This is a genomic window from Paenibacillus sp. NPDC058367 (assembly GCF_042723305.1).
Classification (GTDB): Bacteria; Bacillota; Bacilli; order Paenibacillales; family Paenibacillaceae; genus Paenibacillus_AQ.
The window spans coordinates 1-57,671 of record NZ_JBHXIZ010000008.1 but is presented as its reverse complement, the minus strand read 5'-3'; the positions used below and the strand labels follow the sequence as shown (position 1 = coordinate 57,671).

The window sequence follows — 57,671 nt, the reverse complement described above, 5'->3', positions numbered from 1 at the left end:
ATTGCAAATAGTATAAATATAGATATCTTAAATAAAGTTGAATATGATCTTGTTATTTCATCTTCTGATCCAAAAACCTCTCATATTGTGGTGAAACACTTAATTAAACAAGGTTTGATTTATAAAAAATGGATTCAATATTGGGGTGACCCTATGGCATTAGATATTACTCGCAAGTCACTTTATCCAAATTGGTTCGTTTCAAATATTGAAAAAAAAATACTGTCTTCAGCTGATAGTATTGTTTATGTTTCTCCATTTACTTTAAAGCAACAGACCATGCTTTTTCCTGAATTATCTAATAAAATGCATTTCATACCAATACCGTATATCGATGAGAAAATATATGATGAGACACAAAATGATATATATACAGTTGGTTACTTTGGAGCATATGAGAGTACTGTGAGAGACATTATACCATTATATAACGCTGGTATAGAAATGAAGAATATGATCAATATAAATATTATTGGAAATACGGATCTAGATTTAAAGGAAACTGAAAATATTAAGTTACATCCTCGGGGAGATATCTCTGAGTTTGAAAGTAGGGCTGATTTACTGGTGTGTATTCTTAACAAAAAAGGTGCTCAAATACCAGGAAAAATATATCATAGTGCTGCTACTAATAAACCAATATTGGTAGTTTTAGATGGTGAAGAAGTTGAAGAAATGAAGCGTTATCTTGATGGTTTTAGTCGATTTATACTATGTGAAAATAACAAGGAGAGTATAATAGCTGCAATACAAAATATTATCTCTGAAAATAAAAAATACAAGCCAGCAAGACAATTTGCTTCAAAAGAAATAGCTCTTAATTTTCTTGATTTAATATAGGGTGGATGATATGAAACTATTAATTGTGAACTCTCATTTAGAAACAGGCGGTATACGGCAATCTTTGTTGAATTTAATAAGCAATATCAGTGATTTAGATATAGATATAGATTTACAGTTATTGAAGTATGATCCAAGCGCATTAAAAGACGAAAGTTTAAAGACGGTCTCTTTATGTCCTCCTATTAGAGTTTTAAATGCGTATAATACACCATTCACTAAACAGAATAATAATATGGATAGAATTATTAAGTCTTTTTTTTGGATGATATCTAAAGTATTTGGTAAAAGGTTCACTATGGGAATGTTAATGAAATTTGTTCCAAAGTCGAAAAAATATGATATTGCAATCTCATTTTCAAATGATATATGGGCTGCTCATGTAGGTGGATTTAATGGAGGATGTAACGATTATGTATTAAAGAGAGTCGATGCAAATAAAAAAATCGGCTGGGTTCATAACGATCCACATCGGTTAGGGTTTACTAAACAAATATGTACAGACACATATAAAGAATTTCAGTTGATTGTGAATGTAAGCAATGCATGTAAGGATATGTTTGATTTTATTATACCTGAATATACGCAAAAGTCTAAGGTTGTATATAATATGTTGGATATTGATCGAATCTCTATGTTATCTCAAAATGGTAATCCTTTTGATAAATCTAACTTTCATATAGTAACAGTTGCGAGATTAGATAATCAACAAAAATGCATTGATAGAATCATATACTGCTGTGAGAAATTAAAAAAAGAAGGGTTTAAAAATTTTAAATGGCATATTATTGGAGATGGCCCGGATAAAGACTTACTGAACACTCTATCAAAAGAAAGAGGTACTCAGGATGTTATTATATTTGAAGGACAAAAGGATAATCCCTTCCCATATATGAAATATGCAGATGTGTTTGTTCTTGTTTCAGATTATGAAGCATTTGGTATGGTTGTAATGGAGTCACTTTCGTTAGGGACACCTGTTATTTGCACTAATTATCCCGCCTCACAAGAGCTAATAGTTAAGGAGGGGAATGGTATTATAACAGATATTTCTGTAGAAGGAATATTCTCTGCTGTTAGTAGAGTAATAAAGAATCCTGAAATTTTAAAAAAAATGAGAGACTATATTTCTATGAATTCAATCAATAATGAAATAAGTTTAAAGCAATTTAAAGAAGTTATAAGTGGAGAGTAAGAAGACGAAGACAATCTACTATAGTTACTGCTGGCTCACTACGAGACAGGCAGTAAAGGTGAAAGGTTGAAAATTTAATAGATTATATTAACTGAAGAATTCGTAGGATTAACAAATTAATTTGTATGAAGCAAATAATGAGTACCTAAAGATGTCTTGTTGTTAACAAGACTAATTGAAGACTCCTTCATTTAAGAATTAGTACAGTCCAATACTATAAATAGAGAGGGTGAATTTATTAAGTAGAACAAATTTTGAAACCAATATTACTTTAATTAAAATAGAAATATGTTATGCCGATAAAACAATTCAAACTAACACCTCAATAGATCTTAGTAGGATACTGGAGGAAGGTAATGCAATCTAGGACAACTAATTCTATAAGAAACTCATTAATCGCCTTTTTAGCACAAATATTAAGTATTCTTTTTAGCTTTATAACAAGGACTGTGTTCATTAAGACACTCGGAGCAAGTTATTTAGGGGTAAATGGATTATTTTCTAATATTTTATCGATGCTATCTTTTGCTGAACTAGGTATAGGAACAGCAATAATATATGCAATGTATAAGCCGTTGGCTGATGGTGATGAAAAAAAAATTAGTGCTTTAATGAATTTATATGCCAAAGCCTATAAATGTATAGGTATTTCTACAGCGGTTATTGGAGTGTGCTTAGTTCCATTTTTAGATATCTTAATAAAAGATAAACCAGATATCCCTAATTTAACTTTAATTTATTTACTATTCTTAGGTAATTCATCAATTAGTTATTTTTTTTCTTATAAGCGATCTATAATTATCGCAAGTCAAAGAGGTTATTTGAACACCTTGAATCAAATAACTTTTTCAATAATACAAAATATTTGTCAAATTCTCATTTTAATCTACTTTAAGCAATATTTGTTGTATCTAATTGTACAGATTATTTGCACAATCTGTTCAAATATTTCGATATCATTGAAAGTTAATAAAATATTTCCTTATTTAAGAAAATATTCAGGTGAAAAATTAGATAAGGTTAGCCAAAGAAAGATAGGAAAGAATATTTTGGCAATGATGTCTAGCAAAATAGGCTCTATCGTTGTTAGTGGTACTGATAATCTTTTGATTTCAGCTTTTGTAGGACTTCATTGGGTAGGTCTTTTCTCAAACTATGTATTAATAGAAACGACTATAAAGAGTATAATAATGCAAGTTACTAATGCGATAACAGCAAGTATTGGGAATTTAACCGCTACTGAAAGTGATGAAAAATCATACGATATTTTTAAAAATCTGTTTTTTATTAACTTCGTAATCACAACATTTTGCGCAATATTTTTAATTGTACTTTTTAATCCTCTTATCTCCCTATGGATAGGGGAAAAGTACCTTTTGAATGAAGGGATCATTAGTCTAATAGTATTGAACTTTTTTATTATCCAAATGAGACAGCCGAGTCTTGTTTTTATAAATACATATGGCTTGTTTTGGGAGATTAAATGGAAATCGTTACTGGAGGCTGGAATAAATTTAATATTGTCTTTAGTATTTCTTACAGTTTTTGACTTAGGTATATCTGGAGTACTATTAGGTACTATTAGCAGTAATTTATTAACAAATGTTTGGTGGGAACCATATGTAATATTCAAATATGGTTTTAAGAAGAAACCTAAAAAGTATTACTCACTATATGTTAAGTATGTAATAATTGCTTTATTTCCTATGGGATCTACACTTTATTTGGCAAATACAGTTGTATATTCTGGATTGATAGGCATCTTGGTGAAATCCTTAATATGCCTGATTGTCCCAAGTGTAATACTATTTCTAGTTTTCTATAGGTCTCGTGAATTTAAGTATTTTATGATTATACTTAAAAAAGTAATTTATAGTACAAAGAGAATAAAGAGATAGATTAAAGCTCAAATTATAAAAAAAGGATGGTATTAGACATGTCAGCAATTAATATAGTTGGGCTGGGCTATATAGGATTACCTACGGCATTAATGTTTGCATCACATGGTGTTAAAGTAGTCGGAACAGATAGTAAATCTAGTGTAATTTCAAGCCTGAAAGATGGTAAGATTACTTTTGAAGAAAAAGGATTAGATGACCTATTTGCTAGAGCAATTGAAATGGGAATTATTTTCAGTACTGAATATATTTCAACTGATACATATATTGTTGCTGTACCAACTCCTTACAACAAAAAAAACAAAAAAATCGATCCGAGTTATGTAATAAAAGCGCTAGAAAATATAATGGAGGTATGCCCTCAAGGGGCTACAATTGTTATTGAATCTACTATAGCACCTGGGACCATGGATAAGTTTATCCGACCTGTTTTTGAAGCTAAGGGTTTTATTATTGGAACTCATATTCATTTAGTTCATGCACCCGAGCGAATTATTCCTGGAAATATGGTTTACGAATTAAAGCATAATTCCCGTACTATAGGGGCTGATAATAAATCAGTTGGAGAGAAAATCAAGAAATTGTACAACTCATTCTGCACAGGAAATATTGTTGTGACAGATATCAGAACAGCAGAAATGACGAAAGTGGTAGAAAATACATATAGAGACATAAATATTGCATTTGCTAATGAGCTGCTTAAAATCTGTCGCTCTGATGATATGAATGTTTATGAAATTATACGAATTGCGAATATGCACCCTCGGGTTAATGTACTCCAACCTGGTCCTGGTGTTGGTGGACATTGCATTTCAGTTGATCCTTGGTTTTTAGTAGGGGACTATCCTGGATTGGCAAATATTATCTTATCTGCGAGAAAAATTAATGATTCTATGCCTGAGTTTGTACTAGAGAGAGTTAACAATATTATGAGAGAAAAGGAGATGCACGATTTAACAAGAGTAGGGCTGTATGGTTTGACATATAAAGAAAATGTGGACGACTTTAGAGAAAGCCCTACTTTACAGCTAATAGAGGCTATGGAAAGACATTTAGCCCCTACTTTGAAAACCTACGATCCATATATAAAAGATAACATTATTAGAAATCAGTATCACGACTTTGATGAATTTCTAAATGATATAGATTTTGTGATTATTATGGTTTCCCATGATGAGATTAAAGAAAATATGAGTAAGTTAATTGGTAAGACTATACTAGATACTAGAAATATATGTAGTCTTGATGGGGTTTATAGATTATAGAATTACTACGTTTCATAGAAATTGAAATGAGGTCATTGGAATATTTATCAAAGTGTTCTTAGGTTGTTTGTAACGAGATTTGAATTAGATCATTCTAATAATTATGAACGCTAAAATAATGTTTTTTTAATCGAAGCTGTATACACAGCAGATAGTTTTAAAGTTTGAAATGTTATTAAATCTAAAGAGGTCAGTTAATTTTCATATATTTAAAGAAAGTTTTTTTGGAGGACAAATATCTTATGATCAAATCAACTTTACAAAAAAAATCCAGACAACGAAAAGTGAAGTTGATTGTTACTATTTTATTACTAATAGTAATTATATGTTTACTTGAATCAGGACGCTTTCTTGTTATTTCCCAGTCCCCAAAGCAAGTCGATGTTATTATAGTACTTAGCGGAGGACCTGGGCGCATCGAAAGAGCTACTGAACTGTATAACGATGGTTACACAATGAATATGATTCTATCTAACTCTGAGGAAAATATCAGCGCTTCTGGAAATATGTTTCAGACTGCGATTTCTTTGGGAATTCCCAAAGAAATTATAACAGTTGAAAACATTGCCCAAAGTACTTACCAAAACGCAGAATTCACTCTTACTATTATGAAAGAAAAATCCTTTAGATCTGCTATTGTTGTTTCTTCTGATTTTCATATGCGGCGTGTGAAAATTCTCTTCGATTCGATTTATAGAGATACAGGAATTAAACTTACCTATGTAAGTGCGAACTCAGGATACAACGCTAAGCGCTGGTGGAGTGACCATTACAGCCGGGAAACGACTTTTAATGAGTATACTAAAATGATAGGTAATGCCCTTGGATATTATGGGCCTGAAGCTAAAGAAATCCTAGATAGGATCAAGAGATGGTTTCGTTGAAGAAGAATTGTAACCGATATTGATTGGTAGTTGTCAACCAACTAAGACAAATTTGGAGGAAGTGGCATTCTTAAATTAATGTGGATTAATTTTTAATATAAAAGAGTTGTATTCGGAAATTTAATAGGGCGAACGTTTGTATGCTTTAAGACGATCTAGAGATGGCTCTTTGCGGGTCTTCTTGTAGCTGGAGAATTAAACACCTACGGCACAAATGGAAACATGTGGGCGGTTTCGTTGGCCCCCCTCAGTCAGCGCCCTAAAGAGATTCGTAAACGGGAATTGTTTGGTCATAGGGAGCTCGATACTGTGGTTTCTAGTCGCGGTATGAGTAAGGCTTGTGCGGCTACTTTTATCTGATGATGAAGATCGAATGTGGGTTAAAGTTTTGTTTAAGCGTCGCAGACTTAAAAAAAGATGGAATCCAGTATATAGTTTTATCTGCTCACAATTTTCCAAGGTGAACCTTATGAATAAAGTCAATTTAGTCTGTAAATCTTGTGTTAGCACTACATTCACTAAAGGTGAAATAAACAGTGGATATGCTAACGTCATGCCGATTGGTAAATATTTCTCCTTTTTCTCATCACTTATATTTATATTTTGTAAAAGATGCGGAGAAGTAGCTTCAATAAAAGTTGAAAAACTCGAGAAATTTTGAACCACTGAATAATGACAGATCGTATAATAGTTAATATGACGATTTTTAGAACTAGTAGCTGCTAATATTTCATTCAGGCTTCTACAACCTAATAATTAATTTCAAATCAAACCATCTAACCGTAGTGCTCCTACGGTTTTTTATTTGTCACTTTCTCAATCTAAGTGCGACAGTTCGTTTATGAAGTGCCCCATGCTCTTACCGCGATTAGAAACTAACGAATCGAGCTCCCATGACGAGTAGGGGGAGCGAAGCCCTTTCCTACTCGATGCTATTTTTAGTTATCTACTGCTGAGCAGTATCGTCCGATTACGTTAATAAAGCCAATTCTTAATATATTGAATCTGCTTTTCCTGTTGTTTTTTTTCAATGAATATCCAAGAATAATAAATCAACCAAAATACAGTAGTCAGCAAAAACACATAAGATGTTTGACCTGCTGAAAGAATGTAAATTAAAAGCAGTTCAATTATTAGAAATAAACTATTATGTTGTATATCCTGTCTTGGAAGTTATCATAAAAAGAAGTGAACAGTATGGTCCTACTATGATGTTATCTACAATTTTTTTGGTACAATTAAATAATTTGAATATGAAAGGGAAAATCAAATGTCTACGAAAGATAGAAAACCCTGGTTAGATATTGCAAAAGGTATCGGAATTACATCTGTCGTGGTGGGGCATTCCGGACACCCAATTGCTCAATATCTATTTTGGTTTCATATGCCTTTATTTTTTATTATTTCTGGTTTTCTGTTCAAGCCTTTAAATGATTGGAAAGAAATAAAAATATGGTCCGAAAAAAAAGCCCAACAATTGTTAATTCCTTACTTATCATTTGGGGTCATCATTTCAGTTTTTCTCTTTTTCGAAGACTTATCAATAGTAAAATTCTTTAAGAATATTATTAAATTAGGATATGGTGGAGAAGAATTAAGTGGAGCTTATGGAGTTTTTTGGTTTGTGACTTGTCTTTTTTTAACAAAGATTTTTTTTGCGTTTATGCAATTGGCTATTAAAAACAAAATAGCACAACTTAGTTTAATTATATTATCCTACTTTTTAGCACACTTAATAGCTTGGTCACCAGTATTGAGCAATTTTAAAACACCCTGGAATTTTGATGTTGTTACACTATCTATAGTTTTTTATGCTATTGGTTTTTTCGGAAAAGAATATTTACAAAATACTATTACTAAAACAGGTGCACTTTTCCTTAGCTTTACTTCAGCACTAATAATTATGATTCTAGAAAAATTAAAAATAATTAACTACCAACTTGATATGAAAGCGAATTTATATAACAGTGTTGTATTAGATTTTTTGATCCCCATTATTTTTAGTGTTTTTATTTTGTTGTTCAGTTATAAAATCTCTACACTCCATAAGCATAATGTTTTTAAGTATTTTGGTGTAGCATCATTAACAATAATGTACTGTCACATACCAATCAATATGGCAATACATAAATTTATAGGAAACTACAACGCAATAATCTACATCTTACTTGGGATTTTCCTGCCGGTAGCTATTCATTTTATTTTACAAAAATTCAAACCTACTAGAATTTTGTTTCTTGGTATTTCTAAAGACAACCAAGTTGCCAGTGATAACAAAATGATATTAGCCACAGCGCAAACAGATCAAGAGCGAGTTTAAAATGTCTCGCTTTTTTATCTCTAAGTTTTCCCGATTCTTAATTACAATTGACTTTGTGTGCGACAGTATCTCCCAGCCAGCATTCTGCAAGGCTCGATCTATGACCAACTCTTGTAATCTCCAGTACCCACGTTATCAGTGATAATTGCAACTCCTGCGATCCAACTCTTTGCATCAAGCAGACCCTTGAGGTAAGTATCCGCCGCCTCAGTCCGGCCTTCATCGTCAATGAGCGTAAATAACGCTTTCATACTCGCGTACTTGGTTGCTTTCAGCTTTCCGGTTCGGAATAACTTCGCACTATCCCCCAACTGTGCAGCAAGAAAAAATGAGCATTATCATATATATAAAATGAATAAATTCCCTACCCACTTCCACCAACTAATAATTAATCACAAAATAACCCATCCTAACCGTAGCGAACCTGCGGTTTTTTATTTATAATAATTATTATCTGGATTTCATAAAGCGTTCAAAAAATCTGTAAAAAGTCGTATTTTCGTGTGATATACTTAACACAGTGTTTTGAGATGTTGTGAAAGTGAATATTATGTAAAAATATTCTTTAATATAACTGTACACAGTAATGAATAGAGACTAGGATGGTGAACTATCGATGCACATCGTCGTCGTTGGCCTGAATTATCGTACGGCTCCCGTGGAGGTTAGGGAACAGTTTGCTTTTGCGGAGAGTGATCTTCCGGCAGCGCTTCATCAATTGATGAAGACGAAGGGTGTGCTGGAAGGGGTCGTAGTAGCCACCTGCAACCGTACGGAAATTTATGTGGTCATGGACCGCCTTCATATGGGGGGCTATTTCCTCCGCGGCTTTATGGAGCAGTGGTTTGGAGTGAAAAATGAGCAATTTGCACAGCATATGTATATATATGAAGACGAGCAGGCGATTGCGCATTTGTTCCGCGTGACCTGCGGCCTGGATTCCATGGTGATTGGCGAGACGCAGATCCTGGGACAGGTACGGAGTTCTTTTCTCACAGCTCAGGCTGAGGGTGTAACTGGAACTTGGTTCAATCGGTTATTTAAACAAGCGGTGACACTCGGCAAGAGAGCACATAGTGAAACGTCAATCGGCGAAAGCGCAGTATCTGTCAGTTATGCGGCAGTGGAGCTGGGCAAGCGGATTTTTGGCATGTTCACTGGTAAAAGAGTTCTGATTCTCGGCGCCGGCAAAATGAGCGAGCTCACTGTAAAGCATTTATATAGTAGTGGTGCGGCTGAGGTGATTGTCGCTAACCGTACGCTGTCACGTGCGATTGAACTGGCAGAGAAGTTCTCGGGTAAGCCAAGCACGATTGAAGATGCGCTAAAAACTCTTAATGAGGTAGATATCGTGATCAGCTCAACGGGAGCTGACGGGTATGTGCTTTCGGCAGATCAGGTAGCGAATGCTATGAAGCGTCGCCCTTCGCGGCCGCTTTTTATGATTGATATAGCTGTACCCCGTGATATTGATCCTGCAGCGGCTAATGTGCCAGATGTTTTTTTGTATGATATTGACGATCTGGAGGGCATTGTGGAAAGTAACCTGGAAATGCGCCGGAGTGAAGCTGCGAAGATTGAAGTGATGATCGGTGAGGAAATGGATGAGTTCCAGCTGTGGCTTAAGACGCTTGGCGTGAGACCGGTAATCCGGGCGCTTCAGGATAAGTCGAATGCGATTCATGAGGAAACGATGGAGAGTCTGTTCAATAAGCTGCCTGAGCTGGACGAGCATCAGCGCAAGGTGATCCGTCGCTTGACCAAAAGCATTGTGAACCAAATGATGCATGATCCAATCAATGTAATTAAAGAGATGTCCGGTGGCAAGCAGGGGAATGAAGCTCTTGATTATTTCTCCAAAATCTTTGCGCTACAGGAACAGCTCGAATCTAATTCAGATGGCGGAGATTCCGCCCCGGTTAAGCAGTCTAGTTCCACAGAACGTACTGCCGGTAGCGGCGATTTTTCTGTGCCTAAGACGGTGCTTGCTCCGGCAGGCCTGTTGGGTAGGTGAGTGATATGCAACTGCTGAACGGAATATATGATGCCGCTCTGCTGCTATATGCCCTGAGCCTGCTGTTTGTTTTCTCGGATTGCCTTTATCGCAACCCGAGTGGGAAGCGGTTAGGCACGGGGCTTCTTGTTGTTGTGGGTCTTTTGCAAGCTGCAGGACTGGGGATTCGTTTCTCTCAGGAGAAGGGACTGCCCATTTTCACACCTTATGATTTCTTGTTCTGGTTTGCATTTAGTATTGTGCTGACTTCGCTTGCGGTGGCTTTTACACGTGGAGGCGAGTTTACGATTCTGCTGCTTAGTGTGGCTGGATTCTGTGTTTTTCTCCTAAATCGGGTGTGGCTGACGGCGGGGGGACATACGCTTGAGACTTGGAGCTCGGTGTATGGCTGGTTGACAATGCATGTGATTTTGGCCAATTTGAGTTTTGCTGCACTGACACTTGGGACGGTATTTGCAATATTGTACTTATTCCTGCACACCAGACTCAAAAGCAAGCAATGGAGTGACCGAATTCGTCGTTTGCCGAACTTGGAGACTACAGATAAATATTCTTACACCGCTATTCTGGTGGGGACTCCTTTGCTGGCAATCTCTCTGGTGGTGGCTAGCTTATCTATTGTTTCTGAGGGACGGACACTATTATTGAAGGATTTAAAAGTACTAACGACACTAATTGGCCTTGGAATTTACATATTTTATATTATCTTTAAGAAATCCGGGCGGAAAAGTGGAGTAAGTATGGCTCGCTGGGCGATTTTAGGATATGCTTTTACTATCTTGAATTTTTTGTTGAATTCTTTATCTGGTTTTCACGGTTGGAGCGGGGAGTGAAGAGCATGACTCGGTATTTGCCCATAATGCTGGATTGTGAAAAGCAACAGGTTGTGGTTATTGGCGGTGGTGCCGTGGCTGAACGGAAGGTGAGTGGGCTGCTGGAAGCTGGAGCGGTGGTTAAGATGATTAGTCCCTCTTTGACAGATACGCTTGCCTCTCTAGTGAAAAAGGGTCTCATGACCTGGCAAGACCGCCCTTATGCTCCCGGAGATCTCCGTGGGGCCTTTCTCGTATATGCAGCCACTAACGATAGAACGGTTAATGAAGAGGTTGCACAGGAGTCTAGGCGACTTGGCATTCATGTGAATGTGGCTAGCCATGCGGAAGCGGGGGATTTTATTACGCCCGGAGTTGTACGGAGGGGTCGTTTGACGGTAGCTGTATCTACTTCGGGTGCTGGTCCGCTTGTGGCTGCGAAGATTAAAAGTGTGCTTGAAGAGGCGCTGGATGCGGCGTATGAGCCATATTTGGATTTTGTACATACCATGCGAACCCGGATTAAGGAACAAGAATCTTCTGCTGAAGTTCGTGGCAGACTTTTGCGGAAGCTTGGGACGCTCGATGTGTTGAATGAAATGAGAAACGGTAGCTTTATCGCGTGGAGCCCGGAGGATATGGATGCTTGGATTGCTGATCATCGGGCGGAGTAAAAGTGCGCGTGGACACTGTGAAGATTACAAAATTAGGTTAGATTAATGATATGAGTACGGCTAAAGTGGCTGAAATGGTCGAATAAGCGGTATAAGTACCGTTGTATTGGGCGAAAGTGGCTGAAATGGTCGAAAGAACGGTATAAATCCCGATGAATTGGCCTGTAGTGGCTGAAATGGTCGAAAGAGCGGTATAAGTACCTTTGAATTGAGCTGAAGTGGCTGAAATAGTCGAAAGAGCGGTATAAGTACCGCTGAATTGGGCTGAAGTGGCTGGGATAGTCAAAAGAGCGGCAAAAATACCCCTTAATTGAGTAATAGTGGACAAAAGAGATAAATGAAGGGTATAAATACCCTTGAATTGCACTAAAACACTCATATCAGCCAAAGGAGGGGCAAAAATACCCCTAAATTGAGCTATAACCGACGAAGGAGCTAAATAAAGGGCATAACTGCCCTTTAATAGTGCGGAGTAGCTTTTGGTTAGTTTGGATTACTATATACGGTCTACGGTGAAGAGTAAGAGGCAGACGTAATCAGGAGGAATGGACAATGCGTAAGATTATTGTGGGGAGTAGACAGAGTGCGCTTGCGTTGACGCAGACAGGGCACGTGATTGCGGATCTGGAGCGACTGAGCGAGGAGCATGGTTTTGGATTCACTTTTGAAGTGAAAAAGATTGTTACCAAAGGGGACCGTATCCTAGATGTCACCTTGTCCAAGGTAGGCGGCAAAGGGTTGTTCGTGAAGGAAATCGAGCAAGCGATGCTGGACGAAGAAATCGACATGGCGGTGCACAGCATGAAGGACATGCCCTCCGAGCTGCCGGATGGGCTGATCAACGGTGCTGTGCCGAAGCGCGTCGATCCGCGCGATGCACTGATCTCTAACGGAGGCGTCTCGCTGGACGAGTTGCCTCAGGGCGCACGCGTAGGCACAAGCAGCCTACGCCGCTCCAGCCAGCTAGCTGCGCTGCGGCCTGATCTGGTCATTGAGCCCGTGCGCGGCAACATTGACTCGCGGTTGGGCAAGCTGGAGAGCGGCGAATACGACGCGATCCTGCTTGCAGCAGCGGGGCTGTCGCGCATGGGCTGGCAGGATCGCGTGAGCGCCTACCTGCCACCGGAAGTTTGCCTGCCCGCTGTAGGGCAGGGCGCACTCGGCATCGAGTGCCGCGCAGATGACGCCGACCTGCGGAAGCTGCTGGCGTTATACAACGACGCCGATACAGCGTTGACGGTGGCGGCTGAGCGCACGTTCCTTGGCGTGCTGAACGGCGGCTGCCAAGTGCCGATTGGTGCTCATGCGGTGCTTGACGCAGCCGCGGAAGCCACTACTGCGGAGCACAAAATAATTTCCTTAACCGGAATGGTGGGAACACCTGACGGTTCAACGATTTTGAAAGAAACTTGCACTGGAGTGGACCCGGTACAGCTTGGCGAAGAAGTCGCTAAGAAGCTGATCGCAAGAGGAGCGGAGAAGATACTGTCAGACGTTAGGGGATGAGGGGATTGACGGGGAAGGTTTATTTGGTAGGTGCAGGTCCCGGGGACGCAAAGCTGATTACTGTAAAAGGCCTCGAGTGTATCCGAAAAAGCGACGTGCTGGTGTACGACCGGCTGGCAAGTCCTAGATTGCTGAAATGCATGAAGCCCGGCGGCGAGAAGATTTATGTAGGCAAGCTGCCGGATCGCCACACGATGAAGCAGGAAGAGATTAATCAATTGTTAGTTGATCTGGCTTTACAAGGGAAAACAGTGGTGCGGCTGAAGGGTGGGGACCCTACGATTTTTGGCCGCGTAGGTGAAGAAGCGGAGCTGCTTCGCAAAAATGGGATCTATTACGAAATCGTACCGGGTATCACGTCGGCGATCAGCGTACCTGCTTATGCGGGTATACCTGTCACGCACCGCGATCATGCTTCTTCCCTGTCGATTATCACCGGACATGAGAGTCCAGATAAACTGGATCATTCCATTCATTGGGATAAAGTAACGAATGCCACGGGGACGTTAGTGTTCCTGATGGGCGTAGCTAAAATAGGATATATCAGCGCCCAGCTGATCAAGCATGGGCGCCCGCCAGAAACACCAGTGGCGCTGGTGCGCTGGGGTACTCGCGCAGATCAGGAGACACTGACGGGAACCCTCGCCGATATTGAGGCGAAGGTGAAGGCGGTGGATTTTCAGCCGCCGGCCGTCATCGTCGTTGGCGACGTGGTGCTGCAGCGGGAGCAGCTCAAGTGGGCTGAGGCGATGCCGTTATTCGGCAAACGCATCGTGGTGACACGGGCTCGCAGCCAAGCGAGCGAGCTGGTGGATATGATTGAGGAACTCGGCGGGGAACCCTACGAGTTCCCGGTGATCGAGACGATCATGCCGGAAGGCGCAGAGAAGAAGGAGAAGATTGCAGCGGCGTTTGGCGCGCTGGAATCGTACGACTGGGTATTCTTCACTAGCCCGAACGGCGTGGAGTTTTTTTGGCGCCACTTGGCGGAGCAGGGGGCGGACATTCGGGGGCTTCACCGCGCAAGGATTGCAGCGGTGGGGCCGGGTACAGCAGCCGCGCTGGCGCAGCGCGGGGTGATTGCTGAGGAGCTTCCGGCGAAGTTTCAGGCGGAAGGTCTGATTGAGAAGTTCGGTCCCCAGCTGCTGCCGGGGCAGAACGTGCTGTTGCCGCGCGGCGATCTGGGGCGCGACTGGCTGCCGGACAAGCTGAGAGAGCTTGGCCTTCAAGTCACAGACGTCGATACCTATGAGACGGTTGTGACGGGTGAGGATGACGACGAGCTGTTGAAGCTGCTTGAGGAGGGGCGCGTTCACGCGGTGACTTTCACCAGTTCTTCGACGGTGCGCAATTTCATCCACATTCTGAAAAGAATGGGGCTCGAAGATCCACTCCCATTGCTAGCTAACGTGAAAATAGCCTGCATCGGGCCATTAACTGAGCAGACTGCCGTGGAAGCGGGATTTACTCCGGGACTGCTACCTGAAGAAGCAACTATTAATAGTCTGGTTCAGGAGCTCTGCCGCTGGAATGCGGAGACTAGGCTCAAGTAGTTTCATAGAGATAGGTGAGTAATAGCCATATTAATATAAGTAATCATAGATTTGCGTCACTACTACAAACACACAGCCGCCATTTTAGTTGTAGTTTATACAATAGAATCTCTTAAATTAAGAACCAATTTCAATTCTACTGCACTCTGTACACTCAAAAGCTGGGTATAAGCACAAAATGAGTCCTCTAGTAGTCAAACAGTTGTATAGAGTGCATTAGAATGTGATTTCGAAGCATTTGAAGTCTTTTCTATTGCACATTCTGCAATGAAATCAGATTGTTAACTAACTGGCAGTTAGACGGGCAAACTATAAATGTCCGTTGTGTCTATATATTTTATTTTCAGGAGGATGAACAAATGAGCTTTCCAATTACACGTCACCGTCGTCTACGCGGTTCAGCTGGAATTCGTGGTATGGTGCGGGAGACCGTACTGAATGTGCTGGATTTTGTACAGCCTATATTTGTGACTTATGGAACAGGTGTGAAGAATGAGATTAGCTCGATGCCGGGCGTGTACCATTTTTCACTGGATACTTTAAAAGCAGAAGTGGACGAGATTGCCGCACTAGGCATTCCGGCTGTACTGTTATTCGGGATTCCTGAAACGAAGGATGCAATCGGTTCTTCCGGTTTCGCAGAGGATGGAATTGTGCAAGAGGCTACTCGCTTGATCAAGCAGTGGTACCCTGAGCTGTTGGTCGTTGCAGATACCTGCCTTTGTGAATTTACGGATCACGGACATTGCGGGATGGTGCATACGCATACGGTAAATGGTGTGGTACACGGTGATGTCATCAACGATGCTTCGCTAGAGCTGTTGACCCGTACGGCGGTATCCCAAGCTAAAGCTGGAGCAGATATAATTGCCCCTTCGAATATGATGGATGGATTCGTACATGCGATTCGTGCGGGACTAGATGAGAATGGCTTTGAGCATGTGCCGATTATGTCGTATTCGGTCAAATATGCTTCGGCATTTTATGGCCCTTTCCGCGAAGCTGCGGATTCAGCGCCACAGTTCGGAAATCGCAAAACCTATCAAATGGACCCTGCCAATCTGCGCGAAGCGCTCCGTGAAGCAGAATCCGATGTGCTGGAAGGTGCAGATATGTTAATGGTGAAGCCAGCTCTGGCTTACTTGGACGTGATTCGTACGATTCGCGACCAATTTGATTTACCTCTTGTGGCTTACAATGTGAGTGGCGAATATTCCATGGTAAAAGCAGCAGCGCTGCAAGGCTGGATTGACGAGCAAGCCGTTGTGCTGGAGATGCTGACTGGTATGAAACGCGCCGGCGCGGACATTATTATTACTTATTTTGCAAAAGATGCTGCGCGCTGGCTGCGTGGTTAATCTCAATCACAACGATATCGCTGCATAGGCAGCTGCCTTATACCTGTGTGACCAAGAACAGAATAGGAGTGAAGATAGATGAGTAATGAGCCAATAGCGCGTAAAGAGGAAGCGTCCCGCAAGGCTTTTGATGAAGCAAAACAATATATTCCCGGTGGGGTGAATAGCCCTGTACGGGCGTTCAAATCCGTAGGATTGACTCCGATTTATGTGGATCATGGGATCGGATCGCGTATTTATGATATCGACGGCAACAGCTTTATCGACTATGTATGCTCATGGGGACCGCTGATTATGGGTCATGCGCATCCTGAGGTTGTAAAGGCATTGCAGGAGACGGCGGTAAAAGGGACAAGCTTTGGTGCACCAACTTTACTTGAAACTGAAATGGCAAAAACGGTTGTCGAACGTGTATCCTCAGTAGATATCGTACGTATGGTTAACTCCGGAACCGAAGCTACGATGAGTGCAATTCGTTTGGCACGTGGTTACACGGGACGCAGCAAAATTTTGAAATTCGAAGGCTCCTACCATGGTCACGCGGATAGTCTGCTTATTAAAGCGGGTTCCGGTGTAGCCACATTAGGTCTGCCGGACAGCCCAGGTGTTCCCGAAGGTGTGGCAGTAAATACGATTACAGTTCCATACAATGATTTGGAGTCCACTCAGATTGCTTTCGAACGTTTTGGCAGTGAGATTGCCGCAGTGATCGTAGAGCCGATTGCCGGCAACATGGGTGTTGTACCACCACTTCCGGGATTTCTGGAAGGACTTCGCAAGTTAACTTCAGACAATGGATCTTTGCTTATCTTTGATGAGGTAATGACAGGCTTCCGTGTCAATCGTGGCTGTGCTCAAGGCTTGTTCAACATTACTCCGGATATTACTTGCTTCGGCAAAGTTATCGGTGGAGGACTTCCAGTCGGCGCTTATGGCGGCAAAAGAGAGATTATGGAGCAAATCGCTCCTACGGGACCGATCTATCAGGCTGGCACACTTAGTGGTAATCCATTAGCGATGGCGGCAGGACTCACTACACTGAAGCTGCTGACACCGGAAGTATATGATCGTCTTGAGCAATTAGGGGCGCGTCTAGAGGCAGGCTTGAAAAAGAATGCAATCGAGACCGGTGTTCCACTGACAATTAACCGCGTGGGCTCGATGGTCTGTCCGTTTTTCACGGAAGGACCAGTAACTAACTTTGAAACAGCCAAGACTAGCAACACGGATCTATTCCGTCGTTATTTTGGTCATATGCTGAGCCAAGGCATTAGCGTGCCACCTTCACAGTTTGAAGGTATGTTCGTGTCGGCTGCGCATAGTGAGCAGGATATTGATGATACCATTGAGGGCCACTATAATGCCCTGAAGGCCCTTTGAGTATTGGAGCCGGAGAACGAACCGGTGGTGGAGCTTGGACTAGACGTGGGGAGTGGCTGGAAGTAACACCCGGCAAAATCATTACAGGAGCCGAGGATTCTGAAGCTGCAATTGATAAGTGGCTGCTGGAAACTGTAGGTATGCCTGAGAAGCTTCATCTGCGTCTGCGCCGTGAGGGGGGCATTCAGTGGAAGGGAGATCGACTGCGACTGGCACTTTTTCCGGATCGTGAAGCCGGCATTGAACCAGTATGGGAAGAGCTTGAGGTGCTGTATGAGGATGATTTTTGCATGGTTGCCCACAAGCCGGCAGGCATGGCGGTTCATCCGGATGGTAGTGGGTTAGGTGTAACGCTGGATCACCTTGTAGCTGCGCATTATGTCGCTACCGGTGTTAGTGTAGCTGTAAGGCATATTCACCGACTGGACAAGGATACAACAGGCCCGGTGATGTATGCGAAGAATGAATTCGCTCAGCTTGTCCTAGACGAGAATATGCGTGAAAAAAGCATCTCACGGCTCTACGCCGCGATCGCCCGAGGCACAGTGCCGCCTACGCTTAAAGTGATCGACGCGCCGATTGGGCGCGATCGTCATCATGCGGCGCGGAGAAGAGTCTCACCCGGCGGACAGTCCGCCGTGACTCGAATCCTCGGACGCGAAGCACTGCATGGCGGGAGCCTGGTGCATGTGCAGCTGGAGACCGGACGGACGCATCAGATTCGCGTCCATCTCAGCCATATGGGTCATCCCTTGTATGGGGATGCGCTATATGGCGGCCCGGTCTGGGCTTCCAGCGCTAGTGGCCGACATGCGCTCCATGGCGAGCTGCTGTCTTTCCGCCACCCTTGGAGCGGTGAACAACTGGAAGTAAGCGATCCGTGGCCGGAGGATATGCTTCAGCTGCGGGAGCTGCTGTCTGAAGCGCCTTGACGGCTACGTTATAAACCTGAGAATCGTGGTATCAGCAAATGCTGGTATTACGGTTCTTTTTTTATCTATTTTTTCGTAGGGTATATAATTTTCTGTTTTTTCAGAAAGAAGCATCTATCTATGTCCTAATAGCAAAAGCAGCATATAATACTTTGTTCATGCGGAGTAGTTCATCTATTGGCCGGCAGATAGGTTCGAATAGTCCCTGAATTTATGAAATTAATAGCATCCTGTCCGGTTAGTGCTACCAAAGTTGTCATGCCTTTCTGTTTGAAGCATATACATGTGGGGAGTAACATTTTGGGCTTATGCTCTGGGCCTGTCTCAGGGTTAGATTATGCCAAGAAGGAGGACATATCCCGTGTTTGATCAGTCCCACGGCTTGCGGTTTGATATTTATGAACGCATTCACCTATCGGAAGAGCTTCCGGGAATAGCTGAGCTGGAGGAGGTTGAACTACTTCCGGAAATCCAGGTGATTCAGCGGGAGGATCGTGCCGAGTTATATGGTCAGCTGTTGCTTACCGGACTCTACCGGAGTGAAGATGACCGAACACAACGTCTGGAGCATGCCATTCCCGTTGAAATCACAGTTCCGCTTACACGCGTCAGCTCGATTGAAGATATCGGGGTGGAGATCGAGAATTTTGATATTGATCTGCTCACGATGCGCACAGTGAATATAACAGGCGTATTATCACTGCGGGGAATCGGTGGTGCGGAGCCTCAACCACAACCGGCCTGGCAGCAGGAAGAGTACACAGTTGCCTATTCCCCTCTCAGTGATGACAGGGTAATCGAAGCATCTGCAGAGAACCAAGAGCACGAAACTGATGCACTTTATGAAAATTCTCAGTGGACCTTTGGCGAGGATGCATCGGAGGTTGCCGTAGAAGAACATGAGCATGCTGAAGCTAATGCAGACGCATCAGAGGCTCCACTGGTCTCAAGTGGAGCTGGTCATTCGTCCCCTATAGTGAATTTCTCATCCGCTCATGAGAAGGACAAGGGCGCGAAAGCTCGGACGCATAGTCTGGATTCGCAAACAGAGGATTCCAAAGCAGGAATAGCGGATTACTGGTTTAAAGCTGAGTCACAGAATGAAGCTGAGGCCACTCAGCTGAATCAAGTTAGCCAGGCGAGTCAAGCGGATCAGGAGCAAGAAGCTGAATATACTTTTGCTTCAAGAGAAACCGCTGTTCCAGCAGCTAATGCTGATGTGGATCAAGATATTGCCGTATTCGCTTCGGAAAACGAGGCCAATAATGAGCTTCATGCACAAGAAGAGAATGCTCAGCCGATCCACGAGAATACGAATGAAGTTTTTGTTTCTCAAGAGACTGTGCCACAGTCAGAGGAGAAGCAAGATCTTAAGATTGCGCTAGGAAGCAAGAAAGATGCTGAGGCTCCAGTCAAAGAACATCTCACCTTCTCTTCATTACTCAGCTCTAGTCGTTCTCGTAAAGAACAAGAGGCTCTCCTATCTGAAGGAAATGCATCGGCTGCAGCGATCATTCCAGAGGCCGGAAATAATACGGAGTGGAAGAGCAGATTCATTGCTGGAGCAGATGGCGCTAACCTATTCCGTAAGGTTCGCCTTTGCATCGTGCAGCGTGAAGAAACGCTGGATACAATCGCAGAGAAATATCAGCTAAGTGCGCGGGAGCTGGGAATGTATAATCGATTGTCTGGGCAGAGTGTAGAAGAAGGGCAAGTGTTGTACATTCCGTAATTGAATTACAATGCGTACTCATATGAATAGGTGAATCCCGATCTGATAGTAGATCGGGATTTTTGTCAAATATAAGAATATATAAGTTTCACGTTATACATTATCCTTATATTTCTCGAATAAACGCTTACCCTCCGTAAAAGGATGTCGAAGGCGTTTATTCTTGTGTGACCGGAGAACGTTAGAATGTGGGGTATCTAACCAACGCAGAGTGATGAATCGAATGAAAATTCGACATATGCACGCTATAAGTCGAAATTCCGCTTAAAGTCCCGCTGTAGAAGCCTATTCAGGTTGACTAGGGATGACTCAAAATGTATTATGGAGTAAGCAATATCTAAGTAAAGACTGGGAACGGGAAGAGTAGGCGGTCAGCCCTTCAGAGAGCGGAATGCAAGTGCTGTGACATTCCGTAGGATACAGCCACCGAAGTCGCCCCGGAGTCGCCCTTCTGAGCTTGTCTTCATGGATATGAAAGATAAGTTAGGATGTGGCCGGTAGCAGCCGTTATCTGTACGAGTGTCGCGCTAAGCTTCTGAACCGTAAGGTGAAAGAAGTGCAGGTTTATTTTTCATTGGCGCGAAACAAAGGTGGTACCGCGAAAGAATGGCCTTTCGTCCTTTGAGACGAGGGGTCTTTTTGTTTTTTAGAAACCAACTACAAGTAACCAAGTGGAGGTATCAAAGAATGGCTGACCAAAACAATCTAACAGCGGCAGAGTTGCCGAACTTGCAAGATACAGCGGCAGATGCTGCCGCTGCAAATGATTCTAAGAATGAAGTGCCAACCACGTATGATCCGAAATCGGCAGAAACCAAGTGGTATTCCTATTGGACAGAGGGTGGATATTTCCGTGCAGGCGGGCGTCCAGATGCAAAAGCATACAGCATTGTAATCCCGCCACCAAACGTAACGGGAATGCTGCACATTGGTCATGCGCTTGATTTTACGCTTCAGGATATCCTGATTCGTACAAAACGGATGCAAGGCTTCGACACGTTGTGGCTACCAGGTACGGACCATGCCGGTATCGCAACGCAGACAAAGGTAGAGCAAAAGCTGCGTGAGCAGGGAATTTCTAGACATGATCTCGGCCGCGAGAAGTTCCTGGAGCAGGTGTGGGAGTGGAAAGATAAATATGCGAACACCATTCATGAGCAGTGGGCTAAGATGGGGCTTTCCCTTGACTATTCCCGCGAACGTTTTACCCTGGATGAAGGGTTGTCGAAAGCTGTACGCGAGGTATTCGTTAAGCTCTATAATAAAGGCTTGATCTACCGCGGCAAACGCATTATCAACTGGGACCCGGCGGCTCGTACAGCATTGTCGGATATCGAGGTTGAATATAAAGAAGTTAATGGTCACTTGTATCATCTGCGTTACCCGCTCAAAGACGGTAGCGGATTTATTACAGTAGCGACCACACGTCCGGAGACCATGCTGGGTGATACAGCGGTTGCTGTTCATCCGGAAGATGATCGTTATAAAGATCTGATCGGCAAAACGTTGATCCTGCCGATTATTGGCCGTGAGATTCCGATTATCGCTGATGATTATGTAGACAAAGAGTTTGGTAGTGGTGCGGTTAAGATTACACCAGCTCATGATCCGAATGACTTCGAGATGGGTCAACGTCACAATTTACCGCAGATTAACGTAATGGATGAGAGCGGTACGATGAATGAAGAAGCAGGACCTTACCAAGGTCAAGACCGGAGTGTATGTCGTAAGGCCATTACTGCTGACCTGAAGGAGCAAGGTGTGCTGATCAATATCGAAGATCATGTGCATCAAGTAGGACACAGTGAACGCTCTGGAGCGGTTGTTGAGCCGTACTTGTCCACACAATGGTTTGTAAAGATGCAGCCACTGGCTGAAGCTGCCATCAATGCACAGAAGGATGGGAACGGGGTTAACTTTGTACCGGACCGTTTCGAGAGAACTTACCTGAACTGGATCGAGAACGTACGTGATTGGTGTATTTCCCGTCAGCTGTGGTGGGGACATCGTATTCCAGCATGGTATTCCGAGTCTACTGGTGAATTGGTTGTGGCAAATGACGAGGAAGAAGCGCGCCGGATCAGTGGTCTAACCGACTTGAAACAGGACGAAGATGTACTGGATACCTGGTTTAGCTCTAATCTGTGGCCTTTTGCCACACTAGGATGGCCAGATGAGAACAGTGCAGATTTCAAACGCTATTATCCGAACGATGTGCTCGTAACAGGCTACGATATTATTTATTTCTGGGTAGCGCGGATGATCTTCTCAGCTCTTGAATTTACCGGAGAAAAACCTTTCTCAGATGTATTGATGCATGGTTTGGTACGGGATTCCGAAGGTCAAAAAATGTCCAAATCACTCGGGAATGGCGTAGACCCCCTTGAAGTAATCGAGAAGTATGGCGCAGATGCAATGCGTTACATGATTTCTACCGGAAGTACAGCTGGACAGGATCTACGCTTCCGTTGGGAAAAGGTTGAGCAGGCACGTAATTTCGCCAATAAGATCTGGAATGCATCACGCTTCGCGTTGATGAATTTGGAAGGCGTAAGCTTTGAAAATATTGACATTTCGGGTGAGCTAAGTACTGCTGATCGCTGGATTTTGCACCGTCTGAACGAAACTTCTCGTGAGATTACGCGTCTAATTGACTCGTACGAGTTCGGTGAGACCGGTCGCCAGCTGTACAACTTCATTTGGGACGATCTATGTGACTGGTATATTGAGTTCGCGAAGCTGTCACTTTACGGATCAGACGCCGCGGCCAAAGCGAAGACACAGTCTGTACTTGCCTATGTACTAGACCGCACAATGCGCTTGATTCATCCGTTTATGCCGTTTATTTCGGAAGAAATCTGGCAGCACCTTCCGCATGAAGGGGAGACGATTACGCTGGCTGCATGGCCGGAGTATGATGCTGCTCTGGAGAATCCGCAAGCCGTAGCGGAAATGAACCTGCTGATGGATGTAATCCGGGCCGTTCGTAATATCCGGGCTGAAGTGAATGTACCGATGAGCAAAAAGGTTGAATTGATCATCAAAGCGGGTAATGAAGAGACGCTGAGTATTATCACCCGTAACGACAACTACATTGGACGCTTCTGTAATACGTCTTCCTTCGAAGCTGGCCTGAATCCAGAAACGCCGGATAAGGTAATGTCCGCTGTAGTAACAGGAGCAGAACTGCTTCTGCCATTGTCGGGACTCATTGATATTGAACAAGAAATCGCTCGTCTGGAAAAAGAAGTGCAGACGCTGAACAGCGAAGTAGAACGCGTAGAGAAAAAGCTGAGCAATCAAGGCTTCGTGGCCAAAGCTCCTGCTAAAGTTATCGAAGAGGAACGGGCGAAGCAGGCGGATTATTCTGCTAAACGTGAGAAAGTACTTGCCCGCATCGCAGAGCTGAAAGGATAAGAGACATGGATGACCTAAATCGGGGCGGAAGTACCGCCCCTCTTGCGACATACACCGAAGCGGTTGATTGGATCAAGAGCCTAATCCCTTTTGGGATACGGCCAGGTTTAGATAGAATCGAGATGTTGATGGACAAGCTGGGAAATCCGCACCGTCGGCTGAAGTTTATTCATGTGGCGGGTACGAACGGCAAAGGTTCAACTTGTGCTTTTTTGACTAGTGCACTTATACAAAGCGGCTATTCAGTAGGCACCTTTACATCTCCGTATATTACAAAGTTCACGAACAGGTTCCAATATAATAATACGGACATCTCTGAAGAAACGCTTGTCGAGCTGGTTAACCAATTACGTCCACTAGTCCAAGAAATTTCGGAAACGGAGTTTGGCTCACCTACGATGTTCGAGGTAACTACAGCTGTAGCCATTCTATTTTTTGCGGGCGTCTCTTGTCCTGATGTTGTCGTATGGGAGACCGGGCTTGGGGGAAGGCTGGATGTAACGAACATCGTGACTCCGATTGTTTCTGTGATTACTAATGTTGGTCATGATCACATGGATATTTTGGGAGATACGCTAGAGAAGATTGCAATGGAGAAAGCCGGAATTATTAAGACGGGCGTACCTGTTGTTAGCTGCGTAACTCAGCCGGAAGTCGTAGCGGTTCTGAAAGAGAAAGCAGCGGCTTGCCGCTCTACTCTTTATCTTGCCGGAGAAGATTTTAGCTATGAGGCTAATGAAATCCGTGAGGATGTGCAGACTTTTCATTTTAAGGGTCCCTTTCGTTCGCTTGAACTTGGGATCGTAATGAAAGGCGAGCACCAGATTAGCAATGCGGCAGCTGCCATGATGGTACTTGAGGTTCTGCGTCAGTATATGGCCTTTATGCTTGAGGATGAAGATGTGCTTGAAGGTTTGCGCCACGCATTCTGGGCTGGAAGGCTGGAAGAGGTAAGCAAGTCTCCAAGGATTGTACTGGACGGAGCACATAATCCGGAAGGTGCGGAGAGTCTTGCAAAAAGTCTGCCTCAGCTCTATCAATACGGTAAATTAAATTTACTTATGGGAATGCTGTCAAATAAGCATCATGAATCCTACTTTAAGCATATACTGCCTATAGTGGATACGCTCATCCTGACCGAACCGGATTTCCAGAACAAAATGGACGCGGAGAATCTGCAAGTTATCGCAGAAAGTCTGCGGGAGAAATATGCCAAGGAAAACTTGGCAATCATAGTAGAACATAATTGGGGAAAAGCGCTGCAGCTACTGAAGTCGATTACAGCGGAGGATGACCTTGCCGTCGTATCTGGTACGCTGTATTTAATCTCTGACGTACGCGGTACACTTTTGCAGCAACCCGATACTGAAAAAGGCTGGTGACGACTGTTGGATACTACTGAACGTGTGCATTTTATAGGGATCGGCGGCTACGGAATGAGCGCGATTGCCCGGGTAATGCTAGAAATGGGATATACAGTTACGGGCTCCGATGTGGCTGCCCAAGAATTAACGGATAAATTGATTGCTAAAGGTGCCAAGATTTATATCGGGCATACAGCAGAACAAGTAAAAGGTGCGGATCTAGTCGTATACTCTACGGCTTTGTCTAGTGATAATGTGGAATGGGTGGAAGCTGAGCGTCTTAAGATTCCAATTCTGCATCGTTCGCAAATGTTAGCCCGTTTATTGAATGAACGTAAAGGGGTAGCCGTTGCTGGAGCACACGGGAAAACTACCACATCCTCCATGATTGCACTTGTGATGGAAGAGTGCGACGTTGATCCAACGTATATTATCGGTGGAGAGATTATGAATGTAGGTACGAATGCAAAGGCGGGACAAGGTGAGTTTGTAGTAGCGGAAGCGGATGAGAGTGATGGCTCTTTCCTGCACTATCACCCTTGGCTTGGGATCGTTACGAATGTTGAAGCGGATCACTTGGAAAATTACGACGGAGACTTTAACCGTCTTAAAGCTGCATACGTGCAGTTCATGAACCAAACGCGCGAAGATGGAACTGCTATAGTATGCGCTGATGACGAGAATGTGATCTCTCTTTTACCTGAAGTAACAGGTAAGGTGATTACTTATGGCATCAAGTCGAACACTGCAGATTATATTGCCACTGATATCGTTCTAGGCGATCGTCAGGTATCGTACACGATGAATCATAATGGAGAAGTGCTTGGACGGATTGAACTCTCTGTTCCCGGACAGTACAATCTTTATAATTCAATGGCAGCGGTAATCGCTTGTTTGAAATCAGGGATTTCTTTCGAGAAAATCGCTGTAGCGATTGTGAAATTCCATGGTGCGAAGCGCCGTTTTCAAGTGCTCGGAGAAGTCAATGACATTCTGGTCATTGATGATTATGCGCATCATCCTACAGAGATTCAGGCAACGATCAGTGCTGCCAAGGCAACAGGAAAACGGATTATTGCGGTATTCCAGCCTCAGCGCTATACACGTACTTTCTTCCTGTTAGATGCTTTCAGCCGTGCCTTTAGCGAAGCCGACGAAGTCATCATCACCGATATTTACTCTCCGGCTGGAGAGAAACAGATCGAAGGTGTTACTTCTGCGAAGCTGGTTGAGCTAATCGTTAAGAACAGTAATGCGGGCGCGAGACATCTGCCAACCAAAGAAGATGTTCTAGCTGATCTGACACCTCGTATTGCTCCAGGTGATCTGGTGATTACGATGGGCGCAGGCGATATCTGGAAGGTCGGATACGCACTGGCAGACGGGTTGAAGAAGAAGCATTAAGTTTACAAATTGAGGCTAATTCGAGGATATTTATATTCTCTATTCAATAGCACTTCCCCAAAATTTCGTTCAGATAATCCTTGTGTTTATCTGAAGGGAGTTTAGAGGGAAGTGTTTTTTTGGTATTGTTAACGTATTTACTGATATAGTTATAAAGTGCTATAGTGCTGTCAGAAGAGGATCGATTTTTCAACGTATATTTGGGATCCCCACAAAGTACCCGAGTACGCATCGAAGCAAAGCCGCACTTTGTGGGGATATTTTCGCATAGGTGGTGACGTATGAGCTCCCTGCTTGAAATTAGAACACTGATTTATTTGTTTATTTCCGGAAATTTATTTATATTGCTGCTTATAACCAATTATCGAAGTACCGCTGTTAAAGATACAGCCTCCACCTTGTTCATCCGATCAAAGGAAGTGCAGCTACTCTTTTGGTGTTCGATTTTATTATGGGATTATCTCCCTCATGCGTTGTCCATTCCGCTTAGCAATGCTCTGATCCTTGGAGGGTGCTGTCTAGAAATTACAGCGTTACTGCTGATGATGGGAATACTGGGGCCAAAAATAAAGCGATATTACATCATCCTTTCGGTATTGAGCACAATTAGTTTTAGTATCATCGCATTATTTTTTAATCATTCCAACTTGCGCATCGCTTGTACTTCACTTTGGTCTATACTATTTATAGTTTATCCAGCTTATCATCTAACTGTGAATAAAAAGGCTACCCCTCTTCAAAAAATATTAGGCGTATTATTTTATGTATTTGCAGCGATTATGCTGATGCGGGCGCTTGTTGCATTGATTTGGGAGCCCGAGATGAATGTGTTCTCCACCAATCTTACGCAGTATTTGTATTATCTGGGGATGTATTTATTATTTATTGTGGGGGCTGCCGGTTTTATTCTACTCTCAAATGAGCATTCCTTCGTCAAACTAAAAAGAATAGCTAGTTATGATGATTTGACTGGGATTCTAAACCGTGGGGCATTTCTTCAGGAAGCGGAGATAAAGCTTGAAAAGGCAGTTCGAGAGCATGCCTACTTCTCATTTTTGCTATTGGATTTGGATTATTTTAAACAGGTCAACGATACTTATGGTCATGATACCGGTGACATTGTGCTGGAAGAGTTCGCATCGACGATTAAAGATAATCTCGGAAATGGCGATTTGTTTGGCAGACTAGGGGGCGAGGAATTCGCAGTCATACTCTGTGGGGTAGATGAGCAGAGCTGCGACCAGAAAGCTGAAGCGCTTCGTGAGGCGATAATGAAAACTTCCACTAATAAGGTTCAACAGGGGTACACAGTTAGTATAGGTGTAATTACGATCATGCCAGATCAGGAGATTTCGATAAATAAGTTGTACAAGCTAAGCGACAAGGCATTATATCAGGCCAAACAAGAGGGAAGAAATAGAGTCATCAGATACCGATATGTATACTGAGAGTCAGGAATACTAGGGGAGGTGAACTTCACTTATATGCATCTGGATCTCCAGACACTGCTGGTGTGTCTCTTTTTGTGGCAATCGTTCACGGTGCTGCTTATCGTGGTGTATCGTTTGCGTTATCCGCAGGAACAGACTTCTTCATTGTTTATTACAGCAAAATATTTGCAACTAGCAGCCTTGATCCTCTTATTACTGAAGGATTTTATAGATACACTACTTAGTCTACCGATCATAGCACTTCTTGCTTTGGCTGGAGGCACGCTCGAAAGCTTGGCGCTTCTAATGCTTCTCAGAGTGTTCGGGAGCAAAGTGGAGAGATATTATTCTATATTATTCGGAGTATCCATTCTAGTTGTGGTGCTTATGTATTTGTTGATGCCAAAGGATCCTCTCGTTATTCCAGTCGCTTGTCTGGCTGGAGTTCTGATTATAGTCTATCCTGCTTATATACTATGTCTGAAGGTCATGGAGACTTCGCTACAAATAATAATGGGACTGCTATATTGTCTTGTCATCTTGTCGTTGGCGGGGAGAGCCTTAGAACCGCTGTATTCCGTATTAGGAATCAATACACAAGTTGCACAATTTCTTTATTTGTTTTTTTATCTCGGGATTTATTTGTATATGTTTCTAGGAACCGCGGGAATTATGCTGCTTTATAGAGAAGATTCCTTTGCAGAAATGGAGCGGGTAGCAACTTATGATGAGTTGACCGGTATTTTGAATCGCAGGTCGTTCGTTCTGCGTGCTCGGCCTTTAATAGCTGCTTCAGCGATGAAGAAACTGCCCTATTCTTTTTTACTGCTGGATGTCGATCACTTTAAGAGCATAAATGATAATTACGGCCATAATACAGGTGACCAAGTACTAACTGATTTGGCGTCTAAAATAGAGCAGCAGCTTGGTCATGGTGATCTGATCGGAAGATTTGGGGGAGAAGAGTTCGCAGTGCTCCTGCACAGAGCCGATGAGAAGAGTAGTGATGTTATTGCTGAAGGAATGCGCACAGCTGTTATAGGTTCAATGATTCATGGTGTACCGCTGCACTACACGATAAGTATTGGAGTCATTACGATAGAATCGGGCGAACGTTTTTCACTAAATAATCTCTACAAACTTTGTGATAATGCATTGTATCAAGCTAAGAAAAAGGGTCGGAACTGCGTTGTTAGAAGCTACGAAATATAAAAGTGTCTTCCTTTCGTCATTAGATGAGGAAGACACTTTTTTGTTTGCATAGAAAATAGTTCAGAATACCTAACGAGTATAAAATTTTGGAATAGACAATTCATGTTCGTGTATTACTGGAAAAGTAGTTTTTTTGCTTGAATCTTCAAAAAAATAGCGATATATATAGGTTTATCGCAATGATTTTCGAATAAAGCATGAAAATATATAAAAATTTTAAAGGTTTCCCTATAAATCGACAAAAATTTTAAGTGAAATGAGTTACTATTGAACTGCATCTAAAGTTGCAGTGATAAGTAGAGAGGATTTATATAAAAAATTCAAGGAGCCAGAGTCATGCGAGAAAGAATGCTGTTCCTTTCAGCACAGAATCAAAGCGCAGAGGATCTAGAAGGAGAAATGAGAACAGGGAGTATTCTCGAGATTTTGCTAGGGAAATTTGATATTGATTTGCTGACGTATGCCAGTACGCACAAGGATATGTCTACAAATGATGGAGCTGCACTAACGGTTCATTACATTAACGGGTGCATTACCTCGTGGAGATCTATGCTGCGTCCCTTACATATATTACGGAATTTCACTAATCGGAGTCATGCGGAGAAAGACATGAAGAGTACCATCATGGAGCTTTGTAGATCGAATAATTACAGACATGTATTTATATCGCATAGCTTGCTGGGAAATTGCATTGATATGGTTCGTAATCTGCTTCCTGAGGCCAGTGTTATTACAGATACGTATCGTTTTGAGAGCGGGCTTGCCGTTGGAAAAGAAATTGGGAAGCCGAGCAGCAGTAATCCTTATTATAAACTAAATGAGGCTTTGGTTCGGCGGAATAAGCGGAGACTAATGAATAAAACGGGTGTACTCTTGGCCACCTCGGAATGGGATGCCCTTTCATTCAAATCTCTATCCTTTGCGGATGCCCGTAAAGTTCATGTTGTTCCTCATTTCATAAAAATGAATGAATACGACGCTTTTACTGAGCCTGTTGCAAAAGAAAATTCAATGGTTCTGCACTGGAATATGAACACCAGACAGGGGATTAAGGCTGCCCAAAACTTCTTTAAGAAAAGCTACCCTTTGATTAAAGAACAAGTGCCTGATATCAAGTGTTACATCACCAGTCATGAGGTTCATATGGATGTATTGTCGCTTGTAAAGGATGATGTATCAGTTATTATCACCGGACCTTTGAAACCGTCTGCTGATTATATACGTCGTGCTAAAGCGGTTCTTGTGCCTATCCTTGAAGGTTGTGAAGTCTCCAGAAATATTCTGGAATCATGGGCACTCAAAACGCCGGTGGTTACAAGTTCTATAGTATGCGAGCGATTGAACTGTGAGCATAACCGTAATATTTTGCTTGCTAATACCTCAGTTGATGTTGTTGCTAGCGTAATAACGTTGTTGAAGAATCCTGAGATGGCAACGATTATTGCTGATCGGGCGCATCGCACATTGTTGAAGGATTACGAAGTGAATTATGTGAAGAACAAGATTCTTAGTCTTGTGTAAAAGGTACGCCCGAGAAGGCTCTGCCTGCAATATATAAAAAACCCGCGAGGACGTTTTAGGGTCCTACGCGGGTTATTTCATTTTTGTATGATTTTACAGCAGGTTGCGGCGTAATTCTTCTGGAGATTTCGGAGACAACATTCCAAGTGGAATATCGAATACTGTACGCGCTCCACTCTGTCCTTCTTGACTCATACGCTGAGCGGCTCTGGCATAGGCCACGAGAACACTAGCTGTAAATTCTGGATTGCTCTCCAGCTTCAGGCCGAATTCAACAATCTGCTTCGTACCTTCCCCTGTTACACCACTGCGAATAACAAACCCGCCGTGCGGAATTCCGCTATGCTGAGCTGCCAATTCTTCTTCAGTGATGAAAGTAACCGTAGTATCATAATCTGCAAAATAGTTCGGCATGTTCACGATTTCTGCACGAATGCGTTCTTGATCTGCTCCTGCCTCAGCCACTACGAAACACTCTCTAAGGTGTTTTTGGCGAGTGGTAAGCTCTGGTGTTTCACCAGCGCGAATGGCCTCAATAACCTCTTGTACTGGAACGGTATATTGTACACCAGCTTTAACTCCATCTACTCTGCGGATCGCATCGGAGTGGCCTTGGCTAACGCCTTTGCCCCAGAAGGTGTATTCTTTACCTTGTGGAAGAATAGCTTCAGCGAGCAGACGATTCATTGAGAATAAGCCTGGATCCCAACCAGTAGAAATTACGCTGAGTGTTCCACCTTGTTTAGCTGCGGCGTCAACGGTCTCGTAGAACTCGGGGATTTTGGCATGAGTATCAAAGCTGTCCACGGTATTAAACATCCGGGCAATGGCTGGTGTTTGTTCTGGCAGATCGGTAGCCGATCCTCCGCATAGAATCATAACATCCACTTTACCCTTATATTGTTCGACGGCAGAGATATGTTCGAACTTCACACCGGCTTCTCCGGCTTCCAGTTGTCCAGGTTCTCTGCGCGTAAAGATCGCAACTAGCTCGATATCTTCACTTTGGTTGATAGCCTTACGTACACCTTTTCCTAAATTTCCGTAGCCTACAATAGCTGCTTGAATTTTTTGTTTCAGAAGAAGCCCTCCTAATCAGTAGTGAACTAAAGCATCATTTCTAGCTTACCTAGTATAGTGTACACTTTTAGCTCTTTTTATATAGTATATAAAAGGTACATGTAATGTAAACTGAATCTGCATAATCTTTCATAATTCCTATGGCTTAAAAATAGCATATCTCTCTATTGTCTATCATATATTTACTTATAGATTAGATGAGGTGAGGTGTAACTGTTGAATAACGGAAGAATGACATTCCGATTTGACGTGAACAAGGACGAGCCTAAACCAAAGCCTAAAGTGGTGGAGCGCTGGTCAAATGGCGGATTGGGCACAGCTGAAGAGTACGCTGAGGGACTGCGTCAAGAGGTAGGTCCAGCACAGCAAACATGGCTTTATGAGCCTGATTTTCGTTCCACGCATGAGGCACCACCGGAAGATTCCTATGACTATTACTCGGGTACTGTAGATCCACGCCAGGAAGAATGGGACGAACAGGATAAGGATTTTAGATATACACAGCAATCGTATCTTCTGTCAGATATGGTTTCGGATAGCAGGGATAAATTAGAGAATGTATCCTCTGGCAGTTACGGAGGCTCTTATCATACTCGACGTCCTTCGTATTGGTGGAAATTAGCTCTTTCTGTTACGGGAGCCATCGGCACAGGGGTACTGCTTGGTTATGCTGCACTTTCTTTCTTTTACGGAGGGAATATGGACAGTAGCTCTGGAAATGGGACAGCAGACATGGCGGCTACTTCAGTGCAGTCCAGTGGAGCTAAAGATCCGGCAGGTGTAGGTACATCAGGATTACCAGTGACGGGTACTGAAAATGCAGGGAAGAACACCATCCCAGTTCAAGTAGCTGCGCAAAGCTATTATCTGCTGCAGTACGGAGTATTCAGTACACCTGCAGGCGCTGAAGAGGCTCGTCAGGAGCTGTTAACTGCAGGTTTGGCCGCGGGTATGGATCCTGCCGACGGCAATCGTGTGTATGCTGGAATATCATCCGACCGTGAACAGGCCAAGCTACTTAGCAGCGGACTAAAGAATCAGGGTATTGAGCTGTATGTGAGAGAGGTGGCACTTCCCGGGGCTGAACAGCTTGTCTATACCGGTAATGCAGAGGAAGTGAAGAACTATTTCTCCGTGAGTGGGCAGCTGCTCAGTGAACTAAGCAGTCAATCTGCTTCTTTACTTAGCGCTGGCCAAACTAGTACGACAGCAAATACCCCCGCTATGAGTGATCTCCATCTGCAATGGAGTGAAGCAGTAAAAGTGCTGGAACAAGGCGTATCTCCTGAAGCCAAAAGCATTTGCGCAGCGTTAAAGAAATCAATGAGCCAAGGGATATCAGCCTGGAGTGAATATAACAAGAACAAGGCTCAGGGCCTACTTTGGGAAGTGCAAGAATCGATGCTGAGCTTTTTGACTAGCCAGAAACAGCTGCTAACTGCAATGAATTAACTGATAGATTGTTGACATTAAAGACAGCAAGCCTCCAGATGTGGGGGCTTGCTGTTTTGGCGCGAAAGAGGAAATTATCCCTATATAACTTAAACTATAATTGATACGGAGGATGGTATCGCTCCGCAACTTTTAGTGCAAATGGTGGTAAACATTACCGTAAGGGATTTTACGTTTGTATTGATCACAATTTCACCGTATAATAATTAGGGTGTCAAAAAATGGCGAGGGAAGACTGAGATGAAGAAGAAAAATGTAGGAACACTGCTGTTATTTCTAATTCTAGGCTGGCTGGCTGGAGCCTGGATCGCCAAGCTACTGCAGCCGGTAAAGGCTCTTTCTTTTCTAACAACATCGACTGTGCTTAAGTGGTCTCCGCGAGCCGATTTGGACATCATAACCTATGACATCACTATTCATTTGAAATTGTGCATGCTAAGTCTCGTCGGTATTATTACAGCTGTATGGCTGTACCGAAGACTGTAACTCTCGTTACTGATCAAGAAGGGACGTTTACAACGTGGACAACTCACAACACATTATTTTAGCCTCAGGTTCACCGCGTCGACGAGAGCTTTTGTCTTTACTGGGCTTGCCTTTTGAGGTCATTACCAGCGAAGCGGACGAAAGCACACCACCGGACTTTACGCCGGAGCAAATCGTGCGCAGTTTGGCTCTGCGAAAAGCAGAGGCTGTAGTGGCTGCAGCAGGAGAGCGTAACGCAGTAATTATTGGTAGTGATACGATTGTTGTACTAGATAACACTGTGCTAGGCAAACCGGTGGACGAGCTGGACAGTAAATCGATGCTTACCAGACTTCAGGGCCGGAATCATAAGGTATACACGGGTGTAGCCTGTATTGGACTTCCGCATGGAAAGACTATAGTGGAGCACCGTGTTACTTCCGTAACGATGAGAGCAATGACGGAGAATGAAATTATTGCTTATATAGCTACGGGAGAGCCCGCTGATAAGGCTGGCTCTTATGCGATACAAGGGCTTGGCTCCACCTTGGTGGAACGAATTGAAGGCTGTTATTTCAATGTTGTCGGATTGCCGCTGTCGCTTCTTGGCGAAATGCTGTCCGAGTTCGGTATAACTGTATTGAACCGGTAGGAAGCTTGGGAAAGAGGGATAGGGATGGAGTCGCAATCAGTAATGCTGCGGGACCTCCCCCATGAAGAACGACCAAGAGAGCGCATGATGCATTATGGGGCGGAATCATTAAGTCAAGCGGAGTTGTTAGCCATTCTGCTGCGTACGGGAACACGCCGTGAATCGGCTATTCATATTGCACAGCAGATGCTGGGGAAAATCGGTGGCCTGCGTGGGCTAGTTGACCTTAGCATCGAAGAACTGACCGAAATCAAAGGTATCGGCCCTGCCAAGGCCGTGCAACTAAAAGCAGGCATCGAACTTGGAAGGCGCCTTGCGAACTCCAGGTTTAACATGCCGGTCATTATCCGTTGTCCTGAGGACGCTGCGGAGATACTGACTGAGCAATTGCGTTATCTGCAGAAGGAGCATTTTGTCTGCTTGTTTCTGAATACGAAGAATCATGTGATAGGACAAGAAACGTTGTCTATGGGCAGTCTTAATGCTTCGATTGTTCATCCTCGTGAGGTATTCCGAGCAGCTATAAAATGTAGTAGTGCCTCTATCATATGCGCACATAATCATCCTAGTGGTGATCCAACGCCTAGTCCTGAGGATATCTCCTTGACCTCAAGACTGCTTCAGGCAGGCGAGATTGTCGGGATTGACGTGTTAGATCATCTAATTATCGGTGATAGCAGCTTTGTAAGCTTGAAAGAAAAAGGACACATGTAATATAAATGTGAAGATTTACTTAGGAAAAGGAGAATTAGCATGTTGGGTAGTTTTACGAAAGATTTAGGAATTGACTTGGGGACAGCGAATACGCTTGTCTATGTACGCGGTAAGGGGATCGTTGTAAGAGAGCCTTCCGTTGTAGCCATTAACACTGACACTAAGACGATTGAAGCCGTGGGTGAATCCGCTAAAAAGATGATCGGTCGTACACCGGGAAACATTCGTGCGATCCGTCCGATGAAGGATGGCGTTATCGCTGATTTTGACACAACGGCTACGATGATAAAATATTTTATTCGTCAAGCACAGAAACAACGTTCTATGTTCCAACGTCACCCTAATGTAATGGTCTGCGTACCATCCGGCATTACTGCTGTAGAGCAACGTGCCGTAGAAGATGCTACTAGACAAGCTGGTGCTCGCGAAGCTTACATTATCGAGGAACCTTTTGCTGCAGCGATTGGTGCAGATCTACCGGTATGGGAGCCAACAGGAAGTATGGTTGTTGATATCGGCGGAGGTACTACTGAAGTTGCTGTAATTTCACTCGGCGGTATTGTTACTAGTCGTTCCGTACGTGTTGCGGGTGATGAAGCGGATGAGTCCATCATTCAGTACATCAAACGTCAGTACAATCTGATGATTGGTGAACGTACTTCGGAACAGCTTAAAATGGATGTAGGTTCTGCCTTGCCACTTGAGAAAGCTGAGACTATGGAAATTCGCGGACGCGATCTCGTTACAGGCCTGCCAAAGACGCTTACAATTACTTCTGATGAGATCTGTGAAGCATTGTCCGATACAGTGAGTTCTATTATTGAAGCTGTTAAAGTAACTTTGGAAAAATGTCCACCGGAGCTCGCAGCAGATATTATGGATCGCGGGATTGTCTTGACAGGTGGAGGCGCCTTGCTTCGTAACTTGGATAAACTGCTTGCGCGTGAAACTGGAATGCCAGTTATTGTCGCTGAGAACCCTCTGGATTGTGTAGCGATTGGAACAGGAAAGGCGCTTGATAATATCCATTTGTTCAAGAGTCGCAGCAGTTCCAGTCTTCGCTCTAAGAGATAAGCCTATGTATTGCCACTTGTGTACGTCAACCCCTGTTATGGGAGAAATACTGTTGTTAGAGGGTGTTGAAACTGTTTAAACTCTTAAGCAATAAACGTCTGTTTATTCTGTTGATTACACTGGTGCTGTTCATTGTGGTGATGGGCTTCAGCTTGGCATCAAGGAGTTCCTTGTCCTGGCCGGAGAACTTTCTTAGAGATACTACTGGTTTCGTGCAAAAAATGTTCTACAAGCCCGCTGGATATGTAGCGGGCTTGTTTGAAGATATCGGAAATCTGAAAGATCTTTCTAAGGAAAATGAGCAGCTGAAGATTCTAGCCGCCCAATATGCACGTGATAAAGCGCAATACAATTTCATTCAGGTAGAAAATGAGCAGTTAAAGGAACAGTTGAAGTTCACGAAAGCTCAGGAGGAATTGTATAAATATCAATACCATATTGCGCAGGTGGTTAGTCAGACAACAGAACCAAGCAATAGTACGATTGTAATCGATTTAGGTGCTAAAGATGGCGTTAGACCAAATATGTCTGTGATCTCGGTTGATGGATTAGTAGGTGTTATTAGTCAAGTCAGCAATTTCACCTCTACGGTGAAGCTGATGACCATGATGGATACGAATGACCCTAATTCTCAGCCGCCTATTGCGGCAACCGCTATTAACAAAGAGGGCAAAACCTTTGGTATGATTGAAAGCTATGATCCGAAGACAAACAAGTTATTGATGAACAAGATCCCGCCAGGTGATCCTATTGCGCCGAAGGATGTTATCGTTTCTTCTGGTATTGGGGGATTGTATCCGCGAGGATTGACCATCGGTACCGTTGAAAGCGTTGAGGTTGGTGAATTTGGATTAACCTCCACAGCAGTGATTAAGCCTTCAGCAGAATTTCAAGACTGGAAGCAGCTGATTGTTGTTTTTACGGAGGAGCGTGCTGAATAGTGAATATGCGCAGATCTGTTCTTGTTCTGTTACTGTTCCTCTTGTTCATTCTGGAGGGAACCATTCTGCCTTGGCTGATTCCAGATGTATGGCAGATGCGAATTATTCCGAATCTAGTGTTCGTTGTGCTATTGTTCGTGGCTGTATATCATCATCGTCATACAGCGCTTATACTGGGCCTAACTTTCGGACTATTACATGATGTCGTTTTTTATGGCAGAATTCTAGGAGCACATTCTTTTGCGATGGGTCTGTCGGCTTATTTAATTGGCCTTCTGTTTCAGATTCCGCGTGCGCCACTGCCTCTTATGATGACTGTGATTCTGCTCGGAAGCTTGCTAGAGGATAGTGTGTTATTTGGTATTTATAGTGTATTCAATCTCAATCAGGAGCCTTATAGCTGGGCTATTTTGAATCATATGCTACCAACGATGCTCTTTCATTTTGCTATTGCTCTGATCCTCTACATACCGTTACGACGCCAGCTTGAGCTGATCAAGAAAGAGAAGAGTACGGAAGAAGCGGCATAAAGAAGCTTCTATTTTCTTTCTTAATAAAGCAGGAATTTAAGGGGCCCGGCACGAATGAATGAGGATAGGGGGCCAGGCATATGACAGTAAAATCCAAGCATGTAAGGATTAAGGGCATCAAGGATGGCCTGATATTCCTGCTAGACGACAAGTGTCCCTTCGAAGATCTTCTGAGCGAGCTTCGCTATAAGCTGGAGCACAGCCATCAAAATATTTTGACTGGACCGATTGTCCATGTAGATATTAAGCTGGGCAATCGTCCCGTAACTGAGGAAGATAAGGAAGCTGTGCTGGAGATTCTGAAGGGACAGGGAAATCTACTGATTCGTTCCATAGAGGCGCTTCCAGTGCCCGGCAGTGAGGATAATGACGCGTTGTTTCTTATGAGCGGGATTCTTCGTTCCGGTCAGGTGCTGCACCATGATGGAAATCTTTTATATCTGGGGGATGTGAACCCAGGAGGAACTATTACCTGTTCAGGCGATATCTATATTCTAGGATCACTTAGAGGTATGGCGCATGCTGGAGTAGATGGAAATGAAGAGGCGATTATCGCTGCTTCATTAATGTCTCCGACACAACTGCGAATTGCTGATATTATCAGTCGTCCTCCCGATGAGTGGGAAACCCGAGAAAGCAGTATGGAGTTTGCATATTTAACGAACGGAGCTATGCAAATCGATAAAATTCATAATTTAGTCAAAGTACGTCAGGATTTAAATGTGTTTAAAGGGGTGTAGCCTCCATGGGAGAAGCGATAGTCGTAACCTCGGGCAAAGGCGGAGTTGGCAAAACAACCACAACAGCCAATATTGGAACCGCACTTGCACTGCAGGGTAAAAAAGTATGTCTCGTCGATACCGACATTGGACTGCGTAATCTGGATGTAGTAATGGGGCTTGAGAATCGTATTATTTATGATCTTGTGGATGTAGCGGAGGGTCGTTGTCGCCTAAATCAAGCACTCGTTAAAGACAAACGCTTTGATGAGTTGTATATGTTGCCCGCAGCTCAAACGAAGGATAAAACGTCCGTCACTCCTGAACAAGTAAAAGATATTATTCTCGAACTGAAGAAGGAATATGAATATATTTTGATTGATTGTCCAGCAGGGATTGAACATGGCTTCCGCAATGCGATTGCCGGTGCGGATAAAGCGATCGTGGTTACCACACCAGAGCATGCTGCTGTGCGGGATGCGGATCGTATTATCGGACTGCTTGAGCAGTCACATGTGGAATCGCCAAAGCTGGTGGTAAATCGTATTCGCCCAGGTCTTGTAAAGTCTGGGGACATGCTTGATATTGAGGATATTTTACAGGTGTTGAATATTGATCTTATCGGAATTGTTCCGGATGATGAACTGGTCATTAAGGCCGCAAATAGTGGAGAGCCTACAGTTATGAATCCCGATTCGTCAGCAGCTATTGCCTACCGCAATATTGCTCGTAGAATTTTAGGTGATGCTGTGCCGCTAATGCAGCTTGATCGGAAACCGGGAGCATTTAAGAAGTTCAAGAAATTTTTCGGTATGGCTTAATTCTGCACCAAGCAATCTTACTATAGAAGCATTAACGGTCCCACCACTAGAGAAATCTATGGGTGGGATTTATTTATTTAGTGGTATTTAAGTGCTCCACCTTGGGTGGGCTTGTTCTAAAGAGACTTCCGTGCTTCATAAAATGGAAGTAAAACAAGCCCGTCCGGAGGGATAAACATGGATCTCAAATCAGATATCAAAAATCGCCGCAAGGAGCGTATTCGTAGTTTGCTGGAGGAAATCCCGAATATAGAAACAGCAGAGGTGCCTCCGTTATTCGTTATGCCCGAAAAGAGTACGAGCTTCAAGGAGTGGGGTACGGGGTTTAAGAAAAATGAGGAGCAATCATCTATAGAGCCTGATCCGGAAGTGATGTGGAAAGAGAGACGGGGTGGCTGGGAGGAACCGGGAGGAGGAGGCTCTAAATTTTCTTCCGGTTTTATTCGACGGGTTATAGCCAGTGTGCTTGTGTTTGGAGCGGTGTGGGGAGTTTTTGCAGTTCACCAGCCATGGTCCTATAAAGTCCAAGCCTTTATTAGTGATGCCTTGAGTAATGAAATGGATTTCACAGCAGTGCGGGTCTGGTATGAGGAGAATTTTAATGGTGCACCGGCGTTCATACCGATATTTGGTGACAAAGACGAACCTGCTCAAAAGGCAGCAGCTCAACATGAGCTTAGTGCCCCGGTAGCTGGAAGTATTGTGGAGCCCTTTGCCTCCACGCTAAAAGGTGTAGAAATTATGCCTCAAATCGATTCAACCTCAAATGTGACGGTGAAGAGTATAGACATGGGACGTGTTCTTTCCATCTCTAAAGAATTGGACGGTGGCATTCGAATTGCGGTTCAACATTCTGGAGGAATTACAGCAGAATACGGACATTTAAATGGCACTAAGCTGGAGATTGATGACTGGATTCAGAGTGGAGATGAACTCGGGTGGATGCTGGAGAAAGAGGGCTCCTCAGCTCCAACGCTATTCTTTGCAGTGATGAAAGACAAGACTTATATTGATCCTACAGAAGTGGTATCGTTTGATTAGGATCTTAGGGATCGATCTGTCACTACATCCATTGTTCGTAATCATTATGTTGTTTTCTGTACTCACAGGACAATTTCTGGAGTTGCTAACTTTATTTACGATCGTCCTCATTCATGAAATGGGACATGTGGTGGCTGCCCTTTTAGTTGGTGTTACAGTCAAATCGGTTCAGCTTCTTCCGTTTGGCGGAGTTGCGGTTATTGAGGATCATGGGCGGCTCACCGCTAGTCGTGAGATTGGTATTGCACTTGCCGGTCCGCTGCAAAATGGAATCATGATTGTTATGGCTCTTGGGCTTCAGCAAGCAGGTTATGGTAATCAGGAATTTTTAGTCTATTTTATAAATGCTAATGCCATCATTGCGCTCTTTAATCTTTTGCCTGTTCTGCCACTTGACGGAGGCAAAGTACTTCAGGCTACAGTTAGTTTATTTCTTCCTTATTACTATACTTTGCTATGGAGCGGACGAGTGAGCGTTGCTGCAAGCATTTTTGTGATTGTTTATGCGCTATTGCCTCTTGGAGCAGGTGGAGGCTTGAGGCTGAACATGGTTATGATCGGTGCTTTTTTATTGTATTCAAATCTCACGGATCATCGGAATTTACCGTACCGATTTGTTGCGTTTTTGATGAATAGGGAGGCGGTTTATGAGTATCATTTGCGGACAGGAAGTGTGGCTCGTCCAATTGTTGCCTTATCTGCGAAACCTTTAGATGCTATATTGCGTCTATTTAAACGTAATCAATATCATTTTATCTATGTATTAAACGGCGAAGGAAATGTTGTTGCTGTTGTGCCGGAACAGCGCTTAATATCTACCTACTTCGGAATGTAGTGTATTTATACAGAGCGTGAGAAGGGATGAATGAATGAACGAAACCAGAGGTGAAGCCATGAAACAGATGATCGTTCACTGCACGCAGCACATTACCCGAATGGCTCTTCTGGAGAACGGAAGGCTTGTGGAGTACGCGGCTGAACGCGATCAGCAGCAAGGGCTGGTCGGAAGTTATTATAAAGGCCGTGTGATTAACGTACTTCCAGGTATGCAGGCTGCTTTTGTTGACATTGGACAGAAGAAGAATGCTTTTTTATATGTTGATGATGTATTGCACCCTCATTTGGATAGACAGCCGGATGTGAAGCCTTCTATCGAGACGCTTTTGCAGCCGGGTCAGGATATTGTTGTACAAGTAAGAAAAGAGCCTAGTGGCGGCAAAGGTGCGCGTGTAACGACCCATTATACATTGCCCGGTCGTTGGATGGTGTACATGCCTTTTGCCGATTATGTTGGGGTATCCAAAAAAATAAGTCGCGATGCAGAACGTAGCCGGCTCAAAGGAATTGGTGAACGTCTGCGAATGAAAGAAGAGGGGGTTATTATGCGGACCGTCTCTCAGGATGAGCCGCATGAAGCAGTGGAAGGTGATCTTTCATTTTTACGTGCGCAATGGGATAACATTACACGTCGGGCACAAACTGCAGAAGCCCCAGCTCTACTTCATCGTGATCTTAGTATTGTTCAGCGCTTTATAAGAGATGCTTTTAATCCACAGCGTGATCAGTTGATTATAGATTCTCCAGTTGCAGTTAAAGAAGCCAAGGCATTTCTGGATGACATGGCACCTGATGGGTACAAGCCTGTGAGTTTATATAATGGACCGGAGTCCATTTTTACAGCTTATGGGGTTCAGGAACAGCTGCACAAGAGCTTCAGTCGCAAGATCACGCTGGAGGGCGGAGCGACAATGATCTGGGATGAGACGGAGGCGCTCACCGTTATTGACGTGAACACCGCGCAATACATTGGAGGAGCATCCCTTGAAGAGACGGTGACGAATACTAATTTGCTTGCAGCAGAGGAGATTGGTCGTCTGATCCGTTTGCGAGATACGGGCGGAATTATTATTGTTGATTTTATTGATATGGAAGAAGAAATACACCGTAAAATGGTTACCGAGCGGCTGGAGAAAGTGATCTGCAAGGATCGAACCAAAACCCATATTCTCGGTTGGACAAGACTTGGACTCCTCGAGATGACCCGGAAGAAGGCAAGACATGATTCAGCCAGCTTCGCACCTATCCTTTGTCAGTGCTGCGGAGGGACTGGAAAAGTTGGAGAATGGATGGAATGAGTTGACGATGGGAGATAAGTATGATAATATCTTCAAGTATGTGTTTGATTGATTCGGTCCTGCACATGCTGTAACCGCTCCGATCGGGTACATAAGTGCAGTTCCCACGGGAATCTGCCACCTAGACTAGGCGAGTCTGAGACATGAGGAGGTGCAAGTAAAATGTATGCAATTATCGAAACTGGCGGTAAACAATACAAAGTCCAAGAGGGCGATGTTTTGTTCATTGAGAAGTTGGAAGCTGAAGACGGCGCAAGTGTAACTTTTGACCGTGTATTGGCTGTTTCTAACGAAGGTGGTCTGACTGCAGGAACTCCGCTCGTAAGCGGCGCGTCTGTAACAGCTAAAGTCGAGAAACATGGTAAAGGCGCTAAGGTTGTAGTTTACAAATACAAACCTAAGAAGAACTACCACAAGAAACAAGGCCATCGTCAGCCGTACACGAAAGTAACTATCGAGAAGATTCAAGCGTAAGAAGGTGCGTGAATGATTAACGTACGGATTACACGATCTTCGGATCTAGGAACTATCGTTGGCTTTGAGGTAAAAGGGCACGCGGGTTATGCAAAGCGTGGCGAAGATATCGTATGTGCCGGTGTTTCGGCCGTAACGGTTGGAACCGTCAATTCGATTGAGACTTTGACCGGAATCTCCATGGATACATCCATGAAGAACGGATTCCTAAGTGGAACATTAGGTTCCATTGATGATTTCGATACTTCCGCGAAGGTGCAATTGCTGCTTGAATCCATGGTCGTGATGCTAAATGATATCGCAGAATCATACGGAAAGTATCTTCAAATAGAGCAAGTAAATATTTAAAGAAGGAGGTTGACAACATGTTGAAATTGAATCTTCAATTGTTCGCATCGAAAAAAGGTGTAGGTTCCACAAAAAACGGACGGGATTCCCATTCCAAACGTCTTGGCGTGAAACGTGCTGACGGTCAAGCAGTAACCGGCGGTAACATCTTGGTTCGTCAACGCGGAACAAAAATTCACCCAGGCACTAACGTAGGCATCGGTAAAGATGATACGTTGTTCGCATTGGTGGATGGCGTAGTGAAGTTCGAACGTTGGGGCCGCGATCGCAAAAAAGTGAGCGTATACCCAGTTGATGTCGCTCCGGTAGCAGCGGCACTGGAAGCGTAAGCTTACGGAACCATATTTGCATGTAGAAGCCTCCGGCATGAGTGCCGGAGGCTTTTTTGTAGAATATTCAGAAGCGTTTGTGGATACCTCTTTGAGCACTTTAGAAATGTATACCTTCAGAGTTTTAAGAAAACATAAACATCCTTAGACATATGTGAAATCTCACGGTTATCTCTGGTGAACTACAGGGAACTGCTGTGTTATACTAGGAAATGGTAATTGATGAGGGTAATAATCTAAACGAAGTCATGAATTTTGCGAACTGAGGGACGGGGAGAAAGAATGAAATCCTGGAAAAGTGCAATCTGGGCAGTCATGTTATCCGTAATGCTTCCTTTAGGACTCGTGTATTGGCATACCTCCCTTTTGACGTGTCTGTTGCTTGGAATTTGGGTAGCAGCAACGGTTGCTTTCAGTTTGATTTGGAATCAGCGTCATTGGGAACGGGAACTCCGTATACAAGAGAACACTCTGCAACAGGCGGCGATTCGGACACTGAATCATCATCGTCATGATTGGATGAATGATTTGCAGATTCTTTACGGATATATTCAGCTTGGAAAGCCTGATAAATCCGTGGAGTGTGTGGAAAGAATAAAGGAACGCATAGCGCTTGATAGTCGTATCGCTAAGCTGGGCATTCCTTCATTGGTCTTCTATATCCAATCTTTCCGAACTTACCGGACTAGTCTGGAACTGGAAGTTCAAGTGGAGGAAGGATTGCAACTGGAGGAGAAGCTAAACCGGGAAGCAGGAGATGAGCTGACTTCAGTGATCATGCAGACCGTACGAGCTTATCAATATAACGGACTGGCTCCTCAGGGTGAAACGCGCAAGCTGCGTCTTGGCTTTATTCAGGATGGAGGAGACATTCTTATCTCCTTCGAAGGTGAGGGAGAGCATGGCAATCCCGAGCAGCTCAAAGGGCAAATTTATAATATAGTACAAGGGAAAATCATGAAAGCGGAGCAGTTTAAGCCCAGCAAGGCTTATGTAGAGCTGCGTTTGCCGCTTGAAATGTGAGGAAGGTGAACATTAATGTTCGTAGATAAAGCTAAGATTTATGTTAAGGGCGGAGACGGCGGGGATGGTATCGTTGCGTTTCGCCGGGAAAAGTATGTACCGGATGGTGGTCCAGCAGGTGGTGACGGTGGCCGTGGTGGCGACGTTATCTTCCGCGTAGATGAGGGCTTGCGTACGCTGATGGATTTCCGTTATCAACGCCATTTTAAAGCGGACAAAGGGATTAAAGGACGTAACAGAAGTCAGCATGGGGCGAACGCTGATCATATGATCGTGCGGATTCCACCTGGAACCATGTTAATTGACGATGATACTCAAGAGATCATCGCCGATTTGACTCGTCATGGTCAGCAAGTTGTTGTTGCCCGTGGGGGTCGTGGGGGGCGTGGGAATGCTCGTTTTGCAACAGCAGCTAATAAGGCTCCAGAGCTAGCAGAGAACGGCGAAGAAGGTCAAGAGCGGTATATTGTTATGGAACTTAAGGTTATGGCTGATGTGGGACTTGTAGGCTTCCCGAGTGTGGGCAAATCTACGCTACTGTCGGTCGTATCCGCAGCTCAACCAAAGATTGGTGCATACCATTTCACTACGATTACACCGAACTTAGGTGTAGTAGATGTTGGGGATGGACGAAGCTTTGTAATGGCGGATCTGCCAGGATTAATTGAGGGAGCTAGTGAAGGCATAGGGCTTGGTCATGAATTCCTGCGTCACGTTGAACGTACACGGATCATTATTCACGTAGTGGATATGTCTGGTTCAGAGGGGCGTGATCCCTTCGAGGATTGGGTTCTCATTAATGACGAGCTGAAGCAATACAATGCGGCTCTAATTGATCGTCCTCAGATCGTGGCCGCGAATAAAATGGATATGCCAGAGTCAGAGGAGAATCTCATCGCTTTCCGAGAACGCGTAGCTGAGCTGCGTCCGGATCTTGAGGTTATGCCAATCTCCTCGCTTACCCGTCAGGGTGTTCAGGAACTGTTATATCGTGCAACGGATATTCTTGATAGTATTCCGGTGGCACCGGTAGTTGAAGAAGTATCAGGAACAACTGAACGTAAGGTTTATAAGCTGGAAGCGGAAGATAATAACTCGTTCACCATTACACGTGATAATGAAACATATGTGGTCAACAGCCCTCGTATCGAGAAAATGTTGAAACGTATGCAGCTTAGCACACATGATGCGATTCTAAAGCTCGCCCGGACATTGCGGCATATGGGTGTAGATGCAGAGCTTCGTAAACGTGGAGCTGTAGAGGGGACTATTGTCCGTATTGGTGAGTTCGAATTCGAGTTCGTAGAGAATAGCAGTTACTATTAATATTTAGCTGATTACAAAGCGCGACTTGTGTTCTCCTGTAGAGGAAGACACAAGCCGCGCTTTTTTTATTTCCATATCGAGTATATTTTTTTCGTGAAAAGAACCCAAATCACGATATATATCGTATACAATTAATATCGAAATACACAATTTCCCATCCGGGAACGCATACGTTATTCATATATCATAGATGATGAAAGAGGGAATAGCAGATGGCAATTATAGAAGTGGTGAAGTACGACGGTCCTCCGGGGATTTTCGCATGGAAATATCCTAACCAAGAGCTAGGGACATGGACTCAGCTAATCGTTAATGAATCTCAGGAAGCGATCCTATTCAAGGGCGGACAAGCGCTTGATTCCTTTACGGCAGGGCGGCACACCCTGAGCACCGCCAATATTCCTATTTTATCTAATATCGTTAATCTTCCTTTCGGTGGGAAGTCGCCGTTCACAGCAGAAGTATGGTATGTGAACAAGACCAATTCGATGAATGTTAAATGGGGAACCAGCGCACCTTTACAACTCCAGGATCCTAAATACAAAATTATGATTTCTGTTCGTTCCTTCGGACAGTTTGGTGTAAAGGTTGATAATCCGCGCAAATTTTTGTTGCAGCTTGTTGGAACGCTTCCTCAGTTTGATCACGATACGCTCGTGAATTATTTCCGCGGCTTGCTTATGTCGAATATAAATGAACTGATTTCATCCTACCTTGTACATAAGCAAATCAGTATACTGGAGATTAATGCCTATGTTGCAGAGATCTCAAAGCATATCCAGGGGCGGCTAGCATCAACTTTTCTGGATAATGGACTTGAGCTGAATAATTTCTATATTGATTCCATTAATATTCCTGATGATGATCCGGCAACGATTCGATTAAAGGAAGCTTTAGCTAAAAAAGCAGAAATGGATATTATCGGCTTCAACTATCAACAGGAGCGCGGCTTTAACACGATGGAAAAAGCAGCAGGTAATCCTGGCAATCTTGGAGTAGGCATGATGAACACCGGGATGGGGCTTGGACTTGGTATGGGATTCGCTGGACCGGCTATGGATATGGTGAATCGTATGACCCGAGGGATGAGTTTTGATTCAGGGACTACAGTTGTGCGCCAAGAGCGCTCCTGTTCGAAGTGTGGGGTTATGAATTCTGTTGAGGGAAGGTTCTGCAGTGGCTGTGGGCATGCTCTGGAGAGCATTCAGCAAAGCACATCGTCCGGAAACAAGATCAATTGTTTGGAATGTGGTCATGAATTGAAAGCAGGAGCCAAGTTCTGTCCTGGTTGTGGCAATCCTTATCGTGCTTGTCCAACCTGTGGAGCAGATAATCCTGAGGGTGCATCTTCCTGTGTCTCTTGTGGAAAAGAAATGCCTAAAGCCTGTGGTAAATGTGGAGAAATGGTATCACCAGGGGTGAAATTCTGTCCTCACTGTGGAGATAGCTTGGTTATTAAATGCGGAGGTTGTGGACATGAGCTGAAGCCTGGACAGAAATTTTGTGCAGAGTGTGGAACAAAAGCAGGCTGAAGGAGGACGTTATGAACAAGGGTAAAAGCTATATTCGTATCATCACCATTATTTATGTGGCTGCTATAATACTAACGGTGTTCTCCTTTATAGGGTTAGGCTTCTCTGAATCACTGTTTCGATTCGTGATTTCGCTAGTTGCTGTTCTGCTGGCGGAGAGTGTAGTGTATGGCTATTGTATTTTTTGGCTCCGTACTGCAGGTAGTGTGCAGCGGACCTCACCCGTTCTTCTCAGCGGTGCATTCATCACGGGGATTTATGCGGTTGGTGTATTCGCATCGGCTATTGTCTTTGATTGGCTACTGGAGTTGTCCCCTCTGTGGTATGCTGCCGTTCAACTGCTGATTCTTTTGATTGGTGGAATCACACTGGCTGTGATCGGGATTTATGGATGGAATGCCGGAACAGAAGAACAGCAAATGCAGAGGTCCTTGCAAGCTTTTCGGCAGCATCAGAGTGAAATAAACGAGATCAGTACGCTGGCAAGCAGCTGGAAGAATCCCGAAACTGAACAGCTTGTACAAGTGCTCAATAAGTTACGAGATCAATTCAAGTTCAGTGATCCTGTATCAGATCCATCTTTATATGCTACTGAGGATATCATGCATCAGCAGATCTCCCTGTTGCATGATCATGTGAAGCTTCTGCTCATGACAAATGAGCCACATGAGAACTGGCAAGCTGAAATCAACGAAATGGCCGACAGTATTAATGCTACACTAGAGCGGCGAAATCGGGAATTAGCGGCACTTAAATAGGAGGAAATAACTACATGAACAGATTGAACATACAAGAGCCGTCACCGACCCCAGCGGGGAGTGCAGCGGTTCCTCTGATTAAATTAGACCGGACTGGGTTTGATTATGTCATTCTTGCAGCAGCTTATCTATTCACACCCATTGGACTCGTTCTTGCATTGTTACGTTTGATGCTAACCCATTATAAAAATCATCGGAGGCCCACCAATCTAAATCTGATCATGCATGTATTTATCGGAGGATTTGTTGAACTCTCTATTGCAATGTTTGTGGATACCATGAGTGGAAACACTGGAGCTTCCGAATTATTAACGATCCAGATTTTCCTTGCAGTCATATTTTTGATTCCGGCACTTATTCTTGCGAGTGTGACAGCAAAAGCTAAATATACACTTTCTAAGCTTAACACTTCTTATATAGAGCTGATTCAAAATAAAAATATCCGATATGTCGGCAGTATATCTGAACGGATAGGTCAAAGCGATAGCGATGTACGGAGAGATGTCCAGTATCTAAAGAATAAAGGATTACTGGATATTGATATTGTACTTTCCGAGGGGCGTCAGACGCCAGATCCATCCATGGCAGCACCTAATCTTGTACATCCTGGAAGGGCTTCAGGCTTCGGAGCCCAAGCTTCGGGACAGCAGATTCATTCTCAACCGCAGTCCTCACCGCTGCTGCCTAAGTCCATCCGTTGTCCGGGCTGCGGAGCACAGAACACGGTTCAGCCTAGTCAGTCAAAGAGCTGTGAATACTGTGGCACGATGATATCGTATAGTTAATGCCAAGGTTCTCCCTGAGCATTGTAGATATAACTTAACTAGGGGAGATAAAAGATGAGTAAATTGGATATACGAAGGCAGCCACCAACAACAGGCAAACCGATATATAAGCACGAATATGAGCGGACGGCGTTTGATTATACGACTATTGTGTTTGCGTATGTATTTGCTCCGGTTGGCTTTATATTGGCTGCCATTCGGTTATTATCTACACATTCCAAGAGACAGCGCAAAGCAAGCAATATTAACCTGTTTTATCATGCGTGTATGGGTGCCTTTGTAGAATTGGCGATCTATTTCATTATTAGCAAGCTACTCGGTCAAATCGATTATGTCGCACTCTTGATCAGGCTGGTGATTATCTACGCATTGTTTAGGATTCCCGCCATCAAATTGTCGGTTAGGGCCGTAGGATGGAGAGAGGGATTCACCTATCTTTGCAATGACTATATCGCATTGGTTCTTGTGGACGGCATAAGGCATATCGGCAGCCTATCCGATATTCGCGGATTCAGTGAAGAGAACGTCCGCGAGGTTTTGGAATATTTAAAAGATCAGGGAGTACTTTCTCCAGATATTGTTTATTATGAAGGACGTGTAGACAATCCATTTGTAAAATTGCCGCCGAAGCTTATTTATTCCAAACGGGCACAAGCACTGGTGCGTGCGCCTGAGAATAACCTTCGCTACCGTAACAAGCGAGACCGGACAGTGTTTGATCGAATCATCATGGCGATTGCCTATTTGTTTGCTCCGCTTGGGTTTGTACTTGCGATGCTTCGTTTTGTAAGCACTCATTATAAGAATGAGCGGAAATCATTTAACTACAAATTGCTCTATCATGTATGTATGGGAGCTTTTATGGAACTTGCCGTCCTCTTCGCCGTGGGGACCTACAAAGGGGATTTTAAGTGGTTCACTTTATTGATCATTCTGGTGGTCCTCTACTTGATCTTTATAATTCCGGCGGACAGCTTTGCAGGGAGGGCTACCTTCGCAACAGAAAACTTTGATTTTCTGTGCAAGAAGTATCTCATGCTGATCATAGTGGATGATGTTAGACATATTGGTAATTTAGCTGATATCACGAAACAAAGTGAAGATGATGTACGTAGAGACCTACGGTATTTGGTGAGATGGGGGTTACTTGCTTCTGATCTTGTCTATTATGAAGGACGTGTTAAGCTCTTAGATAAACAACCGCCCAATCTTGTGCATCCTGACCGGGCACAGCCCTCCGCGGCATCAGAGAACCAGCCATCATCCGGGCGGCAGTCATTACCGGAGAATAGGCCTAAGCCACCTGTCCAACTGCCGAAATCCATCGTTTGTCCGAGTTGCGGTGCTAAGAGTAGAGTACTTCCTGGGCAGGATAAAATCTGTGACTATTGCGGGACGACGATTCCATACAGTTAGTGTACATACGATTGCCTGCTGCCCCCGGGAATCCGGGGGTTTTGCTGCACCGTACTCCCTGGCCTCAGAGTATACATATAAAGTTATTGCATTTTATAAGTCTTTTCCGATATAATGTCCACTAAGAAAACACAAAAGTCTTTGAGGTGAGGACGTTCGTGAAAGAACGCTATTATTTGGTCCGTGAGGACATATTACCTGATGCCGTACTTAAGACTATGCAGGTCAAACAATTGCTTGAGGCCGGGGATGCGAAGACCGTACATGAGGGTGTAGAACAGGTAGGATTAAGCCGGAGCGCTTTTTATAAATACAAGGATGGCATTCACCTGATCCATCAGCTCGAACGTGAGCGAATTGTTACGATCTCCATGGATTTGGAACATGAATCGGGGATGCTCTCCAAGGTTCTAGGATCTGTGGCGGGGCATGGGGCTAACGTGCTGACGATTCACCAGAGTATTCCGCTACAAGGACGAGCGAATGTGGTGATTTCCGTGGAAATCTCACATTTGAATGAGGAGCTCGGAGAGATGCTTGATAGTCTGAAGAATATTCCGGGAGTGAAGCGCGCCCTAATCGTTGGACAGGGATAGAGAAATTATATACGTAAAACTTTTAGGAGGATACTGATGAAGCCGGTTAAAGTAGGATTGCTGGGTCTGGGAACAGTTGGTACAGGTGTAGTTCGTATCGTGGAAGGAAATCAGGAGGATTTGAGCAGTCAAGTAGGCTCTCCAATACTCATTGAGCGCATAGCGGTGAATAATTCCAATAAGCTCCGTGATATTGAGGTCGACCCTGCCAAAATAACAACAGATCCATGGGATGTTATTCGTGACCCTGAGATCGATGTAATCGTTGAAGTGATGGGTGGTATCGATGGAACAAAGGAATATATTCTTGAAGCTTTGGACCGCGGTAAACATGTCGTAACTGCGAATAAGGACTTGATGGCGCTGCACGGTTCGGAGATTCTGGCTAAGGCGCAAGAGAAGCAATGTGATGTCTTTTATGAGGCTAGCGTTGCAGGTGGTATTCCGATTATTCGGACGCTTATCGAAGGCTTTTCTTCAGATAAGATCATGAAGATTATAGGTATTGTGAATGGAACAACTAATTACATACTAACCAAAATGAGCCAAGAAGGCGCATCCTACAATGATGTGTTAAAAGAAGCGCAGGATTTAGGATATGCAGAGGCTGATCCAACTTCCGATGTTGAAGGTCTGGATGCTGCCCGCAAAATGGCGATTCTCGGGACCCTAGGCTTCCGTACTAACGTGGAGCTACATGACGTCAGTGTGAGCGGGATTTCAGAAGTGAGTAAAGCCGATATTGCCTTTGCAAAGCGTCTCGGATACGAAATCAAGCTGCTAGGTATTGCTGAACGTCAGGATGAGGAATTCAGTATCAGTGTTCAACCGACCTTGATTCGAGCAAGTCACCCACTTGCATCTGTAAATGGTGTCTTCAATGCAGTTTATGTGTATGGTGAGGCAGTAGGAGAGACGATGTTCTATGGTGCGGGCGCGGGTGCAATGCCAACGGCAACTTCGGTAGTAGCTGACTTGGTAGCCATTATTAAGAACCTCAAGCTGGGTGTTAATGGATTGAAGCAAAAAGTACCTTATAAGCAGAAGAAGCTTAAGAGTGATGAGGATATCTTTTATAAAAACTTCCTACTTTTACACGTTGATGATAAAGCAGGCGTATTGGCCAAGATTACTCAGGTGTTTGCCGAGTATGACGTGAGTCTTGATTCGGTAGTTCAGCAAGCCAATCCAAATAATCCTGATGCGGAGATTATTATTGTTACCCATAACGCCAGCAAAGCAAGTATGAATAAAGTGTTGCGCCACTTTAATGAACTGAAAGTCATCCACCGGATCAAGAGTCACTACCGTGTGGAAGGTTAGCACTGTAGATGGACTATACTTTCTATATTTAAACAATGAGTAAGGAGATTGCACCTGTTATGAGTACTTATGGAGTAGCAAGGGTTAAAGTACCTGCTAGTACTGCCAATCTTGGTCCGGGCTTCGATACTCTTGGCATGGCATTGCCGCTGTATGCCTGGATTGAGATGGAGGAAGCAGAGGAGACAGTTTTTCATCTATATGGTGACGAGATGAAGGGAGTGGCTCGGGATAAGAGTAATTTACTCTATAAGGTCGCTCAAATGGTATTTGCAGAGGCTGGCGTTACGGTGCCTGAAATATCTATTTCGATGTACTCTGAGATTCCGCTTACGCGTGGACTCGGCAGCAGTGCCTCGGCCATCATTGGGGGCATGGTCGCAGCTAATACGATGATCGGCTCTCCGCTCGATGATGCCAAGCTGTTTGATATGGCTACCCAGCTTGAGAAGCATCCTGACAATGTAGGAGCTTCCTTATTTGGTGGCATCATTACCGCAGTGTGGGACGGTGATCATGCGGATTACGTTCGCCTTGATCCACCTCAAGACCTTGAGGTTCTCGTGGTTATTCCTGAATTCGAGCTGGAAACCACAAAAGCACGGGGAGTGCTTCCAACAGAAATCTCAGTTAGTGATGCTGTGTACAACATCAGCAGAACCTCTTTAATGACAGCCTCGTTTGCATCAGGTCGGCTTGACCTGATCAGTAGAGCGATGCAGGATCGTCTGCATCAGCCCTATCGTGCAGCGCTTATTCCAGGCATGGAGAAGCTGCTCGCGGAAGCACCTAACCATGGTGCTTTAGGAATCGCACTTAGCGGTGCCGGTCCTACCCTGCTGTGTTTAGTTGATCGCCATGAGACTCGTAAGCGAGAGCTTGAGGCTTTCCTGATGAATACGATGCAAGAACACGGCATCTCTGCTCAGACTTGCTGGCTGATGCCTTGTACTTCAGGTGTTACATCAGAGCTTCTTGAAAGAAACGAGATGCAAAACGTATCATTTTTGGATATGATAAAAGGAGAAGTACGGTTATGAAATCAATAGCGGTATTGCCGCAGGGCTCGGTATCTCACGAAGCGCTGCTGCATTTGTTTAACGGCGAGCCTGTAAAAATTGTGCATCACAAGCTAATTTCCGATGTCTTTCTCTCTACGGCTGGTGGCACCACTGATTACAGCGTTATCCCGATTGAGAATACTATTGAAGGCTCAGTTAGTCTACATATTGATTGGCTCATTAATGAGGTCGATCTGCCTATGCAGGCTGAATGGATCTTTCCATCGATACAGAATCTCATCGGTCACCCGCTGGAATTCAGAGATACGAACGGCAATAAGGATTTCACTAAAATTAAAAAAATCCTTTCGCATCCTGTTGCAATGGCACAATGCATGCAATTTGTTCGGAAGCATGCACCTTGGGCTGAACTGGAGTCGGTCGGAAGCACCTCTGAAGCTGTTGAAATCGTTAAGAACAATCCTGACAAGGGCTGGGCTGCGATTGGTACTGCTCTTGGCGCAGCAACTCATGGGCTGGAGATTGTTGATCGGAAAGTTACAGATCACAACAACAACTACACGCGATTTGTCCTTGTCGGTCCGCAGAAGGTTGATCTTCCACGGAGCAGCAATGGTGTAAAGACGAGTGTCTTAGTTACGCTGCCGGAGGATTTTCCCGGTGCTTTGCATCAGGTCCTCGCTGCCTTTTCTTGGCGGAAGCTGAATTTATCGCGTATTGAATCACGACCAACGAAAAAGAAGTTGGGTACTTATTATTTTTATATTGATGTGCTGGAACCGATAGAATCAGTCCTGCTACCAGGAGCGATTGAAGAGATTAGCGCTTTAGGCTGTCAGGTTCGGATTCTGGGCTCGTATCCCACATACACCTATGAGGAAGAGAAAGCGGAGGTGCAGTAAATTCATGGCTGAACAATGGATCTATCTGGATGGACAACACGTAACTAAGGAAAATGCAAAGGTATCCGTTTTTGATCACGGTTTTTTGTATGGAGACGGCATATTTGAAGGTATTCGTATCTACAATGGTAATATTTTTAAATGTAAAGAGCATTTGGACAGACTATATGATTCGGCGAAGTCGATCATGCTGGACATTCCGCTCACTTATGACGAGATGCTGGAAGCTATGGCTGAAACGATCCGCCTTAACGACATGCGTAACGGTTATATTCGACTGATCGTATCCCGTGGTCCTGGTAACTTGGGTCTTGATCCACGCCGTTGCCCTAAAGCGAGCGTAATCATTATCGTTGAACAATTAGCTATTTACCCAGAGCAAGCGTACATTAATGGGCTTCGTGCTGTTTCTGTATCCCAACGTCGTAATATTCCGGATGCACTGAATCCGAAGATTAAATCGCTTAACTATCTCAACAATATCCTAGTTAAAATCCAGTCCAATCTGGCAGAAGCCGATGAAGCAATCATGATGAATGCTCAAGGATATGTTACTGAAGGATCTGGAGATAATATTTTCATCATCAAAAATGGTGTGGTCTTTACTCCTCCGTGCTATTTGGGAGCGCTTGAAGGAATCACACGTCTGGCGATCATCGAGTTATGTGAGAAATTGGGTATTAAGCTAAAAGAAGAACCATTCACTATGCATGATGTTTACATAGCGGACGAGGTATTCTTCACAGGTACTGCTGCTGAAGTTATTGCTGCGCGTGAAATTGACGGCCGAATCATTGGTGAAGGACAAGCGGGTCCAATCACTTTGAAATTGCTTGAAGAGTTCCGCAATGTTGTTGACAAAGATGGCTACAAGGTTTGGGAATAACAGTTAATCGTACAATTTGCTCTTTACATGCTAGTCGTGTAATGAGTATTGAATAGGCATTAGATATCCTTTCATGCATATGAAGAAGATGGCCGGAGGTCTCTGGTAAATCTTTTCATGTCTCATGAAAGGATTTTTTTTATTTCAGGGATGTCATTCGCCCATGGGCTGCATAAGATGTAGTAACGAAGGAGGCGGCTGTACCGCATATAACTCTGTAAGAGAGCAATGTTCCATCCAAAGGGTGTTTGCTTTCAAAGCCAGTTTTGCTGTGTAGCTGTAAGAAAGCAATACTCCACAAAACTTTTAGGAGGTTAATGCTACGTGAAAATACACATTGTCAAACAAGGCGATAGTCTGTATGCATTATCGCAAAAGTACGGAGTGCCGTTACAAAAAATTATTGAAGCTAATCCACAGATCAGTAATCCGAATGTGCTGGCACTTGGTGAAAAAGTAAAAATACCTACGGCTCCTGTATCCGTACCGGATAACAGTGAAGTTTACTACAAGCATACAGTCAAACAAGGAGATACCTTATGGAAATTATCTAAGGCGTGGGGAATCCCTTTAAAAGATATGGTTGAAGCAAACCCCCAGCTGAAGAATCCGAATGTACTGATGTTAGGGGAAGTAGTCAACATTCCTAAAAAGACATCAAACGCTTCACCCGTACAGCCAGGCTACATGCCTTCTAATGCTTCTGAGAAAACACAAGTTGGCGGGAAGGAATATACGGGTCCCAAAGAACAGCCAGTAGCTGAGGTAGTTCCTGCACCAAAACCGGAAACTAAACCAGAGGTCAAACCAGAAACTAAACCGGAAGCAAAAGCAGAAAATAAACCAGAGGCTAAAGCGGAAACTAAACCTGCACCTAAATCATCGCCAAATATCTCGCCTTTGTACAATTCTGCACCACACCCATCGATGAACATTGCCCCTATTAATACTCAAAATGCTGCACCTAATCCTGCACCGAATATGCAGATGGAAGTTGCTCCTGTGCAAGAAATTGAAATGCAGAGCCTATTTGTTCAGATTACAGTTCCAAATCAAGAGCCTGTAGCTCATCATGAGGCAGCAAAAGCTGAGATAAAGCCAGTGGCTTGCAAAGAGGAAAAGGCAGATGCTTGTGACAACATGGGATATCCAGGACTAGGAGGAAATCCTTATCTCTATGATTCTTATCAAAATAGCCCTAATATGAACATGAATTGGGCACCAAGTTATGTTCAACCGGCGTCATATGGACCTGAATGCATGTCTCCATACTTCTTTTCAGAAAATATGTATTCACCTAACATGAGTCCAGAACAATGGAATCCGAATGCTGCACCTAATGTGAGTCCAGAACAATGGAATCCGAATGCTGCGCCTAATGTGAGCCCAGAACAATGGAATCCGAATGCTTGGCCTAACATGAGTCCAGAACAATGGAATCCGAATGCTGCGTCTAACATGAGTCCAGAACAATGGAATCCGAACGCTTGGCCTAATATGAGTCCGGAACAATGGAATCCGAATGCTGCGCCTAACGTGAGTCCAGAACAATGGAATCCGAATGCTGCACCTAACAATATGGAGGCTAATGTTTCAGGGATGAATCCGATGTATGGGATGTCACCGAACCTTCCTTGGCCAACTACTTGTGGGTGTGGGGGAATGCATGTTCAACCCTATTCATATGAAATGCCCGTATATAATACCTATCCTGCATATGGAAACCCAAATGCATTCTCTGCTTATGGAGCGGGAACACCTAATCAGGGAATAGTTCCAGCATCTCCTCTTGGAGCTTTTGGCGGGCCGATAATGTCGAGTATTCCGTCTAATCCGCAGTATCCAGGTATTGGTAATTATTCGCAGCATAATCGGGTTCCGGAAATCCAAGATCCTGAAACGTTTGTACAGGATACTCCCGAAGTTGCTAGAACAGTGAATGAGGAATCTACTTCTGGCGCTTCTCTCAAGAGCAAGGGAACTGCAACGAAGGAAACGGCATCAAAAGCAAAGACCTCGAGTCAAAACAGCAGTAAGAAAAACAAAACAGCTGTGAAGTCTCAACGTTCAAATGCTGGTGGTCGTACAGAGAGCTCAAAGAAACGCAGAAATCCGTGGATTTCTAATTAATACAGTTCTAAACTAACATCCAATCTCTATTTAACGTGTAGGTTCTGATTATTAGAATCTGCACGTTTTTTATGAGAAGATGGGAACGAGAAGTAGGACTGAAGCAGCGAAAGTGAAAGTACTTATTTATGTTTTTTGAATTTAGGGGTTGTTTTTAGAGTGGGTTATATGTTACATTATAAATCCAGTCGCAAAGAGGAGATATAAACTTTCGGTTGGTGAATGTTAATTCGGATGAAATTACAAAAGACTTTGAAAAAAAGTATTGCAATTCATCGGAAAACATGATATATTATAAAAGTTGCTGCTGAGACATTAAAAGGCGCCAACGAGAACTTGATCTTTGAAAACTGAACAACGAGTGAGTAGGAAATCACGAAAGTGAAATCCGAAATTAGAGAATTAATTTTCTCGTCAGATGTTTCAAAATGAGCATATCGCTCTTTTCAATACTAATTGGAGAGTTTGATCCTGGCTCAGGACGAA

General features: G+C 43.9%; 51 protein-coding genes, 1 pseudogene and 2 other annotated features (1 of these 54 running past the window's edge). Of the genes and pseudogenes, 49 read left to right on the top strand and 3 right to left on the bottom strand.

Annotation, left to right across the window (positions count from 1 at the left end; translation table 11 throughout):
* The 7 genes and pseudogenes from ACFWMP_RS28305 to ACFWMP_RS28275 form a co-directional block, all read left to right on the top strand.
* Positions 1-840: the 3' portion of a glycosyltransferase family protein gene (locus ACFWMP_RS28305; RefSeq protein WP_379425582.1), read on the top strand. It extends 306 nt beyond the left edge of the window; the window shows 840 of its 1,146 coding nt (coding positions 307-1,146); the start codon falls outside the window, past its left edge; it ends in the stop codon at positions 838-840.
* 10 nt (positions 841-850) lie between these two features.
* Complete coding sequence (locus ACFWMP_RS28300) at positions 851-2,035, top strand: glycosyltransferase (RefSeq protein WP_379425580.1); 1,185 nt, start codon at positions 851-853, stop codon at positions 2,033-2,035.
* A gap of 356 nt (positions 2,036-2,391) precedes the next feature.
* Complete coding sequence (locus tag ACFWMP_RS28295; protein WP_379425578.1) at positions 2,392-3,933, top strand: lipopolysaccharide biosynthesis protein; 1,542 nt, start codon at positions 2,392-2,394, stop codon at positions 3,931-3,933.
* Positions 3,934-3,971: 38 nt separating this feature from the next.
* On the top strand, positions 3,972-5,198 hold the full coding sequence (locus ACFWMP_RS28290; protein ID WP_379425576.1) for a nucleotide sugar dehydrogenase: 1,227 nt from the start codon (positions 3,972-3,974) through the stop codon (positions 5,196-5,198).
* 242 nt (positions 5,199-5,440) lie between these two features.
* Positions 5,441-6,082 (top strand): YdcF family protein, encoded by a 642-nt coding sequence (locus ACFWMP_RS28285; protein ID WP_379425574.1) that lies wholly within the window; start codon positions 5,441-5,443, stop codon positions 6,080-6,082.
* Positions 6,083-6,325: 243 nt separating this feature from the next.
* Positions 6,326-6,436, top strand: a pseudogene (locus ACFWMP_RS28280) (IS30 family transposase); the annotation flags it as partial.
* A 916-nt stretch (positions 6,437-7,352) separates the two neighbouring features.
* Positions 7,353-8,402, top strand: coding sequence for an acyltransferase family protein (locus ACFWMP_RS28275; protein ID WP_379425572.1), 1,050 nt, complete (start codon positions 7,353-7,355; stop codon positions 8,400-8,402).
* Positions 8,403-8,500: 98 nt separating this feature from the next.
* Here ACFWMP_RS28275 and ACFWMP_RS28270 read toward each other — a convergent pair whose 3' ends face one another.
* Complete coding sequence (locus ACFWMP_RS28270; RefSeq protein ID WP_379425570.1) at positions 8,501-8,713, bottom strand: hypothetical protein; 213 nt, start codon at positions 8,711-8,713, stop codon at positions 8,501-8,503.
* A gap of 305 nt (positions 8,714-9,018) precedes the next feature.
* On the opposite strand from ACFWMP_RS28270, the gene hemA reads away from it, so the two are divergent.
* From hemA to ACFWMP_RS28255, 3 genes are read left to right on the top strand one after another with little or no spacing between them, the layout of a single operon-like run.
* Positions 9,019-10,416, top strand: a complete 1,398-nt coding sequence (gene hemA / locus ACFWMP_RS28265) for a glutamyl-tRNA reductase (protein ID WP_076286482.1) — start codon at positions 9,019-9,021, stop codon at positions 10,414-10,416.
* Positions 10,417-10,421: 5 nt separating this feature from the next.
* A complete protein-coding gene (gene ccsA / locus ACFWMP_RS28260; RefSeq protein WP_076286483.1) occupies positions 10,422-11,249 on the top strand; it encodes a cytochrome c biogenesis protein CcsA in 828 nt (275 codons plus the stop codon).
* A 5-nt stretch (positions 11,250-11,254) separates the two neighbouring features.
* Entirely contained in the window at positions 11,255-11,902 is a 648-nt protein-coding gene (locus ACFWMP_RS28255) for a precorrin-2 dehydrogenase/sirohydrochlorin ferrochelatase family protein (protein ID WP_379425567.1), read from the top strand.
* Positions 11,903-11,939: 37 nt separating this feature from the next.
* Here the strand turns inward: ACFWMP_RS28255 and ACFWMP_RS28250 are convergent, their stop codons facing one another.
* Entirely contained in the window at positions 11,940-12,281 is a 342-nt protein-coding gene (locus ACFWMP_RS28250) for a hypothetical protein (RefSeq protein WP_379425565.1), read from the bottom strand.
* A 173-nt stretch (positions 12,282-12,454) separates the two neighbouring features.
* On the opposite strand from ACFWMP_RS28250, the gene hemC reads away from it, so the two are divergent.
* The 12 genes from hemC (at position 12,455) to ACFWMP_RS28190 (ending at position 30,711) form a co-directional block, all read left to right on the top strand.
* Positions 12,455-13,408 carry a hydroxymethylbilane synthase gene (hemC, locus tag ACFWMP_RS28245; RefSeq protein ID WP_379425563.1) on the top strand — a complete coding sequence of 318 codons (954 nt, stop codon included), beginning with the start codon at positions 12,455-12,457 and terminating at the stop codon, positions 13,406-13,408.
* 5 nt (positions 13,409-13,413) lie between these two features.
* Positions 13,414-14,961, top strand: a complete 1,548-nt coding sequence (gene cobA, locus ACFWMP_RS28240) for a uroporphyrinogen-III C-methyltransferase (protein WP_379425561.1) — start codon at positions 13,414-13,416, stop codon at positions 14,959-14,961.
* A 359-nt stretch (positions 14,962-15,320) separates the two neighbouring features.
* Entirely contained in the window at positions 15,321-16,319 is a 999-nt protein-coding gene (gene hemB / locus ACFWMP_RS28235; protein ID WP_042191201.1) for a porphobilinogen synthase, read from the top strand.
* Between the two features lie 78 nt (positions 16,320-16,397).
* Positions 16,398-17,699, top strand: coding sequence for a glutamate-1-semialdehyde 2,1-aminomutase (gene hemL / locus ACFWMP_RS28230; RefSeq protein ID WP_379425558.1), 1,302 nt, complete (start codon positions 16,398-16,400; stop codon positions 17,697-17,699).
* Positions 17,696-18,631, top strand: coding sequence for an RluA family pseudouridine synthase (locus tag ACFWMP_RS28225; protein ID WP_379425556.1), 936 nt, complete (start codon positions 17,696-17,698; stop codon positions 18,629-18,631). The genes hemL and ACFWMP_RS28225 overlap by 4 nt, the downstream gene beginning before the upstream one ends.
* 361 nt (positions 18,632-18,992) lie before the next feature.
* A complete protein-coding gene (locus ACFWMP_RS28220) occupies positions 18,993-20,363 on the top strand; it encodes a LysM peptidoglycan-binding domain-containing protein (protein WP_076300732.1) in 1,371 nt (456 codons plus the stop codon).
* Between the two features lie 341 nt (positions 20,364-20,704).
* Positions 20,705-20,988, top strand: a binding site (T-box leader).
* A 62-nt stretch (positions 20,989-21,050) separates the two neighbouring features.
* Positions 21,051-23,780 carry a valine--tRNA ligase gene (locus tag ACFWMP_RS28215; protein WP_379425553.1) on the top strand — a complete coding sequence of 910 codons (2,730 nt, stop codon included), beginning with the start codon at positions 21,051-21,053 and terminating at the stop codon, positions 23,778-23,780.
* A gap of 5 nt (positions 23,781-23,785) precedes the next feature.
* The gene (locus ACFWMP_RS28210; protein WP_042191194.1) at positions 23,786-25,162 is read left to right on the top strand and encodes a bifunctional folylpolyglutamate synthase/dihydrofolate synthase; all 1,377 of its coding nucleotides are present in this window, start codon (positions 23,786-23,788) and stop codon (positions 25,160-25,162) included.
* Between the two features lie 6 nt (positions 25,163-25,168).
* Positions 25,169-26,548, top strand: a complete 1,380-nt coding sequence (gene murC / locus ACFWMP_RS28205; protein WP_379425550.1) for a UDP-N-acetylmuramate--L-alanine ligase — start codon at positions 25,169-25,171, stop codon at positions 26,546-26,548.
* Positions 26,549-26,829: 281 nt separating this feature from the next.
* The gene (locus tag ACFWMP_RS28200; protein WP_379425549.1) at positions 26,830-27,996 is read left to right on the top strand and encodes a GGDEF domain-containing protein; all 1,167 of its coding nucleotides are present in this window, start codon (positions 26,830-26,832) and stop codon (positions 27,994-27,996) included.
* Positions 27,997-28,032: 36 nt separating this feature from the next.
* Complete coding sequence (locus tag ACFWMP_RS28195) at positions 28,033-29,190, top strand: GGDEF domain-containing protein (protein WP_379425547.1); 1,158 nt, start codon at positions 28,033-28,035, stop codon at positions 29,188-29,190.
* 336 nt (positions 29,191-29,526) lie between these two features.
* A complete protein-coding gene (locus tag ACFWMP_RS28190; RefSeq protein WP_379425545.1) occupies positions 29,527-30,711 on the top strand; it encodes a glycosyltransferase in 1,185 nt (394 codons plus the stop codon).
* Between the two features lie 93 nt (positions 30,712-30,804).
* Here the strand turns inward: ACFWMP_RS28190 and ACFWMP_RS28185 are convergent, their stop codons facing one another.
* Positions 30,805-31,791 (bottom strand): diaminopimelate dehydrogenase, encoded by a 987-nt coding sequence (locus ACFWMP_RS28185; protein WP_076286493.1) that lies wholly within the window; start codon positions 31,789-31,791, stop codon positions 30,805-30,807.
* A 216-nt stretch (positions 31,792-32,007) separates the two neighbouring features.
* Here ACFWMP_RS28185 and ACFWMP_RS28180 point away from each other — a divergent pair, with 216 nt between their 5' ends.
* From ACFWMP_RS28180 to ACFWMP_RS28050, 27 genes are all read left to right on the top strand, one after another.
* A complete protein-coding gene (locus ACFWMP_RS28180; protein WP_379425543.1) occupies positions 32,008-33,243 on the top strand; it encodes an SPOR domain-containing protein in 1,236 nt (411 codons plus the stop codon).
* A 240-nt stretch (positions 33,244-33,483) separates the two neighbouring features.
* The gene (locus ACFWMP_RS28175; protein WP_042191180.1) at positions 33,484-33,729 is read left to right on the top strand and encodes a DUF4321 domain-containing protein; all 246 of its coding nucleotides are present in this window, start codon (positions 33,484-33,486) and stop codon (positions 33,727-33,729) included.
* A gap of 34 nt (positions 33,730-33,763) precedes the next feature.
* Complete coding sequence (locus ACFWMP_RS28170) at positions 33,764-34,360, top strand: Maf family protein (RefSeq protein WP_042191178.1); 597 nt, start codon at positions 33,764-33,766, stop codon at positions 34,358-34,360.
* 24 nt (positions 34,361-34,384) lie between these two features.
* Positions 34,385-35,074 carry a RadC family protein gene (gene radC, locus ACFWMP_RS28165; RefSeq protein ID WP_042191176.1) on the top strand — a complete coding sequence of 230 codons (690 nt, stop codon included), beginning with the start codon at positions 34,385-34,387 and terminating at the stop codon, positions 35,072-35,074.
* A 39-nt stretch (positions 35,075-35,113) separates the two neighbouring features.
* Entirely contained in the window at positions 35,114-36,148 is a 1,035-nt protein-coding gene (locus tag ACFWMP_RS28160; RefSeq protein ID WP_042191174.1) for a rod shape-determining protein, read from the top strand.
* Positions 36,149-36,210: 62 nt separating this feature from the next.
* Positions 36,211-37,089: a rod shape-determining protein MreC gene (gene mreC / locus ACFWMP_RS28155; protein WP_042191173.1), complete on the top strand. Its 879-nt coding sequence runs from the start codon at positions 36,211-36,213 to the stop codon at positions 37,087-37,089.
* Positions 37,089-37,619, top strand: a complete 531-nt coding sequence (gene mreD, locus ACFWMP_RS28150; protein ID WP_081383060.1) for a rod shape-determining protein MreD — start codon at positions 37,089-37,091, stop codon at positions 37,617-37,619. The genes mreC and mreD overlap by 1 nt, the downstream gene beginning before the upstream one ends.
* 80 nt (positions 37,620-37,699) lie before the next feature.
* Positions 37,700-38,359 (top strand): septum site-determining protein MinC, encoded by a 660-nt coding sequence (minC, locus tag ACFWMP_RS28145; RefSeq protein ID WP_042191171.1) that lies wholly within the window; start codon positions 37,700-37,702, stop codon positions 38,357-38,359.
* Positions 38,360-38,364: 5 nt separating this feature from the next.
* On the top strand, positions 38,365-39,159 hold the full coding sequence (minD, locus tag ACFWMP_RS28140) for a septum site-determining protein MinD (RefSeq protein ID WP_042130573.1): 795 nt from the start codon (positions 38,365-38,367) through the stop codon (positions 39,157-39,159).
* Between the two features lie 177 nt (positions 39,160-39,336).
* Positions 39,337-40,200 carry a peptidoglycan DD-metalloendopeptidase family protein gene (locus ACFWMP_RS28135; protein WP_379425538.1) on the top strand — a complete coding sequence of 288 codons (864 nt, stop codon included), beginning with the start codon at positions 39,337-39,339 and terminating at the stop codon, positions 40,198-40,200.
* Positions 40,193-41,035: a M50 family metallopeptidase gene (locus tag ACFWMP_RS28130; RefSeq protein WP_042191168.1), complete on the top strand. Its 843-nt coding sequence runs from the start codon at positions 40,193-40,195 to the stop codon at positions 41,033-41,035. The genes ACFWMP_RS28135 and ACFWMP_RS28130 overlap by 8 nt, the downstream gene beginning before the upstream one ends.
* 58 nt (positions 41,036-41,093) lie before the next feature.
* On the top strand, positions 41,094-42,335 hold the full coding sequence (locus ACFWMP_RS28125) for an Rne/Rng family ribonuclease (RefSeq protein WP_042194404.1): 1,242 nt from the start codon (positions 41,094-41,096) through the stop codon (positions 42,333-42,335).
* 62 nt (positions 42,336-42,397) lie between these two features.
* Positions 42,398-42,483, top strand: a sequence feature (ribosomal protein L21 leader region).
* 14 nt (positions 42,484-42,497) lie between these two features.
* Complete coding sequence (gene rplU / locus ACFWMP_RS28120; RefSeq protein WP_042130566.1) at positions 42,498-42,809, top strand: 50S ribosomal protein L21; 312 nt, start codon at positions 42,498-42,500, stop codon at positions 42,807-42,809.
* A 12-nt stretch (positions 42,810-42,821) separates the two neighbouring features.
* Positions 42,822-43,157: a ribosomal-processing cysteine protease Prp gene (locus ACFWMP_RS28115; protein WP_042191166.1), complete on the top strand. Its 336-nt coding sequence runs from the start codon at positions 42,822-42,824 to the stop codon at positions 43,155-43,157.
* Positions 43,158-43,174: 17 nt separating this feature from the next.
* On the top strand, positions 43,175-43,486 hold the full coding sequence (gene rpmA, locus ACFWMP_RS28110; protein WP_042130564.1) for a 50S ribosomal protein L27: 312 nt from the start codon (positions 43,175-43,177) through the stop codon (positions 43,484-43,486).
* Positions 43,487-43,768: 282 nt separating this feature from the next.
* Positions 43,769-44,509 (top strand): Spo0B domain-containing protein, encoded by a 741-nt coding sequence (locus tag ACFWMP_RS28105; RefSeq protein WP_076300740.1) that lies wholly within the window; start codon positions 43,769-43,771, stop codon positions 44,507-44,509.
* 15 nt (positions 44,510-44,524) lie between these two features.
* On the top strand, positions 44,525-45,835 hold the full coding sequence (gene obgE, locus ACFWMP_RS28100; RefSeq protein ID WP_042191162.1) for a GTPase ObgE: 1,311 nt from the start codon (positions 44,525-44,527) through the stop codon (positions 45,833-45,835).
* Between the two features lie 212 nt (positions 45,836-46,047).
* A complete protein-coding gene (locus ACFWMP_RS28095) occupies positions 46,048-47,367 on the top strand; it encodes an SPFH domain-containing protein (protein ID WP_379425533.1) in 1,320 nt (439 codons plus the stop codon).
* A gap of 11 nt (positions 47,368-47,378) precedes the next feature.
* Positions 47,379-48,125, top strand: a complete 747-nt coding sequence (locus ACFWMP_RS28090; RefSeq protein ID WP_379425531.1) for a hypothetical protein — start codon at positions 47,379-47,381, stop codon at positions 48,123-48,125.
* A 14-nt stretch (positions 48,126-48,139) separates the two neighbouring features.
* The gene (locus ACFWMP_RS28085) at positions 48,140-48,910 is read left to right on the top strand and encodes a hypothetical protein (protein WP_379425529.1); all 771 of its coding nucleotides are present in this window, start codon (positions 48,140-48,142) and stop codon (positions 48,908-48,910) included.
* A gap of 54 nt (positions 48,911-48,964) precedes the next feature.
* Positions 48,965-50,326: a hypothetical protein gene (locus ACFWMP_RS28080; RefSeq protein ID WP_379425527.1), complete on the top strand. Its 1,362-nt coding sequence runs from the start codon at positions 48,965-48,967 to the stop codon at positions 50,324-50,326.
* 158 nt (positions 50,327-50,484) lie between these two features.
* Complete coding sequence (locus tag ACFWMP_RS28075) at positions 50,485-50,922, top strand: ACT domain-containing protein (protein ID WP_042130552.1); 438 nt, start codon at positions 50,485-50,487, stop codon at positions 50,920-50,922.
* A gap of 36 nt (positions 50,923-50,958) precedes the next feature.
* Positions 50,959-52,245: a homoserine dehydrogenase gene (locus tag ACFWMP_RS28070; protein ID WP_042191151.1), complete on the top strand. Its 1,287-nt coding sequence runs from the start codon at positions 50,959-50,961 to the stop codon at positions 52,243-52,245.
* Between the two features lie 59 nt (positions 52,246-52,304).
* On the top strand, positions 52,305-53,285 hold the full coding sequence (gene thrB, locus ACFWMP_RS28065) for a homoserine kinase (protein ID WP_339243281.1): 981 nt from the start codon (positions 52,305-52,307) through the stop codon (positions 53,283-53,285).
* Complete coding sequence (pheA, locus tag ACFWMP_RS28060; protein ID WP_042191147.1) at positions 53,282-54,169, top strand: prephenate dehydratase; 888 nt, start codon at positions 53,282-53,284, stop codon at positions 54,167-54,169. Before thrB ends, pheA begins: the two co-directional genes overlap by 4 nt.
* A gap of 4 nt (positions 54,170-54,173) precedes the next feature.
* Positions 54,174-55,055 carry a branched-chain-amino-acid transaminase gene (gene ilvE / locus ACFWMP_RS28055; RefSeq protein ID WP_042191145.1) on the top strand — a complete coding sequence of 294 codons (882 nt, stop codon included), beginning with the start codon at positions 54,174-54,176 and terminating at the stop codon, positions 55,053-55,055.
* A 324-nt stretch (positions 55,056-55,379) separates the two neighbouring features.
* The gene (locus ACFWMP_RS28050) at positions 55,380-57,185 is read left to right on the top strand and encodes a LysM peptidoglycan-binding domain-containing protein (RefSeq protein WP_379425525.1); all 1,806 of its coding nucleotides are present in this window, start codon (positions 55,380-55,382) and stop codon (positions 57,183-57,185) included.
* Positions 57,186-57,671 lie beyond the last annotated feature (486 nt).

Bases quoted from the DNA above. Each gene is read 5' to 3' on its own strand.
- hemC (WP_379425563.1), top strand. From the start codon at position 12,455: ATGCGTAAGATTATTGTGGGGAGTAGACAGAGTGCGCTTGCGTTGACG.
- ACFWMP_RS28275 (WP_379425572.1), top strand. From the start codon at position 7,353: ATGTCTACGAAAGATAGAAAACCCTGGTTAGATATTGCAAAAGGTATC.
- ACFWMP_RS28255 (WP_379425567.1), top strand. From the start codon at position 11,255: ATGACTCGGTATTTGCCCATAATGCTGGATTGTGAAAAGCAACAGGTT.
- ACFWMP_RS28195 (WP_379425547.1), top strand. From the start codon at position 28,033: ATGCATCTGGATCTCCAGACACTGCTGGTGTGTCTCTTTTTGTGGCAA.
- hemL (WP_379425558.1), top strand. From the start codon at position 16,398: ATGAGTAATGAGCCAATAGCGCGTAAAGAGGAAGCGTCCCGCAAGGCT.
- ACFWMP_RS28285 (WP_379425574.1), top strand. From the start codon at position 5,441: ATGATCAAATCAACTTTACAAAAAAAATCCAGACAACGAAAAGTGAAG.
- thrB (WP_339243281.1), top strand. From the start codon at position 52,305: ATGAGTACTTATGGAGTAGCAAGGGTTAAAGTACCTGCTAGTACTGCC.
- ACFWMP_RS28125 (WP_042194404.1), top strand. From the start codon at position 41,094: ATGAAACAGATGATCGTTCACTGCACGCAGCACATTACCCGAATGGCT.
- ccsA (WP_076286483.1), top strand. From the start codon at position 10,422: ATGCAACTGCTGAACGGAATATATGATGCCGCTCTGCTGCTATATGCC.
- ACFWMP_RS28160 (WP_042191174.1), top strand. From the start codon at position 35,114: ATGTTGGGTAGTTTTACGAAAGATTTAGGAATTGACTTGGGGACAGCG.
- ACFWMP_RS28105 (WP_076300740.1), top strand. From the start codon at position 43,769: ATGAAATCCTGGAAAAGTGCAATCTGGGCAGTCATGTTATCCGTAATG.
- ilvE (WP_042191145.1), top strand. From the start codon at position 54,174: ATGGCTGAACAATGGATCTATCTGGATGGACAACACGTAACTAAGGAA.
- ACFWMP_RS28295 (WP_379425578.1), top strand. From the start codon at position 2,392: ATGCAATCTAGGACAACTAATTCTATAAGAAACTCATTAATCGCCTTT.
- ACFWMP_RS28090 (WP_379425531.1), top strand. From the start codon at position 47,379: ATGAACAAGGGTAAAAGCTATATTCGTATCATCACCATTATTTATGTG.
- rpmA (WP_042130564.1), top strand. From the start codon at position 43,175: ATGTTGAAATTGAATCTTCAATTGTTCGCATCGAAAAAAGGTGTAGGT.
- ACFWMP_RS28070 (WP_042191151.1), top strand. From the start codon at position 50,959: ATGAAGCCGGTTAAAGTAGGATTGCTGGGTCTGGGAACAGTTGGTACA.
- obgE (WP_042191162.1), top strand. From the start codon at position 44,525: ATGTTCGTAGATAAAGCTAAGATTTATGTTAAGGGCGGAGACGGCGGG.
- ACFWMP_RS28085 (WP_379425529.1), top strand. From the start codon at position 48,140: ATGAACAGATTGAACATACAAGAGCCGTCACCGACCCCAGCGGGGAGT.
- ACFWMP_RS28080 (WP_379425527.1), top strand. From the start codon at position 48,965: ATGAGTAAATTGGATATACGAAGGCAGCCACCAACAACAGGCAAACCG.
- minD (WP_042130573.1), top strand. From the start codon at position 38,365: ATGGGAGAAGCGATAGTCGTAACCTCGGGCAAAGGCGGAGTTGGCAAA.
- ACFWMP_RS28135 (WP_379425538.1), top strand. From the start codon at position 39,337: ATGGATCTCAAATCAGATATCAAAAATCGCCGCAAGGAGCGTATTCGT.
- hemA (WP_076286482.1), top strand. From the start codon at position 9,019: ATGCACATCGTCGTCGTTGGCCTGAATTATCGTACGGCTCCCGTGGAG.
- hemB (WP_042191201.1), top strand. From the start codon at position 15,321: ATGAGCTTTCCAATTACACGTCACCGTCGTCTACGCGGTTCAGCTGGA.
- minC (WP_042191171.1), top strand. From the start codon at position 37,700: ATGACAGTAAAATCCAAGCATGTAAGGATTAAGGGCATCAAGGATGGC.
- ACFWMP_RS28210 (WP_042191194.1), top strand. From the start codon at position 23,786: ATGGATGACCTAAATCGGGGCGGAAGTACCGCCCCTCTTGCGACATAC.
- ACFWMP_RS28200 (WP_379425549.1), top strand. From the start codon at position 26,830: ATGAGCTCCCTGCTTGAAATTAGAACACTGATTTATTTGTTTATTTCC.
- ACFWMP_RS28300 (WP_379425580.1), top strand. From the start codon at position 851: ATGAAACTATTAATTGTGAACTCTCATTTAGAAACAGGCGGTATACGG.
- ACFWMP_RS28250 (WP_379425565.1), bottom strand. From the start codon at position 12,281: ATGAGTGTTTTAGTGCAATTCAAGGGTATTTATACCCTTCATTTATCT.
- ACFWMP_RS28290 (WP_379425576.1), top strand. From the start codon at position 3,972: ATGTCAGCAATTAATATAGTTGGGCTGGGCTATATAGGATTACCTACG.
- ACFWMP_RS28115 (WP_042191166.1), top strand. From the start codon at position 42,822: ATGATTAACGTACGGATTACACGATCTTCGGATCTAGGAACTATCGTT.
- pheA (WP_042191147.1), top strand. From the start codon at position 53,282: ATGAAATCAATAGCGGTATTGCCGCAGGGCTCGGTATCTCACGAAGCG.
- radC (WP_042191176.1), top strand. From the start codon at position 34,385: ATGGAGTCGCAATCAGTAATGCTGCGGGACCTCCCCCATGAAGAACGA.
- ACFWMP_RS28215 (WP_379425553.1), top strand. From the start codon at position 21,051: ATGGCTGACCAAAACAATCTAACAGCGGCAGAGTTGCCGAACTTGCAA.
- ACFWMP_RS28175 (WP_042191180.1), top strand. From the start codon at position 33,484: ATGAAGAAGAAAAATGTAGGAACACTGCTGTTATTTCTAATTCTAGGC.
- ACFWMP_RS28190 (WP_379425545.1), top strand. From the start codon at position 29,527: ATGCGAGAAAGAATGCTGTTCCTTTCAGCACAGAATCAAAGCGCAGAG.
- ACFWMP_RS28095 (WP_379425533.1), top strand. From the start codon at position 46,048: ATGGCAATTATAGAAGTGGTGAAGTACGACGGTCCTCCGGGGATTTTC.
- rplU (WP_042130566.1), top strand. From the start codon at position 42,498: ATGTATGCAATTATCGAAACTGGCGGTAAACAATACAAAGTCCAAGAG.